This window comes from Chryseobacterium sp. Tr-659, assembly GCF_011752975.1.
Classification (GTDB): domain Bacteria; phylum Bacteroidota; class Bacteroidia; order Flavobacteriales; family Weeksellaceae; genus Chryseobacterium.
Map to the genome: position 1 here is coordinate 57672 of NZ_VWWP01000012.1, position 46265 is coordinate 103936.

At 36.8% G+C, this 46265-nt stretch carries 41 protein-coding genes; 16 read left to right on the forward strand and 25 right to left on the reverse strand.

The genetic code is table 11. From position 1 onward, the window contains the following. Positions 1-27: 27 nt before the first annotated feature. Together fabG and hutH are read right to left on the reverse strand one after the other, a co-directional pair. Complete coding sequence (gene fabG / locus F3J23_RS20105; protein ID WP_167033102.1) at positions 28-759, reverse strand: 3-oxoacyl-ACP reductase FabG; 732 nt, start codon at positions 757-759, stop codon at positions 28-30. 86 nt (positions 760-845) lie between these two features. After that, complete coding sequence (gene hutH / locus F3J23_RS20110; RefSeq protein WP_185156487.1) at positions 846-2366, reverse strand: histidine ammonia-lyase; 1521 nt, start codon at positions 2364-2366, stop codon at positions 846-848. 97 nt (positions 2367-2463) lie between these two features. On the opposite strand from hutH, the gene F3J23_RS20115 reads away from it, so the two are divergent. Beyond that, on the forward strand, positions 2464-3717 hold the full coding sequence (locus tag F3J23_RS20115) for an NAD(P)/FAD-dependent oxidoreductase (RefSeq protein WP_167033106.1): 1254 nt from the start codon (positions 2464-2466) through the stop codon (positions 3715-3717). Between the two features lie 35 nt (positions 3718-3752). Here F3J23_RS20115 and F3J23_RS20120 read toward each other — a convergent pair whose 3' ends face one another. The 3 genes from F3J23_RS20120 to F3J23_RS20130 form a co-directional block, all read right to left on the reverse strand. Continuing rightward, the gene (locus F3J23_RS20120; RefSeq protein WP_167033108.1) at positions 3753-4361 is read right to left on the reverse strand and encodes a hypothetical protein; all 609 of its coding nucleotides are present in this window, start codon (positions 4359-4361) and stop codon (positions 3753-3755) included. 75 nt (positions 4362-4436) lie between these two features. Beyond that, positions 4437-5729: a phenylacetate--CoA ligase family protein gene (locus tag F3J23_RS20125; protein ID WP_167033110.1), complete on the reverse strand. Its 1293-nt coding sequence runs from the start codon at positions 5727-5729 to the stop codon at positions 4437-4439. Positions 5730-5803: 74 nt separating this feature from the next. Then, complete coding sequence (locus F3J23_RS20130) at positions 5804-7492, reverse strand: M23 family metallopeptidase (RefSeq protein ID WP_167033112.1); 1689 nt, start codon at positions 7490-7492, stop codon at positions 5804-5806. Between the two features lie 447 nt (positions 7493-7939). Here F3J23_RS20130 and ileS point away from each other — a divergent pair, with 447 nt between their 5' ends. The 7 genes from ileS (at position 7940) to trpS (ending at position 14759) form a co-directional block, all read left to right on the forward strand. Next, complete coding sequence (ileS, locus tag F3J23_RS20135) at positions 7940-11335, forward strand: isoleucine--tRNA ligase (protein ID WP_167033114.1); 3396 nt, start codon at positions 7940-7942, stop codon at positions 11333-11335. Between the two features lie 58 nt (positions 11336-11393). Continuing rightward, the gene (locus tag F3J23_RS20140) at positions 11394-11774 is read left to right on the forward strand and encodes a TraR/DksA family transcriptional regulator (RefSeq protein WP_167033116.1); all 381 of its coding nucleotides are present in this window, start codon (positions 11394-11396) and stop codon (positions 11772-11774) included. Between the two features lie 78 nt (positions 11775-11852). Further along, positions 11853-12098, forward strand: a complete 246-nt coding sequence (locus F3J23_RS20145; RefSeq protein ID WP_167033118.1) for a DUF6576 domain-containing protein — start codon at positions 11853-11855, stop codon at positions 12096-12098. A gap of 16 nt (positions 12099-12114) precedes the next feature. Further along, the gene (locus F3J23_RS20150) at positions 12115-12309 is read left to right on the forward strand and encodes a DUF2683 family protein (RefSeq protein ID WP_034692495.1); all 195 of its coding nucleotides are present in this window, start codon (positions 12115-12117) and stop codon (positions 12307-12309) included. Further along, on the forward strand, positions 12309-12947 hold the full coding sequence (locus F3J23_RS20155; protein ID WP_167033120.1) for a lipoprotein signal peptidase: 639 nt from the start codon (positions 12309-12311) through the stop codon (positions 12945-12947). Before F3J23_RS20150 ends, F3J23_RS20155 begins: the two co-directional genes overlap by 1 nt. A gap of 15 nt (positions 12948-12962) precedes the next feature. Then, positions 12963-13607 (forward strand): vancomycin high temperature exclusion protein, encoded by a 645-nt coding sequence (locus F3J23_RS20160; protein ID WP_167033122.1) that lies wholly within the window; start codon positions 12963-12965, stop codon positions 13605-13607. 183 nt (positions 13608-13790) lie between these two features. Further along, positions 13791-14759, forward strand: a complete 969-nt coding sequence (gene trpS / locus F3J23_RS20165) for a tryptophan--tRNA ligase (RefSeq protein ID WP_167033124.1) — start codon at positions 13791-13793, stop codon at positions 14757-14759. Between the two features lie 137 nt (positions 14760-14896). On the opposite strand, the gene F3J23_RS20170 is transcribed toward trpS, so the two are convergent. The 9 genes from F3J23_RS20170 to F3J23_RS20210 form a co-directional block, all read right to left on the reverse strand. Further along, positions 14897-16180, reverse strand: a complete 1284-nt coding sequence (locus F3J23_RS20170) for a sensor histidine kinase (RefSeq protein WP_167033125.1) — start codon at positions 16178-16180, stop codon at positions 14897-14899. Further along, entirely contained in the window at positions 16180-16851 is a 672-nt protein-coding gene (locus tag F3J23_RS20175; protein ID WP_167033127.1) for a response regulator transcription factor, read from the reverse strand. The genes F3J23_RS20170 and F3J23_RS20175 overlap by 1 nt, the downstream gene beginning before the upstream one ends. Before the next feature lie 111 nt (positions 16852-16962). Next, positions 16963-17184, reverse strand: a complete 222-nt coding sequence (locus tag F3J23_RS20180) for a PepSY-like domain-containing protein (RefSeq protein WP_167033129.1) — start codon at positions 17182-17184, stop codon at positions 16963-16965. 35 nt (positions 17185-17219) lie between these two features. Then, positions 17220-17669, reverse strand: a complete 450-nt coding sequence (locus tag F3J23_RS20185; RefSeq protein WP_167033131.1) for a PepSY-like domain-containing protein — start codon at positions 17667-17669, stop codon at positions 17220-17222. Between the two features lie 156 nt (positions 17670-17825). Continuing rightward, on the reverse strand, positions 17826-18521 hold the full coding sequence (locus tag F3J23_RS20190) for a YjjG family noncanonical pyrimidine nucleotidase (RefSeq protein WP_167033133.1): 696 nt from the start codon (positions 18519-18521) through the stop codon (positions 17826-17828). 202 nt (positions 18522-18723) lie between these two features. Continuing rightward, complete coding sequence (locus F3J23_RS20195; RefSeq protein WP_167033135.1) at positions 18724-19314, reverse strand: RNA polymerase sigma factor; 591 nt, start codon at positions 19312-19314, stop codon at positions 18724-18726. Positions 19315-19510: 196 nt separating this feature from the next. After that, complete coding sequence (locus tag F3J23_RS20200) at positions 19511-20002, reverse strand: hypothetical protein (RefSeq protein WP_167033137.1); 492 nt, start codon at positions 20000-20002, stop codon at positions 19511-19513. An 82-nt stretch (positions 20003-20084) separates the two neighbouring features. Continuing rightward, on the reverse strand, positions 20085-21365 hold the full coding sequence (gene metK, locus F3J23_RS20205; RefSeq protein WP_167033139.1) for a methionine adenosyltransferase: 1281 nt from the start codon (positions 21363-21365) through the stop codon (positions 20085-20087). Positions 21366-21599: 234 nt separating this feature from the next. Further along, positions 21600-22550 carry a LysR substrate-binding domain-containing protein gene (locus F3J23_RS20210; RefSeq protein ID WP_065400946.1) on the reverse strand — a complete coding sequence of 317 codons (951 nt, stop codon included), beginning with the start codon at positions 22548-22550 and terminating at the stop codon, positions 21600-21602. A gap of 131 nt (positions 22551-22681) precedes the next feature. Here F3J23_RS20210 and F3J23_RS20215 point away from each other — a divergent pair, with 131 nt between their 5' ends. The 5 genes from F3J23_RS20215 to F3J23_RS20235 all read left to right on the forward strand — a co-directional run bounded on the left by F3J23_RS20215 (position 22682) and on the right by F3J23_RS20235 (position 26989). Next, positions 22682-24169 carry a catalase gene (locus tag F3J23_RS20215; protein ID WP_167033141.1) on the forward strand — a complete coding sequence of 496 codons (1488 nt, stop codon included), beginning with the start codon at positions 22682-22684 and terminating at the stop codon, positions 24167-24169. Positions 24170-24274: 105 nt separating this feature from the next. Continuing rightward, positions 24275-25042, forward strand: coding sequence for an enoyl-CoA hydratase/isomerase family protein (locus F3J23_RS20220; protein ID WP_167033143.1), 768 nt, complete (start codon positions 24275-24277; stop codon positions 25040-25042). A 52-nt stretch (positions 25043-25094) separates the two neighbouring features. Further along, positions 25095-25517: a deoxycytidylate deaminase gene (locus F3J23_RS20225; protein WP_002983800.1), complete on the forward strand. Its 423-nt coding sequence runs from the start codon at positions 25095-25097 to the stop codon at positions 25515-25517. 6 nt (positions 25518-25523) lie between these two features. Continuing rightward, positions 25524-26438 (forward strand): site-specific tyrosine recombinase XerD, encoded by a 915-nt coding sequence (gene xerD, locus F3J23_RS20230; protein ID WP_167033145.1) that lies wholly within the window; start codon positions 25524-25526, stop codon positions 26436-26438. A 38-nt stretch (positions 26439-26476) separates the two neighbouring features. After that, complete coding sequence (locus F3J23_RS20235) at positions 26477-26989, forward strand: NUDIX hydrolase (protein WP_167033148.1); 513 nt, start codon at positions 26477-26479, stop codon at positions 26987-26989. Between the two features lie 147 nt (positions 26990-27136). Here the strand turns inward: F3J23_RS20235 and F3J23_RS20240 are convergent, their stop codons facing one another. From F3J23_RS20240 to F3J23_RS20280, 9 genes are all read right to left on the reverse strand, one after another. Then, complete coding sequence (locus F3J23_RS20240) at positions 27137-27595, reverse strand: heme-binding domain-containing protein (RefSeq protein WP_167033150.1); 459 nt, start codon at positions 27593-27595, stop codon at positions 27137-27139. A gap of 3 nt (positions 27596-27598) precedes the next feature. Then, positions 27599-29401 carry an Ig-like domain-containing protein gene (locus tag F3J23_RS20245; protein ID WP_167033152.1) on the reverse strand — a complete coding sequence of 601 codons (1803 nt, stop codon included), beginning with the start codon at positions 29399-29401 and terminating at the stop codon, positions 27599-27601. Between the two features lie 25 nt (positions 29402-29426). Further along, the gene (locus tag F3J23_RS20250; protein ID WP_167033154.1) at positions 29427-30689 is read right to left on the reverse strand and encodes a serine hydrolase domain-containing protein; all 1263 of its coding nucleotides are present in this window, start codon (positions 30687-30689) and stop codon (positions 29427-29429) included. Positions 30690-31015: 326 nt separating this feature from the next. After that, the gene (locus F3J23_RS20255) at positions 31016-31945 is read right to left on the reverse strand and encodes a 2-hydroxyacid dehydrogenase (RefSeq protein WP_167033156.1); all 930 of its coding nucleotides are present in this window, start codon (positions 31943-31945) and stop codon (positions 31016-31018) included. Between the two features lie 45 nt (positions 31946-31990). Continuing rightward, positions 31991-32371: a GxxExxY protein gene (locus tag F3J23_RS20260; RefSeq protein WP_167033183.1), complete on the reverse strand. Its 381-nt coding sequence runs from the start codon at positions 32369-32371 to the stop codon at positions 31991-31993. A gap of 91 nt (positions 32372-32462) precedes the next feature. Then, positions 32463-33005: an acyl-CoA thioesterase gene (locus tag F3J23_RS20265; protein WP_167033158.1), complete on the reverse strand. Its 543-nt coding sequence runs from the start codon at positions 33003-33005 to the stop codon at positions 32463-32465. Continuing rightward, a complete protein-coding gene (locus tag F3J23_RS20270) occupies positions 32993-33745 on the reverse strand; it encodes a hypothetical protein (protein ID WP_167033160.1) in 753 nt (250 codons plus the stop codon). The genes F3J23_RS20265 and F3J23_RS20270 overlap by 13 nt, the downstream gene beginning before the upstream one ends. Before the next feature lie 238 nt (positions 33746-33983). Beyond that, positions 33984-36101, reverse strand: coding sequence for a TonB-dependent receptor (locus F3J23_RS20275; RefSeq protein ID WP_167033163.1), 2118 nt, complete (start codon positions 36099-36101; stop codon positions 33984-33986). A gap of 277 nt (positions 36102-36378) precedes the next feature. Then, complete coding sequence (locus F3J23_RS20280; RefSeq protein WP_228455392.1) at positions 36379-37137, reverse strand: WG repeat-containing protein; 759 nt, start codon at positions 37135-37137, stop codon at positions 36379-36381. 301 nt (positions 37138-37438) lie between these two features. Between F3J23_RS20280 and F3J23_RS20285 the strand changes: the two genes are divergently transcribed. After that, positions 37439-40219, forward strand: coding sequence for a bifunctional aconitate hydratase 2/2-methylisocitrate dehydratase (locus tag F3J23_RS20285; protein WP_167033167.1), 2781 nt, complete (start codon positions 37439-37441; stop codon positions 40217-40219). 48 nt (positions 40220-40267) lie between these two features. Then, positions 40268-42535 (forward strand): aconitate hydratase, encoded by a 2268-nt coding sequence (locus tag F3J23_RS20290; RefSeq protein WP_167033169.1) that lies wholly within the window; start codon positions 40268-40270, stop codon positions 42533-42535. Positions 42536-42597: 62 nt separating this feature from the next. On the opposite strand, the gene F3J23_RS20295 is transcribed toward F3J23_RS20290, so the two are convergent. Continuing rightward, positions 42598-43293 (reverse strand): response regulator transcription factor, encoded by a 696-nt coding sequence (locus F3J23_RS20295; protein ID WP_167033171.1) that lies wholly within the window; start codon positions 43291-43293, stop codon positions 42598-42600. After that, positions 43290-44489, reverse strand: a complete 1200-nt coding sequence (locus F3J23_RS21765; protein WP_167033173.1) for a sensor histidine kinase — start codon at positions 44487-44489, stop codon at positions 43290-43292. The genes F3J23_RS20295 and F3J23_RS21765 overlap by 4 nt, the downstream gene beginning before the upstream one ends. 368 nt (positions 44490-44857) lie before the next feature. On the opposite strand from F3J23_RS21765, the gene F3J23_RS20305 reads away from it, so the two are divergent. After that, the coding region (locus F3J23_RS20305; RefSeq protein ID WP_167033175.1) for a cytochrome c biogenesis protein CcdA at positions 44858-46265 on the forward strand (1408 nt) is incomplete at its 3' end.

A 46265-nucleotide genomic window follows, 5' to 3' on the forward strand; every position in this document is an offset into this window, starting at 1 on the left:
CTGATACATTTGTGTATTGTTAGATTATTATGAATAAATTCCGCCGTTAATATTAATCACTTCTCCTGTGATGTATGAAGATTTTCTTGAAGCCAGAAAAGCTACCAGATCAGCAACTTCTTCTGCTTCACCAAATCTGTTGGCAGGAATCATTGCTTTTAATTCTTCTTCATTGAACTCCTGAGTCATATCTGTTCTGATAAAACCCGGAGCCACTGCATTTACAGTAATATTTCTTTTAGCTACTTCCTGGGCAAGAGCCTTTGTAGCTCCTACCAAAGCTCCTTTTGCAGCAGAGTAATTGGTCTGGCCTGCTGTTCCTTTCACTCCTGAAACTGAAACCATATTGATGATTCTTCCGTATTTGTTACGAAGCAGTTTCTGGATAAAGAAGTTGGTTACGTTGAAAAAACCGTCCAGACTTGTATTGATCACATGATTCCAGTCTTCTTTCTGCATCCACATAAAGAGACCATCTCTTGTGATTCCGGCATTATTAACGATCACTTCTACCACGGCATCCGGATTTTTCTCCTGCCATTCCGTTAATACAGCCTGTGTTTCTTCGGTATTTCCTACATCAAATTTAAGAATTTCTCCTGTAGCACCCAATTCTACAACTTTTGCCAAAGTTTCTTTTGCTGCGGTTTCATTGGAAGCGTAGTTGATGAGAATGTGGTAGTTTTTTTCTTCTGCCAGTTTTATACAGATTGCTCTCCCGATTCCTCTGGAGCCCCCTGTTACAATTGCACATTTCATGCGTTAGTGTTTATTTTGTTTTTAGTTTTTTTAAGCTAATTTTTATATCCCTATGTATTATATAGACAACTAATTGCTGTAGATAATTACATAGTTTTTAAATATTTCTTCACTTCTTCCAGGTATGGGTACATGACCATATCATCTGAAAAAGCAGGAATAATTTTTCTGATTTCATCATACAATTCTTTTGTTGATGAGGAAACTTTATCCTGGAAACCAAGATATTCAATAGCCTGAATAATTGTGATTGCTTCAATCGTTAATACTTCAAAGGCATTTTCAATCACTTTTCTACAGATCACCGCTGCATTGGTTCCCATACTTACGATATCCTGATTGTCATTATTATTCGGAATACTGTGAACATACATGGAGTTTGACAACATCTGACTTTCTGCTGTAGTAGAAGTTGCTGTAAACTGTACACCCTGCATCCCGAAATTGAAACCTAATTTACCTAAATTTACAAAAGGAGGCAAAATTTCGTTGATCTTCGCATTCAAAAGATAGTTCAACTGCCTTTCTGCAAGCATCGTCAGTTTGGTTACTACAATCTTAAGTTTATCCATTTCCAGAGAGATGTAGTCTCCATGGAAATTTCCTCCGTGGTAAACGTGCTGATCTTCAACATTGATGATCGGGTTATCGTTCGCAGAATTAATCTCATTTTCAAGAACCTTTTCCGTATATTCCAACGTGTCTAACACCGGACCTAAGATTTGCGGAACACATCGTAAAGAGTAATACTCCTGTACTTTCTCCTTGAAAACCTTTTCCTGTTCTTCGAAATGAGTATAAAGGTGATCTTCTCTTTTTCTGATCAGCTTACTGTCTGCAAGATGTGCGCGCATTCTTTCCGCCACTTTTTGCTGGCCGTAATGTTTCTTTGTTCCATTCAAAGCTTCTGAGAAGTGATCATCATATGCCTGAACAATTTCATTGATTGCACATGAAAGTCTGATGGAAATATCTGTCAGCTGATTTGCTTTATAAGCATTTACAATACCAATTCCGGACATTACAGAAGTTCCGTTCATCAGAGCAAGACCTTCACGGATTTCTACTTTAATAGGTTCTAATCCTTCAGACTCAAAAACTTCTTTTGTAGATCTTCTTCCACTATTATAAAAGACTTCTCCTTCTCCAATCAGTACTAAAGCAAGGTGTGCCAGCTGAACCAAATCTCCACTTGCACCAACTCCTCCATGTTCAAAGATCAATGGAGTGATATCTCTGTTGATGAGCTCCTGAAGAAGATATATAACAGATTGGTGTACTCCTGAATTTCCTAATGATAAAGTATTCAATCTGGCCAGCATGCAGGCTTTCACTTCCTGTGCAGGCAGGGGATTTCCTATTCCTGAAGAATGACTTCTGATCAGGTTGTACTGAAGCTGGTGCGTATCTTCATCGCTGATCTTGAATTGAGCCATAGGCCCAAAACCGGTATTCACACCGTATATTACTTTATTTTTTGAAAACTCTTTTAAAAACTGAAAACTTCTATCCACTCTTGATAAAAGTGATTCATCCAGTTCTATTTTTTCATTCTCAATGATAATTTTTTGAAAGTCTTTCAGTTCTAAAAAGTTATTTATTTTCATCAATTAAAAGTAATAGTTGCTAATTTTGTAAATATTAATTATTTGTCACTAATTTTGCGGCAAAGATAAAAGTTATTATTAAAATAAAAAATCAAAGATGAGCAAAGAATTTGTTGACGTTCTTGTAATCGGGGCTGGGCCTTCCGGATGCGTATCTTCTTCGTACTTAAAGAAGAATAACGTCAACGTAAAAGTAGTCGAAAAGACCAAATTTCCAAGACTGGTAGTGGGTGAAAGCTTAATTCCAAGGGTGATGGACCACTTTGATGAGGCCGGACTTTTCCCTGCATTAGACAAAATGGGGTTTGAAAAAAAGCTCGGAGCACGTTTCCTTCGCGGCGATGAAGTCTGCATTTTTGATTTCAGCAACAAATTCGGAGAAGGCTGGGACTGGACCTGGCAGGTTCCAAGAGCTGATTTTGACAACACTCTTGCTCAGGAAGTGATTAACAAAGGGATTGACCTTGAATTTGAAACTGAAGTTATCGGCATACAGTTCAATGGAACGGATTCTATAACCACTGTGCGAAATAAAGATGGAGAGACTAAAGAAATCCATGCTAAATTTGTTATTGATTCCAGCGGCTACGGAAGAGTTCTTCCCCGTTTATTAGATCTTGAAAAACCATCTAAATTATCTCCTCATTCCGCTATTTTTTCGCATGTAAATGACGTTAATAGAGAACCTGGAGAAGAAGGTACGTTAATTTCTTTTGACATCATTGAAACGGAAGTATGGCTTTGGGTAATTCCGTTTTCCAACGGAAATACGAGTTTAGGAATTGTAGGTCCTACCGAATATATTGATCAATTATCCGAAAACGGAGATACTGCCGAAGCTTTAAGAAAAGCAATTTCTCTTTCTGATTATTATGTAAAACGTTTCGGGAATGTAGAATTCCTTTTTGAACCAAAACATCTGAAAGATTATTCATGTTCTGTGAAAAGCTTGTTTGGAGATGGATTTGCTTTAACAGGAAACGCTTCAGAATTCCTTGATCCTGTATTTTCTTCGGGAATGGCTTTTGCCACAGAATCCGGAATGCTTGCTGCAAAACTGGCTTTGAAGCAGCTTAATGGGGAAAAAGTTGACTGGCAGACGGAATACACGGATTATATTTTATACGGAGTGGATGTTTTTACCACTTATGTGAAAGAATGGTATACCGGAAATCTTCAGGAGTTATTTTTCCATCAACCGGAAAATCCGGATGTAAAGAAAAAGATATGCGCTGTTCTGGCCGGATATGTATGGAACAAAGACAATCCGTTTGTGAGAAAGCATGATACAGTTATTAAAAACCTGGCCAACCTGATTAAGTTGGAAAAACATGAACAGGAAAATCAATAAAACAAAAACGGTCTGAACATTCAGACCGTTTTTTATTATTTTAAAGATTTTTTAATTTCCTTTCCGAGATACTTTCCGGCAGATTCGTAAGCCGCAGCTATTCTTCCGTACTCCATTACAAATTCACGATTTTGGGTAAACTTATCGAATTTTTCAAGCTTCACCTCCGCTAATACAGCAGAAGGATTATTGGTTTCCACCAGTTTTATTTTACCTGTTATTTCAGCAGTCATTGCAGTAAGCCCTGCGTGCCAGCCAGGGAAAACCCAATTCGTTTCTACTAACAGGGTATATTTCGCAGAACCATCTTTCTTAAATGAAATATTTTTGTATGCTTTATTCAGACCTTTTGCAAAATAGTCTGCATAGTATTCTTTTTTATAGTTTTCCCATTCTTCAATCCATTTTTTCCAGGCTTCTTCACCTCTTTTAGGATTTTCAAGAACTTGTTTTTTTCTGTTTTCAAGGTATTGAGCTTCTGTAATATTTTCTTTCATAAACAGTACATTCTCAAACTTAACCTCAACATTCACTTCGGTCTGATCTTTTAAAACACCCAGACTTCCTGCAACAATTTTCATTTTCTCCTGTCCGAAAGCTGAGGCCATTATAATCATAAAGACCAGCAATAATAATTTTTTCATATGTATTAGCTTTTATATTTAAGAGCGCAAAGATATTATAAAAAGTAAATTTTTGCTCTTTCTTCTCTTTTAATTTTATCTTAAATCAATAAAAGTGATCGGCTTTCTACTATTGGGATTGAAAACCGTTTTGGAAAGGATTTCAAAATCGATAATTTCAATTTTCGGACTTACCCTCAGTTTTGCACGGAAATGATCTCTTACTTCATTAACGAAGTTTTCATTTTCTTCTGCTGTACTCAGCTTGATGATGATCTCATCCAACCCTATTTCATTGGCCTGGATAACAATCTGGTAGCACAGGATATTATTAAAGTCGTTCAAAATATCATTCATCGCAGGCGGATACAGTGTTGTTCCCTTGTATTTGATCATCTGCTGTTTTCTTCCTACCACAGGACCTAACCTCATTGTATTTCTTCCACATTGACAAGGCTCATTATGTGCTCTTACAAGATCTCCCGTTTTAAATCTTAAGAGAGGAATTGCTTCCACCCCTAAAGTCGTAATAGTAAGCTCACCACTTTCTCCTTCTTTTACAGGATTTCCTTCATCATCCAGAATTTCCGTAATAATCAGCTCAGGATGATGATGCCCTCCAATCTGATATTCACACTCTGTAAAAGCGGTACTCATTTCGGTGGATGCATAGGTTGAAAAAAGTTTTATGTCCCATTTTTCTTTGATCTTCTGAGAAAGAATATTATCTGTAAAGTCCTGATTTTTGATACTTTCACCAATACACACGGCTCCATAAACACTGGAGTTTTTATAATCCAGACCATGTTTTTCGGCATAATCGATCATTTTAAGCAGGAAAGATGGAACGGTAATCAGATATTTAGGTTGGTATCTGAAAATAGAATCCCATTGTAATTCGGGAATTCCCGGTCCCATTCTCACTACACTTGCTCCCATTTTCCTTAATCCTAAGAAATAGGCAAGACCAGCCATAAAGCGTTTATCAATGGTGGTAATCATCTGTACTACGTCTCCTTTCTGAATGCCTGCGCAGGCAAAAGAGATCGCCTCATTGTAAGCGAGCCTTTCAAGGTCATTATCAGATAATCCAAAGGTCACCGGATCTCCCAGTGTACCTGAAGTTGTACTGTAATCTACAATCTTATCCGGTGTAATGCAGAAGAAATCATGATTATACTGCTGCAAATCATTCTTTGTGGTAGTGGGAATTTTTTGAAGGTCTTCCAATGTTCGGATATCTTCAGTTTTGATTGTATTTTCCCTGAATAATTTCTGATAAAAAGGGGAATGGTTTTCAAGATACACCAACAGCTCATGAAGTTTTTCTTCCTGAAACTTTTTTATTTCCTGAATACCTGCTTTCTCGATTGACGGGTGAAATTCCAATGATTTTAATTTTTAAAAAGCAAATTTATTTAATTAAAATTAAAAGACTTAAAGATTCAAGTATTAAAAGACATTTATCTCTGGAAGGTAAAGGTTTGTATGTTTGTATTTCCGGCAGTATTGGTTGTGGCTACTGTTAAACGATGCTCTCCTGAACCTTTTGGACATTTTTCATCAAAAACATAAACAAAATCATCTTTTACACGGGCAAACCGCAGCCATTTCCCATCCAGTTCAGCCCGGAATGAAACAATATCTCCATATTGGGTTTTTCCTTTTAACCGTAAAGAACTGCTGGTGACCAAAGCCCCTTCTTTCCACCCTGGTGAAGCTGACGGCAGATTCGGATCCAATATTAGTTTTGCCGTACCCAATCTGTTGAATTTACCTTCTGCCCAATCTCCGTTCCAGGCGGCCTTTACTTCATCCGTATCACTTCCGTAATCCAGCAAAATAATAACTTTATCTTTTTCCTGGGCACTTAATTTCCTATTGGGTTTTATTCTTAATGTATATGTATCATGCACCGGGATATATGGGCTATGCAAAATGATATTATTTGAAACTTCATTCAAATGAGTCCCTGGTTTTTCATATGCATTAAAGTTTACTGCGTCATACATTGCATTTTTACTGAAATTGATCTCTGCATTTTCCGTTGTAATCTTTTTTTCTTCATTGGGCATTACCATCTCATTGGCAGCTTTAACTTTATCCGTTATTTTACTCAGCTGAACTTTTGTAATCAGGCGGCTTTTATTTCCATTCACATCTTTTAAAATAATTTCGATGTTGTGAACATCTTCATCCTGAAGATCAATAATTCCCGTAAGATTGGGAATGCTATAGTTTTGAAGTTTCATCCCCGGTAAAACAGATAAATGCTGAATACTCATTTTATCTCTGGCAAATTTGGTATAATCAATACAGCCATTCTCATACCGGGTATCATCATAACTTACTTTATCAATTGAAAAGCCATAGACCAGCTTACCGTCCATTAATAGCTCTGCTTTATAAATTCCAAGATTAAATCCCTGATTGGCTTTATCCGCTGCTTTAATTCCAAAGCTTATCATCGGAGAATTAACTCTGATAACATCTGTAGTGTAAATGCTTCCTGTTTTCTTTACCGTAATTCCATTCGCCCCCGGTTCATACGTACTGAAACGTCGATCATACCAGTACAGTCCACTGATAACCGGAGCTATATTATCTGGAATGGTAAAACCAAAAAGTAACGGATTGAGACATTCTTCCGTTTTGGTATCTCTTATTTCAAAATGCAGATGCGGCCCTGCGGACCCACCTGTATTTCCGCTTAAAGCGATCTGCTGTCCTTTGTTTACAGGAAACTGTTCTGGTGAAAAAGTAATGTCCTGCTCCCATTTTTCATCTTTATATTGTTTACTCTTTACATATTCATCAAGTGTATCAAAGTATTTATTCAGATGGGCATACACTGTAGTATATCCGTTCGGATGGGTGATGTAGATTGCGTTTCCAAAGCCGTAGCGCTCTATCTTTATTCTGCTTACATATCCGTTTGCAGCTGCGAATACAGGTAAATTTTCCTGGCTATTGGTTCTCAAATCCAATCCCATATGAAAATGGTTCGTTCGTACAGCTCCAAAGTTGGCAGCCAGCTGCATGGGAATGTTTAATGGATTTCTGAAATAATTCTGTGGATAATTATTCTGAGCCTGTGTGATGATACTATTGATAAAACAGATAATAAACATCAGTCTGGTAAAAATTTTCATACAGCATTTGGATTTAGTTCTACTTGAATATATGAAATTTCAAGCAATGATCGTGCTATTTTGGTATTGCAGGTTCTATTTTCAACCACAGATGAAACAGATTTTCACAGATGATTCGGATAAAAATCTGTGAAGCCTGTCGGATCTGCGGGAGATTATAACTGAGTTTTGGCTAAAGCCATTGAATGTATTTCTACTTCTTGAGCGGGCTAAAGCCCCGCTTTTATTCAATAAAACCAACAAGCAAAAAAGGGCCAGAAATAAAGATAAATAACGTATAAAATTCACTTATTTACCCATTATCACTTACTTTTTATCACTTCCCTTATATATATTTCTGAAATTGAACTTTTTAATAGATGATATCAAAATAAAACATATATTATAAACCGACAAAATTTAGTAAATTTGCAGACTTAATTAATCAACGATATTGAGATATTTACAATGAGCCAATTTAAAGAATACAAAAACCTCAACCTTATTGACGTAGCAGAGAATGTAGCGGAATTTTGGAAACAAAATAAAACTTTCAATAAGAGTGTTGAGATTCGTCAGGGAAATCCTGAGTTTGTTTTTTACGAAGGTCCGCCTTCAGCAAACGGTATGCCTGGAATTCACCACGTAATGGCAAGAGCATTGAAAGATATTTTCTGCCGTTACCAGACTCAAAACGGGAAACAGGTTTTCCGTAAAGCGGGCTGGGATACGCATGGTCTTCCTGTGGAACTGGGTGTAGAAAAAGAATTAGGAATCACTAAAGAAGATATTGGCAAAAAAATCTCTATTGAAGATTACAACAAAGCTTGTCGTGAGGCAGTAATGCGTTATACTGATGTATGGAATAATCTTACTGAGAAAATCGGATATTGGGTAGACCTTGATGATCCGTATATCACGTACAAGTCAAAATACATGGAAACGGTTTGGTGGCTGTTAAAGCAATTGTACGATAAAAACTTATTGTACAAAGGGTACACGATCCAGCCATATTCTCCGAAAGCAGGAACCGGACTTTCTTCTCACGAATTGAACCAGCCCGGAACGTATCGTGATGTTTCAGATACAACGGTTGTAGCTCAGTTTAAAGTGAAGAAGGACTCTTCAACATTATTCAATGATGTTGACGGAGATGTACATATCCTTGCATGGACGACAACTCCGTGGACGCTTCCATCCAATACGGCTCTTACCGTAGGTAGAGATATTGAATATGTTTTGGTTAAAACCTTCAATCAGTATACTTTCGAGCCGGTAACGGTTGTTTTATCAAGTGTTCTTTTACCTAAGGTTTTCGGTAAAAAATATGCTGAAGGGACAGACGAAGATTTTGCGAACTATACTTCTGAAACTAAAGTAATTCCTTTTAAAATTTTAAAAGAATTTACCGGAGAAAAACTTGTGGACACAAGATATGAGCAATTAATTCCTTGGTTTACGCCAAATGACAATGCCGAAAACGCATTCAGAGTGATCCTTGGAGATTTTGTTACAACAGAAGATGGTACAGGTATCGTTCACACGGCGCCTACTTTTGGTGCCGATGATGCGAGAGTTTCTAAAATGGCTCAGCCTGAAATCCCGCCAATGTTAGTAAAAGATGAAAATGACAATCTTGTTCCATTGGTAGATTTACAGGGGAAATTTATTCAGGGGGAAAATGTTCCTGAAGTGTTCTCCGGGAAATATATCAAAAACGAATATTACGATGAAGGAACTGCTCCTGAAAAATCTTGGGATGTGGAACTTGCAATCTTGCTGAAAACAGAGAACAAGGCTTTCAAAGTAGAGAAATATGTCCACTCTTATCCACATTGCTGGAGAACAGATAAACCTGTATTGTATTATCCGCTGGATTCATGGTTCGTGAAAATGACGGCTGTAAAAGACAGATTGGTTAACCTGAACAAAGACATCAACTGGAAGCCAAAGGCTACAGGAGAAGGGCGTTTTGCCAACTGGTTAGAAAATGTAAACGACTGGAACTTGTCCCGTTCAAGATATTGGGGAATTCCTTTGCCGATCTGGAGAACGGATGATCTTAAAGAAGAAAAGATTATCGGGTCTGTAGAAGAATTATATAACGAAATCGAAAAATCGATTGCGGCAGGATTGATGACTGAAAATCCATTCAAAGGTTTCATCATCGGAAATATGGCTGAATCCAACTATGAACTGGTTGATCTTCACAAAAATGTAGTAGACAAAGTAGTATTGGTTTCTGATTCAGGAAAAGCAATGAAACGGGAAAGCGACCTTATTGATGTTTGGTTCGATTCAGGTTCTATGCCGTATGCACAGCTGCATTATCCTTTTGAGAACAAAGAATTAATCGATAATAACAAAGCTTTCCCAGCAGACTTCATTGCAGAAGGTGTTGACCAGACCCGTGGATGGTTCTACACGCTTCATGCGATCGGAACAGCTGTTTTTGATTCTGTTGCTTATAAAAATGTAATGAGTAACGGGCTTGTTCTGGATAAGAACGGGCAAAAAATGTCAAAACGTTTAGGAAATGCTGTGGATCCGTTCGAAACACTTTCTGTATACGGTCCGGATGCTACACGTTGGTACATGATCTCTAATGCTAACCCTTGGGAAAATCTTAAGTTTGACATTGAAGGTATTGATGAAGTAAGAAGAAAGTTCTTCGGAACTCTTTATAATACCTATTCATTCTTTGCTTTATATGCCAATGTGGATGGCTTTAATTATTCAGAGAAAGAAGTGGAAAACCGTCCGGAAATTGACAGATGGATTCTTTCCGAGCTTAATCTTCTGATCAAAGAGGTAAAGGCTTTCTATGAAGATTATGAACCTACAAGAGTAGCAAGAGCAATCAGTACATTCGTGAATGATAACCTAAGTAACTGGTATGTAAGATTGTGCAGAAGACGTTTCTGGAAAGGAGATTATTCTGATGATAAGATCTCTGCTTACCAGACTTTATATACCTGTCTTGAGGTAGTAGCTAAGCTATCTGCCCCTATTGCTCCGTTCTTCATGGATCAGTTGTATCAGGACTTAAATAAAGTAACCGGAAAAGAGAACTGTGAGTCTGTACATTTAACAGATTTCCCTGTGGCTGATGAAAGCTTAATTGATCAGGATCTGGTTGAAAAAACGCATTTGGCTCAGAACATTACAAGTATGGTTTTCTCATTGAGAAAGAAGGAAAATGTAAAGGTTCGTCAGCCATTACAAAAAGTATTGGTTCCTGTACTGGATTCTAAAAGCGAGGAGCAAATCCTTGCCGTAGCAGATCTGATTAAGCAGGAAGTCAACGTAAAAGAATTACAGTTAATTAATGCTGAAGAGGCATCACACTTAATTGTAAAACAGATAAAACCGAATTTCAAAGCTCTTGGTCCTAAATTAGGAAAAGACATGAAAGTGGTTGGTGCAGAAATTACAAATCTTAGTGCTGAACAGATTTCCAATCTTGAAAAAGCGGGAAAAATTGATGTTCAGGGATATGAGATCACTCTTGATGATGTAGAGATCTCAACAAAAGATATCCCGGGATGGACAGTAACTTCCGATGGAAAAACAACTGTGGCATTAGATTTGACGTTAACCGATGAGTTAAAATCAGAAGGTATCGCAAGAGAGTTCATCAACAGGATTCAAAACCTGCGAAAAGATAAAGATTTTGAACTGACAGACAGAATTGGAATCTCCATTGAAGAGAATTCACCATTCCTTGAAGATATTAAGAAAAATGAGGAATATATTTCTTCCGAAGTCTTGTCAAATAAAATAGAAATTGTATCTTCACTTTCAAATTTTAACGAAATCGAAATAGATGAGGTTAATTTTAAGATAAATATTGAAAAAAATTAACATGTAGTTATTGTATTTCAAATTCCATTTCATAATTTTATTAAAAAAGAGAAAGAATATGTCAGACGAAAGAGTTAGATACAGCGATGCTGATTTACAGGAATTTAGAGCGATCATTAGAGAAAAAATAGAAAAAGCAGAGAAAGACCTTCAGCTGATCAGAGAAAGTTTCATCAATGACCAGAATAATGGAACAGATGATACTTCCCCTACCTTCAAAGCATTTGAAGAAGGAGCAGAAACGTTGAGTAAAGAACAAAACTCTATTTTAGCAGGAAGACAGGAAAAATTCGTGCGTGATCTTAAGAATGCCTTAATCAGAATCGAGAACAAAACGTATGGTGTTTGCAGAGTAACGGGGAAACTGATCCCTAAGGAAAGACTTTTAGCCGTTCCTCACGCTACGCTGAGCATCGAAGCGAAAAATATGCAGAAATAGCCGTAAGGTTTGTAAAATAATATTGGGTTTATATGGTATTCTTGGATACTTTATAAACCTAATTTTTAATGTATACCCATGAGCGAGTTATTGATTTTAGGAATTGTTATCGCAGCCGTATTGCTGTTTTTCAACAGAGAGTGGATCAGGAACAGATTTTCCCCTGATCAGCAGAAAAATTATACGATTGATGATAAGTTTAATTCTGACAAACGTGAACGGGAGAAAGAAATAGACAAACTTTTGAGTAAAATGGGCAAAAACGGAGTGAATGATCTGTCTGAGAAAGATAGAAAAAGGCTTGACGAGCTGTCCAAAAAGTAAAAAATAAATATAAGAAATGGAATCTATCATAGTACATCCTAAAAATTCTATGGAGCTTAGCGCACTGAAAAGTGTTTTGAAAGAAATGAACATTAAATTTGAAAAAGCTCATGTTAAAAGTTCATTTAACGGACAAAAAGTGGTTAAGAAAGCGAGCGACAATAAAAATGTAAAGCCGGCTTCAAAGCCTTCAAAACCTAAAGGACAGTAATGAAAAAGATATTAGCGATTACATTTTTGGTATTATTAATAGATCAGGCTTCAAAAATCTATATTAAAACCCATTTTAATCTGGACGACAGTATTTCTGTTTTTCCGGGCTTTAAACTTACTTTCGTGGAAAATCCGGGAATGGCTTACGGGTTTCATTTCGGAGGAATTATCGGTAAATATTTTCTGGTAATTTTAAGAGTGTTCTTAATCGGAGGAATGGTTTATATGTTCAGAAAATGGCTAAAAGAAGGAGCTTCCAACTATCTTTTGATCCCAATGTCTATTATCTTTGCCGGTGCTATCGGAAATCTTATCGACGGAATGTTCTATGGAATGATTTTCGACAGTGGAACGGTTTATGACCCAAGCATTGACCGATGGATCGGTTATGGTGGAATTTCTAAGTTTGCTCCTTTCGGGCAAGGGTATTCTACTTTTATGAAAGGATGTGTTGTAGATATGCTTCACTTCCCACTGGTAGACTGGAATGTGCCTGAAAGCTGGCCTTTGATAGGCGGAAAACACCTTGAATTTTTCAAGTATATTTTTAACGTCGCTGATTCAGCTATTACTGTAGGAGCTGCTTTCCTATTAATTTTCAGGAAAAAAGCTTTTCCCAACGGTCTTGAGTTTTAAAAATTATATTTTCGGATGAAAAAAATAATTAAAAATATTTTTAAAATTTTCCTGCTTCTTCTTGTGGCAGGAATTATTTTTATCGCCTGGGCGAACTACAGCATTAAAAAAGAAAGTGAACCATTTGTTTCCTACCATATTACCGATATACCGGAAGCTAAAACCGCATTATTACTGGGAACCGGAAAAACATTGAGCAACGGAACACCGAATGCTTATTTCTATAACAGAATCAAAGCAGCAGCAGACCTTTATAAAAACGGAAAAATACAATACATTATTGTAAGCGGAGACAACAGTACTAAAGATTATAATGAGCCTGAAGATATGCAGCTGGCACTGATTCAGGAAGGTGTTCCGCAGGATAAAATCATTATGGATCATGCCGGGTTCAGAACACTGGATTCTGTGGTAAGAGCAAAGGATATTTTCGGGCAAACCAAACTGATCATCATCTCACAGAAGTTTCATAATGAAAGAGCGGTATTTCTGGCCAGAAAAAACGGAATGGAAGCATTTGGATATAACGCTGCAGATGTAAATAAATATGCAGGTTTAAAGACGAATCTTCGGGAATATTTTGCAAAGGCTAAAGTATATTGGGATCTGCTTCTTGGAGTGGAACCTAAATTTGGCGGTGAAAAAATTGTGATTCCTTAATTTATCTAACCCCAGATTACACAGCACAGATAATTAGGTAAAGGCTGATTACGTTTTTAAGTTTTGGCTAAAGCCCACTCTATTGAACTTTAATTACAGCATCTTTTGATGTTTTTCATTCATTATTCCGGTCAAACCTCGTAAATTTGCAATTCATTAATTTTTAAATATAAATTTTAAACAATGTCAAGAATTCTTACCGGCATTCAAGCCACCGGAACACCCCATCTTGGAAATCTTCTTGGGGCCATTATTCCTGCTATCGAGTTATCCAAGCAGGAAGGAAATGAATCATTTTTATTTATTGCGAATCTTCATACGCTTACCCAGATTAAAGATGCGCAGACTTTAAGACAGAATACCTACGAGATTGCTGCGGCTTGGCTTGCTTGTGGATTAGATACCGAAAAAACATTTTTCTACAGACAAAGTGATATCGCTGAAACCTGTGAACTATCTTGGCATTTATCATGTTTTTTTCCTTATCAAAGATTAACACTGGCTCACTCATTTAAAGATAAAGCTGATCGTCTTCAGGATGTGAATGCAGGATTATTCACCTATCCAATCTTAATGGCTGCAGATATTTTACTGTATGATGCAGAGATTGTTCCTGTAGGAAAAGATCAGCTTCAGCATTTGGAAATTGCAAGAGATGTGGCTTCAAGGTTCAATAACCAGATGGGTGAAGTTTTTGTATTGCCACAATCTGAGCTTCAGGAGGACACTAAATATGTTCCCGGAACAGATGGGCGCAAAATGTCTAAATCCATGGGAAATATCATCAATATTTTCTTACCTGAAAAGGAACTGAAAAAACAGGTGATGAGCATTGAATCAGATTCAAAGTCTTTAGAAGAGCCTAAAGATCCTGCAACAGATAAGACTTTCCAGATTTATGAGCTTATTGCAACACCTGAGCAGACAGAGGAACTGAGAGCTAAATATCTTGCCGGCAACTTTGGATACGGACATGCTAAAAAGGAGCTGTTAGACCTTATCCTTATACGTTTTGCCAAAGAAAGAGAAACGTTCGATTATTATATGAACAATCTTGATGAATTGGAAGCCAAACTACAGGAAGGAGCGGCGAAAACAAGACCTATTGCAATGGAAACTCTTAAAAGAGTAAGAACTAGTTTAGGATTTTAATCCTTAATTTAAATATAAGTAAACGGCTATCCCTTTTGAGATAGCCGTTCTTTTTTGGGTTATAAATACGCTGAAATGAGCAAAATATTTTTTGTTGCTGATCTCACAGATTAAACAGATATAATCTGAAACTCCTATTACATTATATTTTTTGTGAGGACGAAATAATGCATCTGATCTTCAAACTCATACGTGATATCCCAGCCAGGATATTGTTTGATAATTGTTTTAATGATGGACAGCCCTAAGCCGGTAGAGCTATGATCGGATGCCTGTTTATAGAAACGGTTAAAAATACGGGATTTATCCAAAGAGTTTGATGTTCCGCTGTTTTGAAAGGTAATTCTGTCGTTTTCTATGATGATATTCAACATACCTTCTTCATTGTTATACTTGACTGCATTTTTAAGGAGATTAGATAATAAAATATCTGCCAGATCGTGGTTAAAAGCGGCTTCAAATGTTCCTTTTTCAATGATATTAACATCTACCTTTTTAAATTCAATAAAGTCCTCATAGCTTTGTACAAGTTCCTTGATCAAAACATTAAAATCTACAGCTAATGCCTTATTATACTGGTTATTTTCTATCTTCGAGAGCATTAGTAAAGATTTATTCAATCCTACCATTCTCCTCAGATCATTCTTAAGCTCAGAAAGAAAATTCAGACTTTTTTTATCGAGATCTTCGTTCTGAATAATAAGATCGATCTTATTGATAACAATAGCAAGCGGCGTCTGAAGTTCATGGGATGCATTTTCAATAAACTGTTTCTGCTGATAGAAAACAAGCTCATTACGTTCAATCATTTCATTGATTTCCACGTTCAGTTCTTCAAATTCGGTAATGGTATATTTCTGGTTTTCTTGTGAAAAAGGGATTCCAAACTGGTATTTTTTAAGCTTTTCCAAAATCCTGTAGAAGGGACGCATTGCCTTATTAAGCAGATATCCATTAACTACCACAATACTGATCACCAAAAGGATATAAAGTACGATCAAAGCCGTTGTAAGATCATAGATTAACTCATCTTCCTCTACTGTTGAAGTCCTTATAATAAGACGCTGATGGTGTTTGAACTGATCGATAAAATCTGCTTCAAGAACTCTGTAAGGCTGGTCCTTATCATCATATTCCATGTAATACATCTTATCGTAAAGCCTGCTTTTATTTTTATAATCTCCGGCTTTAATCGGAATGATTTTAAATTCATTAAACCCAAAATCATTATTCTTTAATAGCTGAGGATTGAGATACACCGCTTTTATAATCTGTATCTTTCGGTCTTTCAACCCATCATCCACATTATCGTGTACTTCATCCAGAATATAGGCATAAAATAGCCCTGCCCACACTGCAATAATAAGCAGCAGGATCATGATCAGGTATTTTATGGTATAGTATTTTAAAGAAACTTTCATCAGATGAATTTATATCCTATTCCGTACACCGCCTGGAAGTCTGCCTCCGCATGGAATGACTTGAGCTTTTTACGGAGATTTTTAATTTGGGAGTAAATAAAGTCCAGACTGTCTGCCTGGTCTATATAATCTCCCCAGATAGCTTCTGCCAAAGTGGTTTTCTGTAATGTTTTTTCAGGATGAATTACAAAATAATACAGAAGATCATATTCTTTGCGGTTAAGGATCAACTCTTCATTTCCTATTTTCACGGTTCTGTTTTCCGGATCTATGCTTATATTCTTGTATTTGATAATATTTTCTCCGTCCTGATGTTTTCTTCTGATCACAGATCTTATTCTTGCCATCAGTTCTGCAAGGTGAAAAGGTTTGGCGAGATAATCGTCTGCACCTATTTCCAGTCCGGTTACTTTATCTTCTACGGAATCTTTGGCAGACAAAATGATTACCGGATCTTTTTTATGCAATTTCTTAATTTCTTTCAGCAGATCTATTCCATTGCCGTCAGGCAGCATGATGTCCAATAAAATACAGTCATACTCGTAAGAGATGATTTTATCCAGTCCCGAACTGTAATTATCGGCATGTTCCACTATGAAATTTTCTGACTCCAGAAACTTCTGTACGGTATCCTTTAATTCCGGCTCATCCTCTACTATTAAAATCTTCATTCCTTCTTTGGATTACGATATTCAACGGCTTTCTTCTATCAAATATATGAAATTATAAGGTAGGAGGCTGGAAGGTACTTTTCTATCCTGTACAATTTCCAGCTCCCGGTTTTAATTCTTTAAAAATGAGTTCGTTTTTACATAACGTCCGTCTGCATCAAAAACAAGGCATAGACCGTTCATCAGGCGTATTTTGTATGCATTATATTTTTTTTCAATAGAATCAACCACACTTCCAGGATGATGCTTTGTCATAAAAGACACAATACTCTTTCTAATCTTGGAGGAAGACTGTTTTCTTCCATTGCTTCTTATTAAATTCCAATTGACCATAATATTTACAATTTAGTGTTAATCTGCTTTTTGATTTAATCATCAATCTTTTTAAAGTTCCCGTTTCTGTCGAATTCCAGTTCCAATCCGTTGGAAAGCTCAGCTTTATAAGACCATCTCTTCTTTTCAACCTTAACGATATAAGTATTAGGGAAATTTTTTGTACTGTAATTCCTGATGGAACCCGGAATAAAACCATAAGGAATTTTCTGATGCTTACCATCTACTTCTTTCCAGTTTCCTTCGCTGTCAAATTCTATTTTCATTCCGTTGGTCAGATATACTTTGTATTCATCTATTCCATAGATTTCCCTGTCTTCAATAGCAGAGGTTACAGGTATTCCTTTAAAATAACCCGCAATAAAGTTTTTGGCTGTCTTTGGGAGCTGGCCAGCACTGATTGCCCGGTCTTGGGCAGAAACAAATCCTCCTATTAATAAAAACAACACCATCAATACTCCTGTGATCTTTTTTACATTTTTCATAACATTAAGTTTTTCTGTCATTATTATGGAGCAAAGTTCCTAATCAATTTAGGAAAGATTTGGGAATAGATTAATCATAAAAAAACCATCAAGACAAATTGCCTTAATGGTTTAATATTTTAATTGACTGGCAGGCTTTATTCAAGCCTGAAGAATTTATAAATAATCTTTGATTTGCTGAAGATGGGTTATTGCCTTCAACCCCTCTTTCTGCTTATCTTCCTTATAGACATCAAAGAAGATGGCATCCATGCCGAAATCTGTTGCTCCCATTGCGTCTGCAATCCAGTCGTCTCCAATTAAGATACTTTCATCTTTTCGGGCTTCAGACAGCCCTAAAGAATATTCAAAGATCTTAGGATTGGGCTTTCTCACTCCTATGGCATCTGCACTCGTAATGGTTTTAAAATAGGGAGCAATTCCGGATAAGGTACATTTCCTTTCCGTTACTTCCTGAAAACCGTTAGAAATAATGTGAAGTGTATAGTTTTTAGCCTTTAAATAGTCCAGAATCTCTTCTGCCCCTTCTACCAATTCATTATGACTTACAATATTATCCAGAAAGTTCTCTTCAAAATAAAGAGAAAGTTCCTTATTGTCTACACCAAAATGTTTGAATGAGTCATAAAAACGGTGTTCTCTCAAATACTCTTTGCCAATAATTCCATCTCTGATCTTTTCCCACAATTCTTCGTTGATATCATGGTAAACAGCATGAAACTCTTCAAAGTCAATATTATACTTTGAAGTTATTTGCTGTTGTTCAAAAAGGTCTTTGATGGTAAGATAGGCATTCCTACGATGATCCCAGAGTGTATTATCCAGGTCAAAATAAACGTGCTGCATTTTCATACAGCACAAAGTTAGTCATTTTAATTTTTTAAAATCGGATAATTCTTGCTCTTCGTTTTCACGACTTCAATACTTTTTGAAAAATTGAGCAGAAAATCAATGGTTTGTTTCTTAGGTTTCAAAGTTTTCACTTTTAAGGAGTCATTTTTTTTCATTGGCGAAGTATGTTTCCTTTAAAACGTGAAATTTCGCGAAATATTATCTATCTGGTTAATATTATGTTATTTTCATCCATGATTTTTCTCAGGTTTATCAGAGCATATCTTACGCGTCCTAAAGTCGTATTAATACTCATCTCGGTATGATCTGCGATTTCTTTAAAACTTAAACCGTCAAAAAACCTCAGTTTAATAACTTCTTGCTGATTCAGAGGAAGATATTGCAGCATTTTAAGCAAGTCTTCCTGAATCTGATTGGTTACCAACTGATCCTCTATATTTTCAGAAGGCTCTCTGATCAGGTCAAAAATAGAATATTCATCCGTCTCAAATGTAGTTTCCGAAACTTTAATATTTTTAGCTTTTGATCTGAAATGGTCAATGATCAGATTATGGGAAATCCTTTTTGCCCAAAGAATGAATTTGCCTTCTTCGTTATAGCGTCCTTCTTTCAGCATTACAATAATCTTCATGAATGTATCCTGAAAGATATCGTTGGCTAAATCTTCATCATTAATTTTGTAAAAAATGAATGTAAACAGTTCTCGCTGATGCCTGTGTATGAGGGTTGATAAAGCACCCTCGTCTCCTTTTTGATAAAGGGAAATTAGTAAACTATCCGATTTTGATTTCATAACTCTTCTCAATATAAATATTTGCAGACAGGTATTCCTCCAGATATTTCATCTGGCTTTCGCTGTATATACAAAACAGTTCTTTAGAGTAGAGTCTCTTCTATAGGCGGCACAATTATATTATGGTGTAAATATAATAATTTTTTAATAACTGTTAACCAATTATTAAATTTTCCCTATAAAAATTTAAAAAAAATCACTTTAACATATCATGAATAAAGACAGTGGGAATATTTAATGTAAAATTAATATTTAAACCTTTCATCTCTTTTCCGTTTAAACGTGTATCTCCAATAGGAAAAGCATACCCTCCTGTAAGATCCAGCATCCCAAATAAGGTAACCCCGATTTTAGGTGCTATATATTTATTGGTACCTTCCACACCCGCTAAAAAGTAATAGGAATGATAAAAGTCTACATTTTTTTCAAAATTAAGAAGAATGTCTGCCTGAAGTTTCGGCATAATGGCAAACTTAGAGTTTGTTGATCCCATTAAAGCAGATGCTCCCAGTCTGTAAATCACATCATCATTTTTAAGAAAAAGCAGCTTACCTCCTAATTCTCCGAAACTCTGATTCTGATAGGTATATCCCACACTGATCATTTTATGCATCGTGTATTGTGCTTTTGCCCATGTGCTCAGAAAAAACAAGGATAGAATGGTAATTGCAGTCTTAATATTCATCATCTTTCAATTAATTAGAATGTAAAATTAAAAAAAACTGCCTTATCAGAGGATAAAGCAGTTCATTTATTATGTAAGAAAAAAATTAAATTCCGAAAGCAGCTTTTATTTCGTCTACTTTATCCAGTTTCTCCCAAGTGAAGAATTCAAGCCCTTTTAACGTCAATTCGTTTTTGTGACCTTTATTGAATGTCTTATCAGCAACATAATGTTCTTTACCCATGTGCCCGTAAGAAGCAGTTTCCTGATAAATAGGATTTCTTAATTTCAGGTTTTGCTCAATAGCATAAGGTCTCAAATCGAAGATGGTAGAAACCTTTTTAGCAATGTCTCCATCGTGAAGGTCTACTTTTGCAGTTCCATAAGTATTAATGTATAAACCACAAGGTTCAGCTACACCAATAGCATAAGAAACCTGTACTAAAACTTCATCAGCAATTCCTGCTGCCACTAAGTTTTTAGCAATATGTCTTGTTGCATATGCTGCACTTCTGTCTACTTTAGACGGATCTTTTCCTGAAAAAGCACCACCACCGTGAGCTCCTTTACCTCCGTAAGTATCAACAATGATTTTTCTTCCTGTAAGACCTGTATCTCCGTGAGGTCCTCCGATAACGAATTTACCTGTTGGATTGATGTGATATTTGATCTGATCGTTGAATAATGCCTTGATCTCTTCAGTCTGCTGGGCTACAACTCTAGGAACCAAAATATTTTTGATGTCTTCACGGATCTTGTTCAGCATTTCCTCTTCCGTTCCGAAATCATCATGCTGTGTAGAAACCACGATAGAATCAATTCTGATAGGCTTATGATCATCAGAATATTCAATTGTTACCTGGCTTTTTGCATCAGGACGAAGGTAAGTGATATCTGTATTTTCTCTTCTGATAGCAGAAAGCTCTTTAAGAATAGTATGGGCAAGATCCAGCGCAAGAGGCATATAGTTTGCCGTTTCGTTAGTTGCGTATCCGAACATCATTCCCTGGTCACCAGCACCTTGTGCATTAGCTTTAGCTTCGAACGACTCATCATTTACAGCTCTGTCAACTCCCTGGTTGATATCAGGTGATTGTTCATGGATCGCAGAAATAACTCCACAAGAATCTCCATTGAACATATATTCACCTTTTGTATATCCGATTCCATTGATTACTTCTCTGGCAATCGTTTGTACATCAAGATAAGCATCAGATTTTACCTCTCCTGCCAATACAACCTGTCCAGTAGTTACAAGAGTTTCACAAGCTACTTTTGAACTTTTATCATATGCCAGGAAATGGTCGATTAATGCATCGGAAATCTGATCGGCTATTTTATCCGGATGTCCTTCTGAAACTGATTCAGACGTAAATAAATAAGACATATTATTCTTTGTTTTTAGATTAAAAATAATGATGAAGAAAAATAAGAATAAAATTGCCCAGAAAAAAAGAATACTGTTTTAGCATTTTTTTATAGAGGTTGCAATCAGGTCAAATTTTTCCTCGTTAATAAACGTCAGCAAATTTAAGCACTATTTTCCTAATACTCAAAATTTTTGTTTACTAATTGTATTTTTCTTTAAATTAATGATTTATATCATTGTAAAGCCTTCCGGTTACTGAGGTTTGATACTTACAAATTCTTTCGGACTTTCGTGATAATTCAGCTTAAGTTCTAAAGAATTTTTGATAGAATGAGATAGCTCATCTATAATCTTCTGCTTAAATGTAGGCTTATAGTAAATAATACTGATCTCTCTGTAAGGGAAAGGTTTTTTGAACCTGAAAACATTTTTTTTCTGCTCTTCAGAAAGCTGGCTTAATGCAAGCTCAGGAAGAATACTGATACCTCCTACTTTGTCTACCATATGTACCAGAGTCTGGATATTGGAAGCAAGGAAGTCTAAGTTTTTAGGCTTCAACGTATTTTCTTTCAGATGACAGATATTTTCAAACTGATTTCTCAGACAGTTTCCTTCTTCAAGAAGCCATACTTTTTCTACATTCAGCTCTTCAGGAATGATGTAAGCGTTCTTTTTGTTGGCTTCTGTATTGGAACTGTAGATCATCAGTTCTTCATTGAAAAGAAAGTCCTGGTAAAACTCATCAGCAGTATCGTAAGGCGTAGAAATGATTCCCGCATCCAGTTCTCCTGCTTTCAGAGCTTTAATGATATTATCTGTGGTCATTTCCTTTACATTCATCTGAATCTTCGGATTTTCTTCAAGGAATTTGAATATTTCCGTAGGCAGGATGAAAGAAGAAACGGTAGGAATAATTCCTAAATTGATGGTTCCTCCTAAAATATTATTCAAAAGGTTGGCTTTGTTTTTCAGTTCATTGACAGATTCTATGATTACCTTTGCCTGATCAATGATCTGAAGACCTACATCCGTAGTACGGATCGGGTGTGTAGTTCTGTCGAAAACTTTCACATCCAGTTCATCCTCAAATTTCTGTATCATGGCACTTAACGTAGGTTGGGTAATAAAACACGCCTGAGCTGCTTTACCAAAATGTTTATACTTATCTACAGCGATAAGATACTCCAGTTGCTGAATGTTCATTTGATTAATATTATCTATTACAAAGATATAACGTTTTTGCTATTAGCAATTAAAAATTCAAGTAAATTTGATATTCACTACCTTTACAGTGATTTTAGAAAAAAGAAACATTTATTCAAATCATCAATTATATGGATTCTAAAAAATTAACGTTAAGTAACGGCACGCCTTATTATGAGCATCAGGATTCCCAGACGGTAGGACCAAGAGGCCCGGTATTGCTGCAAGACTTTGTTCTTCAGGAAAATCTTGCGCATTTCGTTAGGGAAAGAATTCCTGAAAGAATTGTACACGCTAAAGGAAGCGGAGCATACGGAACTTTTACCGTAACGCATGACATCAGCCAATATACAAAAGCAAAACTATTTTCAAAAGTAGGAAATTCATGCAGAATGTTTGCCCGTTTTTCTACAGTGGGAGGAGAAAAAGGGAGTGCTGATACTGCAAGAGACCCAAGAGGTTTTGCCTTAAAATTTTATACCGAAGACGGAAACTGGGATCTTGTAGGAAATAATACTCCGGTATTCTTTATTAAGGATGCGAAAAAATTCCCGGATTTTATTCATACTCAGAAAAGAGTACCAAAAACCAATTTAAAAAGTGCTGCTATGATGTGGGATTTCTGGAGCTTAAATCCGGAATCGCTTCATCAGGTGCTAATTTTAATGTCAGACAGAGGAACGCCATACGGATACCGCCATATGCATGGTTTCGGATCTCATACATTCTCCATGATTAATGATAAAAATGAGAGAGTCTGGGTAAAATTCCATTTCAAAACAAAACAGGGCGTGAAAAACTTCACGAATGAGGAAGCGGTGAAAATGGCAGGTGAAAACCCAGATTTCGCACAGGAAGATCTTTGCAAGGCAATTGAAAACGGAGATTTTCCGAAATGGACCTTATATATCCAGGTGATGACAGAGGAGCAGGCAAGAGATTTCAGATGGAATCCTTTTGATGTAACCAAAGTATGGTTCCATGATGATTTCCCATTAATTGAAGTGGGAGAAATGGAACTGAATGAGGTTCCTGTGAATTATTTTGCCCATGTAGAACAGTCTACCTTCTCTCCAAGCAGTCTTATTAATGGAATCAGTTTTTCACCGGATAAAATGCTTCAGGGGAGATTATTCTCTTATCCGGATGCACACCGCTACAGAGTAGGAGTCAATTCTCATCAATTGGAAGTGAACAGATGCCCGTTCGCAGTCAATAATTATCAGAGAGACGGTTATATGGCAGATTCAAGCCAATACCAGGATCAACCGAACTATTTCCCAAACAGCTTCGATGATATTAAACCGGATCCTTCTTATAAAAACTATGAGTATGAACTGGATAGTGCTCATGTAGCCAACTACAATAGAAATGAAAATGATGGTGATCATTACACTCAGCCCGGGCTTTTATATTCAAAAGCAATGAATGCTGAAGACAGGGATCATCTCGTAAAAAATATTGTAGGAAGTATGAAGGGTATTGACGGACCTAAAAAAGATGAGATCATCAACAGGCAGTTATGCCACTTTTTCCGGGCTAATATTGAGCTTGGCATGAAAGTCGCTTCTCAACTAAATGTTAATATTGATGCAAATATGATGAATCATTCGAAATAATCATATTGAAGGATAAATAAAAAAAAAGGAAAAAAAAATAATATTTTTTCCTTTTTTTTGTAAAAAATTCATAATTTGCAAGGGATGATATTTTAAAGTGGAAAAATGAGTTACGAGAATATATTATTAAAAAAAGAAGATAAATTATCTATCATTACAATAAACAGGCCTGAAAGTTTAAATGCTCTAAATGCAAAAACAATTCAGGAGATCAGTACAGCGCTGGATGAACTTAATGCCGACAATTCCTGCAGGGTAATTATCCTTACCGGAAGTGGAGAAAAGTCTTTCGTAGCAGGTGCTGATATCAAGGAGTTCAGCGACTTCGGACAGGAAAAAGCTGAAGAGCTTGCCAGAAACGGACAACACACATTGTTCAACAAAATTGAAAACCTTTCTAAACCTGTCATTGCTGCCGTAAACGGTTTTGCATTAGGTGGAGGTTTAGAGCTTGCTATGGCATGCCATATCAGATATGCATCGGAAAACGCCAGATTAGGACTTCCTGAAGTAACCCTTGGATTAATTCCGGGATACGGAGGAACTCAAAGGCTTCCAAAGCTTGTAGGAAAAGGTATTGCCAACGAAATGATCTTCTCAGCCAAAATGATCCCTGCTCAGAAAGCAAAAGAGATCGGACTGGTAAATGAAGTATACCCTATCGAAGAATTATTAACCAAAACGAAAGAATTAGCGAACACTATTGCCTACAACTCACCAATGGCAATTTCAAAGGCTATCAATGCCGTGAATTTATCTGACACGGATAAAGGTTTTGAAACTGAAATCAAGTATTTTGGCGAACTTTTTGAAATGGAAGATAAGAAAGAAGGAGTAACTGCTTTCCTTGAGAAAAGAAAGCCGAACTTCTAATCTTTCAAAAAGATTTTAATCCAAAATTATTTCGAAAAATTAATGCTGCGGTATGAATAAGTTTGATAAAGCTTATCTAAAAATGGCTCAGGAATGGGCAAAACTTTCCTACTGTAAGAGAAAACAGGTAGGAGCTCTTATCGTAAAAGATAGGATGATTATTTCAGATGGTTACAACGGAACTCCTTCGGGATTCGAAAACTGCTGTGAAGATGAAGAGGGCAAAACACACTGGTATGTATTGCATGCAGAGGCCAATGCCATATTAAAGCTGGCAGCTTCTACTCAATCTGCTAAAGGAGCCACGTTATATTTAACGCTGTCGCCATGCAAAGAATGCAGTAAGCTGATTCTGCAGGCAGGTATTACAAGACTGGTGTATATTAATGAGTATTCGGATGACGATGGGATATCGTTCCTGAGAAACCATAACATTGAAATAGAACAAATATCGGACTGTGAACTAAAAAAATAAGCACAAATGACTTGGGATGAAAAGATCAAAGATTTTGAAATATTTCTTCGTTTCGAAAGAAATTTTTCAGAAAACACACTCGACGCCTATGTTCGGGACATTAAAAAACTAAAAGATTACGCTGAAGAGGATCTGGAAAACGTCGGTCCGGACTCTATCGGCTACGAAAATCTGCAGGAGTATATTTTCAATCTTTCCAAACAGAAATTCAGTGAGAGATCACAGGCAAGATGGATATCTTCCATTAAAGCCTTTTTCAAATTTCTGCTTGAGGATGAATATCGTGAAGACAATCCTGCAGCGCTACTTGAAGGCCCTAAACTGGGATTATACTTACCTGATACTTTAAGCCTTCCTGATATTAACAAAATTATTGCTGCTATTGAGGTCAATACGGATCTCGGAAAAAGAAACCAATGCATTATTGAGGTATTGTATGGCTGCGGACTCCGTGTTTCCGAACTGATTGATCTGAAGATCTCCAATATTAACTTCAAAGAGCAATACATTAAAGTAAACGGAAAAGGTAACAAAACCCGTTTTGTTCCTTTGGCCGATTATACTGCAGATTTACTGGAGGCTTATATCAAAGAGGTAAGATCTAAAGGAAAAATCAATAAGAAATATGAAGATACTCTGTTTTTGAACAGCCGTGGAACATCTATGTCCAGGGTGATTGTATTTCTTATTATTAAAGAACTTACGGATAAAGCAGGGGTTAACAAAAAGATATCTCCACATACATTCAGACATTCTTTCGCTACGCATTTATTGCAGAATGGTGCGGATCTTCGTTATATTCAGGAGATGCTGGGACATTCCAGTATTACGACTACGGAAATCTATACCCATCTGAAAACGGAAGAACTCAGAGATGTTATTTTGAGTTATCACCCGAGAAATATTAATATTGCTCAATAAAGCGGAGTTATATCCCGATCTTTGAAAAAATATTTATAATGAAATTATTGAAATATTGCCCAAGCTGCGGAAAAGAGTCTTTACTCTGGGATGGTGAAAAGAAATGGAGCTGCCCGGAATGTGGTTTTACACTATACAATAACGTGGCCGGCGCTGTAGCTGTTGTCATAAGATATGGGGATGAAATCTATCTTACCCGAAGAAACCGGGATCCGAAAAAAGGAAAACTGGATCTGGCAGGAGGATTTGTAGACCCTAAAGAAAGTGCAGAAGAAACCTGTAAAAGAGAGCTTTTTGAAGAACTTCAGCTTGATGTTGATATTTCAAACCTGAAATACCTTACCAGCCTTCCTAACATCTATCAGTATAAGGAAATTGATTATCATACGATTGATCTCTTTTACGAATATAATGTTCAGGAGAAGTTTGAGGTAAATCTTGAACTTTCAGAGATCTCGGAAGCAGTATGGATTCCTTTACAGGAACTTCATCTTGAAGATATTGCTTTTGATTCTCAGAAAAGGTTTTTTGAGGATTATTTAAAGAAATAATTTTTGTATCATATGCCTCTCGTGGATTTCAATAATCTACGAGAGTTTTTTTTATATTCTCACGAGTTTTACAGATCAGCCAGATAATGAGCATTCGCTTATAGGTTTGCTCAATACATGGAATGTACTGGAGTCTTTATTCAGGAATTAATATGTTTTCGTCTTCAGCATTTCCTCAAAATACTGAATCAACAGAGATCTTTCCGCTTCAGAAAGATTAGCTTCTTTATGGTAAACAATATAGCCTGGCATTGGCATGGCCTTACTCTGAATCGTTTGGATGGATTTCGTGAGCATATTCTCCTTCAACTCCTTATTATAGGTTTCCCAAACGGAGAAATTAAGATGTTCCCTTCCTTCATTCACATGGCTTTTTACCGACCATGAAACAGGTGCTATAAATGCATATTTAGGATATACCGTTTCATTGGAATGACAGTCGTAACATGCATTTTTAAGCATTATTTTTATCTTCTCAGGTGCTTTCCTGGCATCTACAAAGTTTACAGCAGAATTAACGGGCTTATTCGTTCTGTCAATAGGAACAAACTGTATCAGTGCAAATGCAACCAAAGTCCAGAAAATTATTTTCTTCACCGTCTTCATAACCTATTTCACGGGGATTAATACCGCATTACGAGATTTCGATTCTTTTTTTACTCCCTGATCTATTATAACTTCTTTTTGACTTTGGTTTGTTTGAGCAGGAGAGACAGGAGCAGGAGCGGCCGGAGGAGCTGCACCACTTGTTCCTTTAGGATTATCAAGTGTTCGGGTATCCTTCAGATCCCATTCTTCTCTGGTTTCCCAAAGCCCTCTTACAATAACTTTCTTGTAGAAAATATAAGCATCTTCAGCAAAGGTTTCATTAGCAAAATCAGCTTCATCCCAGAATTTATTTCCGTTATTATCTACGAGTATTCTTACAATATATTCTCCCGGCTTGAGAATATCAAATTTCAGGTTATTCCCTTTTGTATACCTCTGATAAGCTACTTTATCGGAAGAATCCAGCAGCTGGAACCAATAATTGGCAGTTGGTGCATTGGAAAGAGTAAACTCAACACTTCCGAACTGGTCTATCTTAGCCACATCAAAGTCGAAGCGCTTCGACTGCGTATTTTTGGTATAGAAAGAAGAAACAGTTTCTTTAGGAACCGTAAGCTGATATTCTTTTCCGCTTACAAAGTCTGACTGCACCTGGACCTGATAAGGATTGGTTTCTGAAATTTTAGCTTTAAACGGTAAACTAGTCAAACTATCTCCCTTAACGTTGAGTGTCCATTTTGCAGGATCAATTTTATCAATGATATAGGCTGAGGAAAATTTAAAGTCAGCTTTCGGGGCAAGCGAGCTTCCATCATTATCACTGTTAATGTCCATTACATTTTTCTTATTGTACTTGTAAAATAAAGAAACACTGTAAGCACTGTCTTTTTTAGGTCCCATATTGTGGGTAAACACCAACTTATCATTGGTAGTCTGCCCTACATCATTTTTCACAGCATCAAACCAGATCCTTACGGAATCGGATTTTGGTGTATGTGTAATTTTTACATCTTTCAGTTTATCATTTAGAGACTGAACTTTTACCTCCTCCGGATGTCCTTCAAACAACATCAAAACACCTCCGGCAATTTCCTTCAATTCCAGATATTTCACAGGCTTTTTGGAAGGATATACTTTTAAATTTAATCCTGAAATCGATTTTTCTACATCAATAGGCTCTTTCTGAAAGCCAATTTTCTCTTTCCCCGGATCATAGATTGAATTTCCGTTCTCATCTTCAAATGCAATGATCTTATATTTTCCCGGAGTAAGATAATTCAGCTCGTAATAACCGTCGTCATCTACCTTGGTAATATAATACGGCTTCTTTTTATAATTGATTGTATCTTTTACCTGATACAGCCCTACAACCAGTTTATTTTCTGCAGGAGTTCCTGTTTTCTTTTTAAGATCCAAAGCATCTTTAACCTCACCGCTGATGTATAAATCATCCAGCTTATCACCTGTGGAAAAAGCAAAATTGAAATATCTGAGTATATTCGATTCGTTATTATCTACAATTGAATTTCCGAAATTAAAATTATAGGTTGTATTCGCCTGTAAAGTATCTGACCATTGAATAAGAACAAACTTATTGGGAATATTAGACGGAAGAATCCTCGTTATATTTTTGATGGGTGGAGAAATAATCAGGTTCTTATTGATATCTTTCAGAGTCACATATTCATCAAAATCCAGACGGAGCTGATGGATATCTCTTTTGACATTAATTCTTGTGGTATCAATGTTTGAACTTAAAAATTTGGGGGCAAGTGTATCTTTCGGGCCTCCTACGGGAGATCCTACTCTCGCACACGAATGCACAAGAAAACAGATAACGAATAATAAAAGAAACCTTTTCATGAAAATGTTTAAGCAAAAATAAACATTATTCTCCAAAAACTTCCTGTCCGGAATTCAAAGTATCTTTATTGTCATTCATAACGGTATGAAGTTTATCTTTCTGTAAAGGAAAATCCTCAAATAACCCTGAAAGTGCCAATGCTGTATATACTTTGTTCGAATATTTATTTCCTATCGCTACGATAGTTACTTTAGACTTAAGAAGATGTGCAAATACTGAATTTGTACCATGCCACCATCCGTTATGATATGTCAGCTTCTCTCCGTTATCAAATATTTTCATTCTGAAACCAAGCCCATAATTGTTCATTCCAGCCTTTTCATTACTGTAAGGCTCAAAGATCATCTGCATCAGTTCCGGTTTCAAGAAATCTTTTGAGAACATAGCCTTCGAGAAGTTATACATATCCCTTGGCGTTGTATACAGGTTTTTATCACCGTAAATAAGATCCAGCCTGTCCAAAGGATATAGTTTATTTCCTCCGTAATAGAAAGACTGCGCAGCGGTTGGGATATCTTTTTCCTGGAAAATGTAAGAATTATTCATTTTCAATGGTGTAAAAACCATTTCTTTCATGGCCTGCGGAAAAGGTGTTTTTGTCACTTTTTCAATCAGTAAAGCCAATAGTGCGAAATTGGTATTGCAGTACATAAACCCTGTATCGGTATCTCTTGCAAGATCAGGTTTATATTTGATGATCATATTCAATACATCTTCATTGGTAATGAATGGTTTTGAAAGCTCTGCCGGTGCAGGCTGTATCTTGGTTATAAAATATTCATATTTCGGAAGCCCGCTTCTCTGGTCCAGTAAAGTCTGAACTGTAACATTGGGATAAGGAAATCCCGGGAAATACTGAGTAAGATGATCAGTTAATTTTATTTTTCCGGCTTCCACCAATTTCATCATCGCCATTGCAGTAAGCGTTTTTGAAACGGATGCTACATGCAAAGGAGTATTTTTATCAATAGGCATCTGATTTCCTTCTCTACCGAAGCCTCTGTAATTTTCATATAGAATCTCATCGCCTTTCGCAACAAGAATTCCTCCGCTTAAATCTCCTGCTTCCCAGATCTTTTTGTAGTACTGATCTATATAATTTACGGTTGTCTGCTTATCTAAAAGCTGGCCATCAGCCTTAGTAAAAACTTTGCTCAGATCTACATTTCCGTAGTTGGGAAGATTCGTTGTATTCTCTGCTGAAGCTTCTTGGGCTTCAGATTTTTTTTTACACGAAAACAGAGATAAAAAAACAGTTAAGATAAGTACAAAATTACGCGTCGTCATGAGATTCAAAATGAGCGGCAATTTAATAAAACTCAAAACGAAATAATAAATATGAAAGGGATATTATGAATTATTTAACATAAATAAGGAAGAAATTTTAGAAAGAGGAAAAGAATAAAAAGGTGAAAGGGCTAAAAGAGTAAAGGAAGCCAAGAAGTCAAATTTGAAACTCCATTTATGAGTTCCAGCCAAGATAGTAAAACCCAAGCCTCATGTTCTTTTTTTAAAATATGACAAAACCATAATCTGTTTACAGCTAATAAAAAGGCGAATCCACTTTTTTGCAAATTCGCCTTTCCAATTTTCTGCTTTCTCAGCTTAACTACCTAACAATGTGAAACTACAATTTTATCTACAATAAATTGAGCCAGCTTCTCCTTGCTCTGATGAGTCCATCCGGCAATGTGAGGCGTTACAATAGTTTTTTCAGATTCAAGCAGGTATTTCAGATCTTCGTTTTCTGTTTCAAGATGTTCGAAAGAAGACTTTTCATATTCCAAAACATCTAAGCAGGCTCCTTTTATTTTTCCGGACCTTAATGCATCTACTAAACTTTTAGTTTTTACATTTTTTCCTCTTGCCGTATTTACAAAATAAAAGTCATTTTTCATCTCATAAATAAACGTTTCATCTATAAGATAATGAGTTTCCGAAGTCAGAGGAATATGTAAACTTACTACCTCTGCCTCTCTCTTCAGTTCATCCAGCGAAACCTGTGTGGCATATTCGTCAGAAAGGCCTGGAAGAATGTCATGGAAAATAACTTTACATCCAAATCCTGAAAGTCTTTTAGCCGTAGCTTTTCCCATATTACCGTATCCTATAAGTCCAACCGTCTTTCCCAGAAGTTCATCACCTCTGTTCTCTTCTCGCTTCCAGATACCGTCTTTTACTTCCTGAGACGCTATAAAAAGCCTGTTCATAATAACCAGCAGCATTCCCACTACATGTTCTGCTACAGAATCTCTGTTTCCTTCCGGAGAATTGATCAGTTGAATTCCCAGTTCTTCTGCAGCAGGAATATCAATATTTTCCATTCCGGCTCCTACTCTTGCAATAAACTTCAGGTTCTTCCCTTTCTCAAGGAAGTTCTTATCTAAAGGAATTCTGCTTCTGATGATGATTCCGTCATAGTTTCCAATCTTATCACAAACCTCATCATAAGAAGATGTAAAATCTTCTTCCAATATAAAATTCTTAGCCAAAAGCTGTTCAGTGATAAGAGGATGGTTTTTATCTAAAAGGAGGATTTTCATAATTTAAACACGAATAGCACAAATTTACTTCACAAATAACACAAATTATAATGTCCCGTTGATGACCCTTTTTACTCCATTTTTATATTGGATTGTATTAAAATTAATCAACATTCCAAGTTTACAATTACCTAACCGGAGATAAGTAAGTATTTGTGCAAGATGAATATCATTTAACGATTCCACAGATTTTATTTCCAACACAAATTTTTTCTCAATGAGAAAATCAAGTCTATACCCTACATTTAATTTTACATCTTCATAAATCAATGGCATTGGCTTTTGTCTTTCTACAAGAAAATCATGTTTATTCAATTCATAAAACAAACATTCTTCATATGCGCTTTCCAAAAGCCCCGGTCCTAATGTTTTATGAACTGTATATCCGGCTTCATAAACAATTCTTGATATATCATTTTCCGAAATATCCATTTTATTATTTTTTCATCTAATCCGGCATAAATCATTTGTGAAAATTTGTGCCGGCTATTTGTGTTATTTGTGTTTTATAATATTTCTATTTTTTATCTTTTTTAGATTCCTGTGGTTCCTGGAATAATTTCTTAAGCTCCACAGATTCTAAAGGTTTCATTCTTCCTGAAAGAATCAGAGAAAGTTCTTTTCTACGGAATGCCGCAGCATATCTTTCTTTTTCTTCTTCTGTTTCCGGAACCATTTCCGGGATAGGAATGGGACGATTGAATTCATCTACTGCCACAAAAGTATAAATACCTGCATTGGTATGAATTTTCTTCTGATTGATCGGGTCATCCAACCAAACATCCACATATACTTCCATAGATGTTGAAAATGCTCTGGAAACTTTAGATTCCAGTACCACTACACCTCCTTCCGGAATTGGGTGGTTGAATGAAACGTGGTTTACAGACGCAGTTACTACTCTTCTTTCACAGTGTCTTGCTGCAGAAATGGACGCACATCTGTCCATTTTCGCTAACAACTCACCGCCAAAAAGATTTCTTAAAGAATTAGTTTCGTTCGGAAGAACGATATTGGTCATGATAGTCAGAGATTCTGACGCTTTTTTTATTTTTGCCATTGAGTCTTAGTGTTCTTTTGAGCTGCCGGAACGGGCTTTGTTTGTTGTCCGACAGGTTTTACAATTGAATCTTTTTTCAAAGAATCTGAAACTGGTTTTTCCGGAGCATGCACCATCACTTTAATTGTATCTTTTACAATTCTGTGGGTAGAAGTCTGTACGGAAACTTTATCGAATGATTTTTTTCCAAAAAGAAGTTCCTGCTGGGTAAACGCAAGATATAAAATTCCAAGAACAGGAATCAGTAAAAGGAAAACCCAAAGAATTGTCTTCTTGAATTTAAAATCCTTTTCACGGTTTATGGAAGCATCTACTTTCTCTCCGTTATTGATATCGGAAAATCTGATTTCTTCCAATCCGTAGAAGTCCGGACGGCCTGCTTCTATTCTTTTCCCTTTGAAATGAGTATGCCCTTCTTCAATGAAGATGGTTCCTAGGTTTTGAATTTCGAGAACCTGTTCGGCCTGAAGTTTTTTCTTCCAGAAATCGGTCTGAATCTTCAGGTCACTTCTTGAAGCTTCCAGAGACATCTGCTTTTGTCCCGCTATAAAAGCAGTAAGATCTTCATCTTTTACTTCATAGTCTATCGTAAATTCAATCTGGCTGGCCGGAGGCAGGATGCTCCCGTTATCAGAATTGATAATTGCCTTAGAATTTTTCAGTGAAAACACCCCAAAGGCTGGTACCGTGGCAGTTCCAAATTGTTTTAAGTATTCTAAAATGTATGCTGAAATATTCATTTGGTGGCAAATTTATAACTTTTTCGTGACTTTTGAAGATATTTAACGGATATAAAAAAAGACCGCCGAAACAGTCTTTTTAGTTATTCCTTATTAAATCCGGACTACGATTATTAAAACTTTGATTTTTAAGCCTAAGACTTATTTTCAGAAGGGTAAAACGGCTAAAAAACCAAAAGGGTTAATTAATATCTATTAGGCTGATCTTTCGCAATTGTACCTTTTGTCATTCTGCCAACTATTGAATCTTCCAGCTAACGCCAAACATAAAATTGGTTCCCGCCTGTGAAAAATAGTACGGAGTTCCTTCATAAACAGATCCGTTATTCACATATTTTTTATTGAACAGGTTATTCACCAGCAGTTTTAATGCAATTTCATTATGAGCTATTTTAAACTGATATTGTGCATTAAAATCTGTCAGAAAATAATCTTTAAGCTGCAGGTTTTTATCTTCCGTATTGTCAAGATACTGTTTTCCAACATATTGATTCATTAAAGCAAACTGGAAATTTTTATTTGGAGTGAATTTCAGTCCCAGATTAGCAATGACATCCGGAGAAAAAGAAATCTGTGTATTTCCAAGACTTTTAGGAACATTATTATTTTCAATATTAAAGTCAAGATTTCTGTTCTGGCTTACAGTAAGATTAGCGGTAACCTCCCATTGCTTCGATAATTTTGCAAGTGCCCCAACTTCAATCCCTCTTCTGTAACTTTTCCCGGAATTTGTTCTGATGAATGCTCCTACGTTATTAAGCTCGCCATTTAAAACCAGCTGATTAACATAATACATATAGTAAATGTTTGCTGTTAATGACAAAAACCCAAACTGTTTTTCAAGTCCCGCTTCAAAATCATGAAGCTTTTCTGCTTTTACATCATTATTAGCCATCAAATCATCTCTGTTCGGTTCGCGGTGTGCATGTGCATAAGACAGGAATACTTTTCCACCTTCAATCTTATAATTAACACCGGCTTTAGGATTGAAGAACAGCCAGTTTTTATCCAGATTTGCACCTTCATCATCACCAGCCATCAGGATCTTGGTATTGTAATTAATATTTCTAAGCTGTAAGTCTCCAAAGAATTCAAAATTATCAACCCTGAACAAAGCTTTTGCAAACCCTGCCACTTCATTCTTCACGGAACGATTTCTGTAGTATTCACTTTCATCAATCTGAGGATAGAAAACTCCGGTAACATTCCCGAAGTGCCTTCCATAATATTGATTGGCAACTACTCCCACATTCAGATCCAGATTTTCAAACTTACCGTAAAGCGTTGAAACCATTCCGTAAAAATCGTTATTCAGCCATTTCTTTCTGATAAAATCTGAAGACTTTATAGTTACTCCGTTATCTATGATGTCAGGCAGGTTGTATTTTGAAAAAGAGCTTCCTTGTTTGTAATTTTCGTAATATCCTTTTCCTTTTGTATAATGGAAAGTTGTTTCCAGATTCCAGCGGTCGCTGAATTTTTGTTCCCAAAGCAACTGGTAATGGTTCTGTCTGTAATTATCCGTTTCATTATCATAGAACCCGACAATATTCTCCCAGCCGGCATCATAAATTGCTCCTGACGGGTTGAATTTAGGATCAGTTTCCCATGTCTTTCTATCAATTCCGTTCCAGGCCTGGTACGTTTTTTCTTTTCCTCCGAAAGCCATCAGACGTAATTTTGTATTTCCTTCTTCAAACAGGGCTGTAAAATTATAAGAATGCAGGTCTGATGAAGCCCTGTCTATATAACCGTCGGAATGAATATGGGTATATCTTCCCATTACAGAAAGACGGTTTTTCCAGAATTTTCCGGAACCTGCTTCAGCAGAATACTTATATGTATTGAAAGATCCGTAGCTGTCATCTGTTTTAAAATAGAATTTATCTTCAGGATCTTTTGAAATCACATTGATACTTGCCCCGAAAGCTGAAACTCCGTTATTGGAAGTTCCTACTCCTCTCTGAATGACAATCTGTGAGGCAGAACTCGTTAAATCCGGTACATTGACAAAAAAAGTACCCTGGCTTTCCGAATCATTGTAAGGAACCCCGTTCATCATCACATTGATTCCCGTGCCGGAAACCCCACGAATTCTAAATCCTGTATATCCTACTCCATTTCCGGCATCCGAGGTGGAGATAATTGAGGTTTGGTTTTTTAAGAGAATCGGAAGATCCTGTCCTAAGTTTCTTCCGTCTAAATCTTTCTGAACATTAATGATTTCCTTCGCTACCGGAAGTCTTTTGGTAAAGCTGACTGCTTCAATTTCTCTTACTTTCAGAGAATCTTTATTCTGCGCCTGGATAAATGCTACAGAGCCTACACTAAGCCCTAAAAAAAATAATCCTTTCATTCTATAAATCTTTAAAATTTAATGAATAAAAGGGGATCGATAAGATATTATACAGTTCCGACTTTCAGGAAGTCGCGTCCCTAAACGGCATTACCCGTTCCAGGTTCATTGGGTATAATCTCAGCCTGTTACAGCACCCCTTTATTTCAGCCGCGAAATTACGAAAAATATATGAGATGCTAAGAGTGAAGTGAAGGATACGAAGCAAAGATTCATTATTCAGGAAAATAGGAGTTATCAAATGATAAATTACTCCTACTCACCCATTGACAAACCTTTAGTATGTTTTATTGTTTGCGTCAATATAATAGTAATTGGTTCCATCTTTTGTAACTTCAAACATCTTGCCCAGTTTCCAGCTGAAATTTCGTTTAATATTCGAATATTCGAAAGGAATAATAATTTTGTTATTCACATCAATCACCCCGAATCTATCGTTATTGGAAGCTACAATCATCGGGTTGGCTACATCGTCTCCTTCCATAATGAAGAGATACTGATACTGAGGATAGATCTGATATTGTCTGTAATCTGCAGCATTTACAAATTTTGATTTTTCAATGATTCCATAGAAGCCATTTAAAACATAAGCCTGAAACAGCTGTTGTTTGTATTCTTCGAATTTACATTTTCCAAAATCTGCATCTTTGAACTGATACACCCTTTTTCCGGTCTTATCAATTCTGTATGATATCATATCTTTTTCTACTGTTGCATAATTGTTTGTTCCAAACTTGCGAACTTTCAGGTTCGGGGAATTCAGGAGATTACAGTCTTCGTAAAAAAAGACAGCAATGTGGTATTCCGGCTGAATGATAAACTTTCCGTTTTGATTGACATAGCCGAACTGATCTCCTTTCTTTTTAGGAATCAGAACAGGAATATCTTTATTAACCACTACCAGATCAGGATTCGGTTTACTTACTGAAGCGCCCTTTTTTACTGCATTTTTCGCGGGAACTTTCTTCACAGATTTAGCCTGTGAGAAAACGAAAACCGAAACAAAAACGCATAAAAGATTCAGGATATTTTTCATATTCACCAATTGTCTGCAAAAATACGACCAAAAATAGATATTATAAAATTCATATTTATAAAGAATCTAAATAATTTCACTCCCATAAAATATTAAAATTTCGTATTTTTGGGAACATTTTGAATTGTTTAATAATTTTAAAACTTTTAAAAAAACGTAGATTATTCTGACTTTATTCCGGTTCAAAATTGCATATCAAAATGCGGAAACTCAAAATGTTATAATTGTGACCGGCAAGAGAGGAGCAGCAGCAACAATAGCTGCTTTGTACATCTACCTTTAAAAGTGAAAGACTTCTATTATGAATATTTATAAGGATTACATCAAAGAGATTGATGAGAGAAAAAACCAGGGGCTTCATCCAAAGCCGATTGATGGTGCTGAATTACTAAGCGAAATCATTGCACAAATTAAAGATTCAGATAATACAGACCGATCGGACTCTCTTAAATTTTTCATTTATAACACCTTACCGGGAACAACAAGTGCTGCAGGTGTAAAGGCTAAATTTTTAAAAGAGATCATTCTGGGTGAATCCGTAGTAGAAGAAATATCTCCTGCGTTTGCTTTCGAATTATTATCTCACATGAAAGGAGGTCCTTCCATTGAAGTTTTGTTAGACCTTGCTTTAGGCAACGATATGTCAATTGCCCACGAAGCAGCCAATGTTCTTAAAACTCAGGTTTTCCTTTATGAAGCGGATACTAACCGCCTTAAAGAAGCCTTCAACAGCGGTAACGAAATCGCAAAAGAAATCATTGAAAGCTATGCAAAAGCTGAATTCTTTACCAAGCTGCCGGAAGTAGCGGAAGAAATCAAAGTGGTTACTTATATTGCAGGTGAGGGAGATATTTCAACAGATTTACTTTCTCCTGGGAACCAGGCGCACTCAAGATCTGACCGTGAACTTCACGGGAAATGTATGATTACTCCTCAGGCACAGGAAGAGATTAAAGCTTTACAGGCACAACATCCTGATGCAAGTGTTATGCTTATTGCTGAAAAAGGAACAATGGGGGTAGGTTCATCAAGAATGTCCGGAGTAAACAATGTTGCTCTTTGGACGGGTAGACAAGCCAGCCCATATGTACCATTCGTAAATATTGCTCCAATTGTTGGAGGAACAAACGGTATTTCTCCTATCTTCCTTACTACGGTAGATGTAACAGGAGGTATTGGAATAGACCTTAAAAACTGGGTGAAGAAAGTAGATGAAAACGGAAACCCTGTTCGTAATGAAAACGGAGAAGTAGTTCTTGAAGAAGCTTATTCAGTGGCAACAGGAACTGTTTTAACAATTAATACAAAAGAAAAGAAACTTTATAACGGAGATAAGGAATTAATTGACCTTACCAAGTCTTTTACTCCGCAAAAGATGGAATTCATCAAAGCGGGCGGATCTTACGCAATCGTATTCGGTAAGAAACTGCAGACTTTTGCAGCTCAGCTTTTAGGAATTGAAGCTCCTGCTGTTTTTGCTCCGTCTAAAGAGATTTCTCATGAAGGACAAGGACTTACAGCGGTAGAAAAAATCTTCAACAGAAATGCTGTAGGAAGTACGCCAGGAAAGGTATTACACGCAGGTTCAGACGTTCGTGTACAGGTAAATATCGTTGGTTCACAGGATACGACAGGTCTTATGACTTCTCAGGAGCTTGAATCAATGGCAGCTACTGTAATTTCTCCGATCGTTGACGGTGCTTACCAATCAGGATGTCATACTGCTTCAGTATGGGATAAAAAAGCGCAGGCTAACATTCCGAAACTCATGAAATTCATGAATGAATTCGGTTTGATTACAGCCCGTGACCCGAAAGGTGAATACCACTCAATGACTGACGTAATCCACAAAGTTCTTAATGATATTACTGTAGATGAGTGGGCCATTATCATTGGTGGTGACTCTCACACAAGAATGTCTAAAGGGGTTGCTTTCGGAGCAGACTCAGGAACAGTTGCTCTTGCATTGGCTACAGGTGAAGCTTCCATGCCGATTCCTGAATCTGTAAAAGTAACATTCAAAGGAGACATGAAAGAACACATGGATTTCCGTGATGTGGTTCATGCTACACAGGCTCAGATGCTGAAACAGTTTGGAGGAGAAAACGTATTCCAGGGAAGAATCATTGAGGTTCACATCGGAACGCTTCCTGCTGACCAGGCATTCACATTTACAGACTGGACTGCTGAGATGAAAGCAAAAGCTTCCATCAACATTTCGGAAGATAATACTTTGATCGAATCATTGGAAATTGCAAAAGGCAGAATCCAGATCATGATTGACAAAGGAATGGATAATAAAAACCAGGTTCTTAAAGGCTTAATTGAAAAAGCAGATAAGAGAATCGCTGAGATCAGATCAGGTGAAAAGCCGGCTCTTACTCCGGATGCCAATGCTAAGTATTATGCTGAAGTAGTGGTAGATCTTGATGAGATTGTTGAACCAATGATTGCTGACCCGGATGTAAACAATGATGATGTTTCGAAAAGATATACTCACGATACAATCAGAACTCTTTCTTATTATGGAGGAGAGAAAAAGGTAGATCTTGGTTTTGTGGGATCTTGTATGGTTCATAAAGGAGATTTGAAAATCGTTTCTCAAATGCTTAGAAACCTTGAAAAGCAGCAAGGTAAAGTAGAATTCAATGCTCCGCTTGTAGTGGCGGCACCTACTTATAACATCATTGATGAGTTGAAAGCGGAAGGAGACTGGGAATTATTAGAAAAATATTCAGGTTTTGAATTTGATGACAACGCACCTAAAGGTGAAGCCCGTACAGAGTACCAGAATGTAATGTATCTTGAGCGTCCGGGATGTAACCTTTGTATGGGTAATCAGGAAAAAGCAGCTAAGGGAGATACGGTACTGGCAACTTCTACCCGTCTTTTCCAGGGAAGAGTTGTAGAAGATTCGGAACGTAAAAAAGGAGAATCTCTACTTGCTTCAACACCGGTTGTTGTTTTATCTGCTATTATCGGAAGAATTCCTAATATCGATGAATATAAAGCTGCGGTTGAGGGTATTGACCTGACTAAATTTGCTCCTCCAATCAAGGAATTGGTGCAAGTTGGCCACTAATACTTCAGCTGTTGATAACATAAATGTATAAACATTAATCTACGAGATATGACTTTTGATATTGATATGATCAAAAAAGTGTACGAGCGTTACCCAGAAAGAATTGCTGCGGCAAGACAGATTGTGGGAAAACCTCTTACCCTTTCAGAAAAAATCCTTTACACCCACCTTTGGGAAGGGAATGCTACACAGGCACATGAAAGAGGAAACTCTTATGTAGACTTCGCACCAGACAGAGTAGCTATGCAGGATGCAACAGCGCAGATGGCGCTTTTACAGTTCATGCAGGCAGGAAAAGCTAAAGTAGCTGTTCCTTCCACTGCTCACGCCGATCACCTGATCCAGGCGAAAGTAGGTGCTGATAAAGATTTACAGGAAGGTATCAACAAAAACTCTGAGGTATTCAACTTCTTAAGTTCTGTATGTGATAAGTATGGAATCGGATTCTGGAAGCCCGGAGCCGGTATCATTCACCAGGTTGTATTGGAAAACTATGCTTTCCCTGGAGGTATGATGATTGGTACTGACTCTCACACCGTAAATGCAGGTGGTTTAGGGATGGTAGCTATTGGTGTAGGGGGTGCTGATGCGGTAGACGTAATGGCCGGAATGGCTTGGGAACTTAAAATGCCTAAACTTATCGGGGTAAAATTAACCGGTAAGATGAACGGATGGACTTCTGCTAAAGATGTTATCTTAAAAGTGGCAGGAATCCTTACGGTAAAGGGAGGTACAGGATGCATCGTAGAATATTTCGGGGAAGGAGCTGAATCTTTATCTGCTACAGGTAAAGGAACGATCTGTAACATGGGTGCAGAAATCGGAGCTACTACTTCTACTTTTGGGTACGATGATTCAATGAGAAGATATTTATCTGCAACAGGAAGACAGGATGTTGTAGATGCTGCTGATAAAATTGCCGAACACTTAACAGGTGATGCTGAAGTATATGCAAACCCTGAGCAGTATTTTGATCAGTTAATTGAAATTAACCTTTCTGAGCTGACTCCTCACTTAAACGGTCCTTTTACTCCGGACTTAGCAACTCCTGTTGCTGAATTCAGAGCTAAGGCTGAAGCCAACGGGTGGCCGCTAGAAGTTGAATGGGCACTTATCGGTTCTTGTACCAACTCTTCTTATGAAGATTTATCAAGAGCTGCTTCTATCGTGGAAGATGCTGTATCAAAAGGGGTAAAGCCTAAAGCTATTTTAGGAATTAATCCAGGTTCTGAGCAGGTGAAATTTACAGCGGAAAGAGACGGTTTCTTAAATTCTTTCAGAAAATTTGAAAATGCCAGAATCTTTACCAATGCTTGCGGACCTTGTATTGGACAGTGGGACAGAGAAGGAGCTGAAAAAGGGGAGAAAAACTCTATTATTCACTCTTTCAACAGAAACTTTGCGAAAAGAGCTGACGGGAATCCAAATACCCATGCTTTCGTAGCATCTCCGGAAATGGTGGCTGCTGTTGCAATCTCAGGAAGATTAGATTTTAACCCGATTACAGATACATTAACAAACGAAGCGGGTGAGCAGGTAAAACTTAACGAACCAAAAGGTTTTGAACTTCCTGCAAAAGGATTTGCTGTTGATGATAACGGATATCAGGCTCCTTCTGAAGACGGATCCAGTGTTGTTGTTAACGTAAGCCCTACTTCAGACAGACTTCAGTTACTGGAAGAGTTCCCGGCTTGGGATGGTAAAAACATCACGGGAGCTAAGGTATTGATCAAAGCTTTCGGAAAATGTACTACTGACCACATCTCTATGGCTGGGCCATGGTTGAAATACAGAGGTCACCTCGATAATATTTCAAATAACATGTTAATTGGAGCTGTGAATGCTTATAACATGGAAACCAACCACGTTAAAAATGAATTAACGGGTGAATACGGTGAAGTTCCGGCTGTACAGAGAGCTTATAAAGCGGCTGGAGTTCCAACAATTGTTGTAGGAGATCAAAACTATGGCGAAGGTTCTTCAAGAGAACATGCTGCCATGGAGCCTAGACATCTTGGTGTAAAAGCTGTATTGGTAAAATCATTCGCGAGAATTCACGAAACAAACCTTAAGAAACAAGGAATGCTGGGGATCACTTTCGCCAATGAAGCAGATTATGACAAAATTCAGGAAGACGACACTGTTAACTTCTTAGATCTTGATCAGTTTGCGCCAGGAAAACAGCTGACTTTAGAATTCGTTCACAAAGATGGAACTAAAGATATCATCATGGCAAATCACACGTACAATGATCAGCAGATTGAATGGTTCAAAGCTGGTTCTGCACTGAACTTGATTAAACAACAAGAAAAATAAGATTAATTGTTAGATCGATTAATATAAAGGCGGCTTCAATAGAAGTCGTCTTTTTTTGTTCCTTAGTCGATAAGCTTGTAACCTACCCCTCTCACATTTAAAATGGAAACAGACGGATCAAGGGCCAAAAACTTACGTAAACGTGTTATATACACATCCATGCTTCTTGCAGCAAATACGCTGTCATCTTCCCAGAGTTTAATTAAAGCCGTTTGACGTTCGAGTATATTATTTTTATGTATGATTAAAAGGTTTAACAGCTCTGCTTCCCTTTGGGATAAATTGATAATAATATTTTCATAAGAAAGTTCAAGCCTTTTAAAATTAAAATAAAATTTACCTATTGTATTATCTACTAAAGAATCTGTGCTACTTTCGGTTGGCTTTATGGAAGATCTTCTTACCAGCTTTTTTATTCTTAACATTAATTCTTCCATGCTAAAAGGCTTTTTCATGTAATCATCACCTCCAATTTCTAGACCTTTTAAAACATCTGCTGTTTGTACTTTGGCCGTCAAAAAAATAATAGGCACTAAATCATCTACCTTTCTAATGTCTTCTACTAAAGAAAAGCCATCTTTACGAGGCATCATTACATCTACAACACAAATATCGGGCTTCCCGTTTTTAAACCGGGCCCAGCCTTCTACACCATTATTAGCAACTTCAATTTCGAAACCATTCATTTCCAGGGTTTCTTTTACAACCATAGCCAGCACAGCTTCATCTTCTACTAATAAAACTTTTATTTTAGTCATACATTCAAAATTTTTATAATAAAAGTAGTTCCTACATTCAGTTCACTTTTTACTTCTACATCACCATTCAGGCTTTCTACAAGCTTTTTTACAAAATTCAGCCCCAGTCCATATCCTTTTACATTATGCAGATTCCCCTCAGGAACTCTAAAAAACTTATCAAAAATATAAGGGAGGTAGATTGAGTCAATTCCTTTGCCATTATCCTCAATATAAAGCTGGAAGCCGTTTTCAAGAGAGGAAATCCTCAAAAGTATCTCTACTCCTTCTCCCCGAGCATATTTTATTGAATTATCAAACAAATTAGAAAGAATTGTATCTATGATATAGGGATCAGTATAAAGCTCACCGTCTTTTAACTGATTAACATATTTTATCCTGACATTTTCGTTGATCATAAACCTGTTGAGAATAGGCATCATTAAATCATCCGGAATAATTTTCACCCGGTCAATTCGAAGTTTCTCATCATTAAACTGAGCAATATCAAGTATCCGGTCCACATTGTGGTCAAGTTTATTCAAAATATCATCATTAATTCTAAGATATCTTTCAGCCTTAGCGGGATCATTGATTCCTTTAAAATTTAATAATGCTTCATTTGAAGATTTCAAAATAGAAATAGGAGTACGCAGCTCATGGGTCATGTTATTGATAAAATCATTTTTAAGATCATCAAGTTTCAGTTGTCTTCTTATGGTAATCGCCATAAAATAAAGACTTCCCGCTGATAATAAAATCAAAATCAACGAAACAAGTAAAGGAATTAAATTTTGTTTGAGGAGATAGGTATCAATATTATTAATCTGAGCTTTAATAAGTATATTATCTTTTGACAATTGTACCGGCTCATAAAAAATGTTTCTGTCTGGAATCTGATCATGGGTTAGGTAAAGATTAAAATCAAGATCAATATTGTTTTTGGAAAATTCTTGTTGTACAAATTGTTTTAACTCCTTTAAATCAATCGACTTGAGTGTAGAAGCCTTTAACTTATATAGCACATTTTTTATAATAGGCATTTGGTTCTTCGGTATCTCAATGGGATTAATGATCATATCATAAGGCCCTTCCTTTATGGGATCTATCTCTTTATTAGGATAAACATATCTTTTTTTTATTGCATAATAAATCCGAGGATCGTCTTCTCGTATTACAGGCAATGAATCAAGCTGTTTAAACTGGTAGCTTTCCACACTTTTTTTTAAGAGATTACTGATTATAATATCTAAATTTTTCTCTGCAGTTTTATATGAATTAAAAATCCAGTACAGCTGAAAAACCAGTATACATACCGCAGCGACTGACGCAATTACAAATACTGACCTAAACTTCTTATTCATTTCTAATTTTCAAAAATATCTTATTACGATAACAAATATACGGCTTAATTACATGCTGAATTACAGCAGTTAACTTTGGTTAACACTAGTTATACATCAGTTAACAGTTTATACGGACAGACTTCTTTAAGTTTGCATAGTAAACCTGTCTGAGGGGCGGGTTGGCATAAAAACACAAATGATGAAAAATAAGGTCTCAAAATTTTTAATGAAACGAAAAAATGAAATTTAGAAATTGGTTTTTATTAATTCTGCTGGTGTTAGCAACGGGAATTAATGCACAGATAAAAAATCCTGTTAAGTTTAAATTCACCATCAACGATCTGGGGAATAACCAGTACGAAGCGGTTCTCAATGCCACCATGGAAAGCGGATGGCATATCTATTCCAAGGATCTTCCGGAAGATACTGGGATTCCTACCGAGTATAAAGTGTCCGGAAAGAATATTGAACTCATAGGAAAGTTTACTGAAGCGGGAAAGAAACACGAAGAGTTTTCGGAGGCTTTCGGAGGGACTATTGTGTATTATTCTAATGCGGCAGGGTTTAAGCAGAAATTCAAATTAAAGGATCCCACAAAGCCTGCGGAGGTTACTTCTGAGATTACTTATCAGACTTGTGATGACAGGGTATGCCTGGCTCCCAATACGTTAGAGTTTAATCAGAAAGTGACTCCAAAAGGGGTAACGCAAGATCCGGCGGATGAAGAAATTGCCCAGAAAGGAAAAGATTCTGTAAAAACTACGGAAACTGTTACTGAGATTCCCGCAAAGCAGGAAATGACCATTTCTGAAACGTCTGCCCTGGATCCTAAGAAACTGAAAATTGAAACGATTGATTTCAAAAATCCTTTAACGGATTGTGGTACGGCGGCTGAAAAAATGGATGAAAACTACTGGACCTATCTGTTCTTAGGTTTTATTGGAGGGCTGATTGCCTTGCTTACGCCTTGTGTTTTCCCGATGATCCCGCTTACGGTTTCTTTCTTCACCAAAGGAAATAAGAATAAGGCAAAGGGTAAAAGAGATGCTCTTATGTATGGGTTTTTCATCCTGCTGATCTTCATTTTATTAAGTATCCCCTTCCATATTATCGACGGAATTGCAGGAAATATCTTCAATGAGATTTCTACGAGTGTATGGCTCAATATTGTCTTCTTTATTATATTTATCTTCTTTGCCGGGAGTTTCTTCGGGTATTATGATATTACACTGCCGAGTTCTATTGCCAACAAATCTTCGAAGGCGGAGGAAGCGGGAGGCATCATTGGGATTTTCTTCATGGCTTTAACTCTGGTTATTGTTTCTTTCTCGTGTACGGGCCCTATCCTGGGAAGTTTACTGGGAAGCGCGGTAACGGGATCTTCCAACGTGCCGATGTTATTGACTTTTGCTCTGGCAGGATTCGGACTGGCATGGGCGATTGTTTTCGGATTACTGGCTTTATTCCCGCAGGCATTGCAGAGTCTGCCAAAATCCGGTGGATGGATGAATACGGTAAAGGTGGTTTTAGGGTTTGTGGAACTGGCTCTGGCTCTCAAGTTCTTGTCTAAAGCGGATCTGGTTTCGAAAACATTCTTCCTGAAAAGGGAACTGTTCATCGCCATATGGATCATTATCGCTTTAGGAT

Bases quoted from the DNA above. Each gene is read 5' to 3' on its own strand.
- F3J23_RS20160 (WP_167033122.1), top strand. From the start codon at position 12,963: ATGAAAAAAATAATTAAAAATATTTTTAAAATTTTCCTGCTTCTTCTT.
- F3J23_RS20190 (WP_167033133.1), bottom strand. From the start codon at position 18,521: ATGAAAATGCAGCACGTTTATTTTGACCTGGATAATACACTCTGGGAT.
- F3J23_RS20225 (WP_002983800.1), top strand. From the start codon at position 25,095: ATGAATAAGTTTGATAAAGCTTATCTAAAAATGGCTCAGGAATGGGCA.
- F3J23_RS20285 (WP_167033167.1), top strand. From the start codon at position 37,439: ATGAATATTTATAAGGATTACATCAAAGAGATTGATGAGAGAAAAAAC.
- F3J23_RS20280 (WP_228455392.1), bottom strand. From the start codon at position 37,137: ATGAAAAATATCCTGAATCTTTTATGCGTTTTTGTTTCGGTTTTCGTT.
- xerD (WP_167033145.1), top strand. From the start codon at position 25,524: ATGACTTGGGATGAAAAGATCAAAGATTTTGAAATATTTCTTCGTTTC.
- F3J23_RS20270 (WP_167033160.1), bottom strand. From the start codon at position 33,745: ATGAATATTTCAGCATACATTTTAGAATACTTAAAACAATTTGGAACT.
- F3J23_RS20220 (WP_167033143.1), top strand. From the start codon at position 24,275: ATGAGTTACGAGAATATATTATTAAAAAAAGAAGATAAATTATCTATC.
- metK (WP_167033139.1), bottom strand. From the start codon at position 21,365: ATGTCTTATTTATTTACGTCTGAATCAGTTTCAGAAGGACATCCGGAT.
- F3J23_RS20180 (WP_167033129.1), bottom strand. From the start codon at position 17,184: ATGGTCAATTGGAATTTAATAAGAAGCAATGGAAGAAAACAGTCTTCC.
- F3J23_RS20150 (WP_034692495.1), top strand. From the start codon at position 12,115: ATGGAATCTATCATAGTACATCCTAAAAATTCTATGGAGCTTAGCGCA.
- F3J23_RS20195 (WP_167033135.1), bottom strand. From the start codon at position 19,314: ATGAAATCAAAATCGGATAGTTTACTAATTTCCCTTTATCAAAAAGGA.
- F3J23_RS20265 (WP_167033158.1), bottom strand. From the start codon at position 33,005: ATGGCAAAAATAAAAAAAGCGTCAGAATCTCTGACTATCATGACCAAT.
- F3J23_RS20115 (WP_167033106.1), top strand. From the start codon at position 2,464: ATGAGCAAAGAATTTGTTGACGTTCTTGTAATCGGGGCTGGGCCTTCC.
- F3J23_RS20200 (WP_167033137.1), bottom strand. From the start codon at position 20,002: ATGATGAATATTAAGACTGCAATTACCATTCTATCCTTGTTTTTTCTG.
- F3J23_RS20210 (WP_065400946.1), bottom strand. From the start codon at position 22,550: ATGAACATTCAGCAACTGGAGTATCTTATCGCTGTAGATAAGTATAAA.
- F3J23_RS20290 (WP_167033169.1), top strand. From the start codon at position 40,268: ATGACTTTTGATATTGATATGATCAAAAAAGTGTACGAGCGTTACCCA.
- F3J23_RS20185 (WP_167033131.1), bottom strand. From the start codon at position 17,669: ATGAAAAATGTAAAAAAGATCACAGGAGTATTGATGGTGTTGTTTTTA.
- F3J23_RS20245 (WP_167033152.1), bottom strand. From the start codon at position 29,401: ATGAAAAGGTTTCTTTTATTATTCGTTATCTGTTTTCTTGTGCATTCG.
- fabG (WP_167033102.1), bottom strand. From the start codon at position 759: ATGAAATGTGCAATTGTAACAGGGGGCTCCAGAGGAATCGGGAGAGCA.
- trpS (WP_167033124.1), top strand. From the start codon at position 13,791: ATGTCAAGAATTCTTACCGGCATTCAAGCCACCGGAACACCCCATCTT.
- F3J23_RS20250 (WP_167033154.1), bottom strand. From the start codon at position 30,689: ATGACGACGCGTAATTTTGTACTTATCTTAACTGTTTTTTTATCTCTG.
- F3J23_RS20255 (WP_167033156.1), bottom strand. From the start codon at position 31,945: ATGAAAATCCTCCTTTTAGATAAAAACCATCCTCTTATCACTGAACAG.
- F3J23_RS20215 (WP_167033141.1), top strand. From the start codon at position 22,682: ATGGATTCTAAAAAATTAACGTTAAGTAACGGCACGCCTTATTATGAG.
- F3J23_RS20145 (WP_167033118.1), top strand. From the start codon at position 11,853: ATGAGCGAGTTATTGATTTTAGGAATTGTTATCGCAGCCGTATTGCTG.
- F3J23_RS20175 (WP_167033127.1), bottom strand. From the start codon at position 16,851: ATGAAGATTTTAATAGTAGAGGATGAGCCGGAATTAAAGGATACCGTA.
- F3J23_RS20275 (WP_167033163.1), bottom strand. From the start codon at position 36,101: ATGAAAGGATTATTTTTTTTAGGGCTTAGTGTAGGCTCTGTAGCATTT.
- F3J23_RS20120 (WP_167033108.1), bottom strand. From the start codon at position 4,361: ATGAAAAAATTATTATTGCTGGTCTTTATGATTATAATGGCCTCAGCT.
- F3J23_RS20155 (WP_167033120.1), top strand. From the start codon at position 12,309: ATGAAAAAGATATTAGCGATTACATTTTTGGTATTATTAATAGATCAG.
- hutH (WP_185156487.1), bottom strand. From the start codon at position 2,366: ATGAAAATAAATAACTTTTTAGAACTGAAAGACTTTCAAAAAATTATC.
- F3J23_RS20240 (WP_167033150.1), bottom strand. From the start codon at position 27,595: ATGAAGACGGTGAAGAAAATAATTTTCTGGACTTTGGTTGCATTTGCA.
- F3J23_RS20170 (WP_167033125.1), bottom strand. From the start codon at position 16,180: ATGAAAGTTTCTTTAAAATACTATACCATAAAATACCTGATCATGATC.
- F3J23_RS20140 (WP_167033116.1), top strand. From the start codon at position 11,394: ATGTCAGACGAAAGAGTTAGATACAGCGATGCTGATTTACAGGAATTT.
- F3J23_RS20235 (WP_167033148.1), top strand. From the start codon at position 26,477: ATGAAATTATTGAAATATTGCCCAAGCTGCGGAAAAGAGTCTTTACTC.
- ileS (WP_167033114.1), top strand. From the start codon at position 7,940: ATGAGCCAATTTAAAGAATACAAAAACCTCAACCTTATTGACGTAGCA.
- F3J23_RS20295 (WP_167033171.1), bottom strand. From the start codon at position 43,293: ATGACTAAAATAAAAGTTTTATTAGTAGAAGATGAAGCTGTGCTGGCT.
- F3J23_RS20130 (WP_167033112.1), bottom strand. From the start codon at position 7,492: ATGAAAATTTTTACCAGACTGATGTTTATTATCTGTTTTATCAATAGT.